Origin of the sequence: Streptomyces sp. NPDC057010, assembly GCF_042673805.1 — a bacterium.
Lineage (GTDB): Bacteria > Actinomycetota > Actinomycetes > Streptomycetales > Streptomycetaceae > Streptomyces.
Map to the genome: position 1 here is coordinate 1848 of NZ_JBHUSC010000055.1, position 40799 is coordinate 42646.

The 40799-nt window shown below is 72.6% G+C and carries 45 protein-coding genes; 20 read left to right on the forward strand and 25 right to left on the reverse strand.

Going from position 1 to position 40799, the window contains the following annotated elements:
- Nucleotides 1-196: 196 nt before the first annotated feature.
- The 7 genes from ACFTXQ_RS30725 to ACFTXQ_RS30755 form a co-directional block, all read right to left on the reverse strand.
- Entirely contained in the window at nt 197-1843 is a 1647-nt protein-coding gene (locus tag ACFTXQ_RS30725; protein ID WP_382647007.1) for a dipeptide ABC transporter ATP-binding protein, read from the reverse strand.
- Nucleotides 1840-2832, reverse strand: a complete 993-nt coding sequence (locus ACFTXQ_RS30730; protein WP_382647010.1) for an ABC transporter permease — start codon at nt 2830-2832, stop codon at nt 1840-1842. Before ACFTXQ_RS30730 ends, ACFTXQ_RS30725 begins: the two co-directional genes overlap by 4 nt.
- Nucleotides 2829-3803 carry an ABC transporter permease gene (locus ACFTXQ_RS30735; RefSeq protein ID WP_382647114.1) on the reverse strand — a complete coding sequence of 325 codons (975 nt, stop codon included), beginning with the start codon at nt 3801-3803 and terminating at the stop codon, nt 2829-2831. The genes ACFTXQ_RS30730 and ACFTXQ_RS30735 overlap by 4 nt, the downstream gene beginning before the upstream one ends.
- Before the next feature lie 5 nt (nt 3804-3808).
- Complete coding sequence (locus tag ACFTXQ_RS30740) at nt 3809-5548, reverse strand: ABC transporter substrate-binding protein (protein ID WP_382647013.1); 1740 nt, start codon at nt 5546-5548, stop codon at nt 3809-3811.
- 173 nt (nt 5549-5721) lie between these two features.
- Entirely contained in the window at nt 5722-5817 is a 96-nt protein-coding gene (locus tag ACFTXQ_RS30745) for an Ms4533A family Cys-rich leader peptide (RefSeq protein ID WP_314243733.1), read from the reverse strand.
- 56 nt (nt 5818-5873) lie between these two features.
- Entirely contained in the window at nt 5874-7148 is a 1275-nt protein-coding gene (locus ACFTXQ_RS30750; RefSeq protein WP_382647016.1) for a DUF3152 domain-containing protein, read from the reverse strand.
- A 5-nt stretch (nt 7149-7153) separates the two neighbouring features.
- Complete coding sequence (locus ACFTXQ_RS30755; protein WP_382647019.1) at nt 7154-8122, reverse strand: alpha/beta fold hydrolase; 969 nt, start codon at nt 8120-8122, stop codon at nt 7154-7156.
- A gap of 130 nt (nt 8123-8252) precedes the next feature.
- On the opposite strand from ACFTXQ_RS30755, the gene ACFTXQ_RS30760 reads away from it, so the two are divergent.
- From ACFTXQ_RS30760 to ACFTXQ_RS30775, 4 genes are all read left to right on the forward strand, one after another.
- Nucleotides 8253-8471 (forward strand): hypothetical protein, encoded by a 219-nt coding sequence (locus tag ACFTXQ_RS30760; RefSeq protein WP_382647022.1) that lies wholly within the window; start codon nt 8253-8255, stop codon nt 8469-8471.
- Nucleotides 8472-8597: 126 nt separating this feature from the next.
- Nucleotides 8598-9236 (forward strand): TetR/AcrR family transcriptional regulator, encoded by a 639-nt coding sequence (locus ACFTXQ_RS30765; protein WP_382647025.1) that lies wholly within the window; start codon nt 8598-8600, stop codon nt 9234-9236.
- Nucleotides 9237-9363: 127 nt separating this feature from the next.
- A complete protein-coding gene (locus tag ACFTXQ_RS30770; protein ID WP_382647027.1) occupies nt 9364-9591 on the forward strand; it encodes a DUF3107 domain-containing protein in 228 nt (75 codons plus the stop codon).
- Between the two features lie 132 nt (nt 9592-9723).
- A complete protein-coding gene (locus ACFTXQ_RS30775) occupies nt 9724-10026 on the forward strand; it encodes a hypothetical protein (RefSeq protein WP_382647030.1) in 303 nt (100 codons plus the stop codon).
- Between the two features lie 78 nt (nt 10027-10104).
- Here the strand turns inward: ACFTXQ_RS30775 and ACFTXQ_RS30780 are convergent, their stop codons facing one another.
- Nucleotides 10105-10863: a ferritin-like fold-containing protein gene (locus tag ACFTXQ_RS30780; protein WP_382647033.1), complete on the reverse strand. Its 759-nt coding sequence runs from the start codon at nt 10861-10863 to the stop codon at nt 10105-10107.
- A 471-nt stretch (nt 10864-11334) separates the two neighbouring features.
- Here ACFTXQ_RS30780 and ACFTXQ_RS30785 point away from each other — a divergent pair, with 471 nt between their 5' ends.
- From ACFTXQ_RS30785 to ACFTXQ_RS30795, 3 genes are all read left to right on the forward strand, one after another.
- Nucleotides 11335-13341: a DEAD/DEAH box helicase gene (locus ACFTXQ_RS30785; protein ID WP_382647036.1), complete on the forward strand. Its 2007-nt coding sequence runs from the start codon at nt 11335-11337 to the stop codon at nt 13339-13341.
- Nucleotides 13342-13464: 123 nt separating this feature from the next.
- Nucleotides 13465-14319, forward strand: coding sequence for an alpha/beta fold hydrolase (locus ACFTXQ_RS30790; protein ID WP_382647039.1), 855 nt, complete (start codon nt 13465-13467; stop codon nt 14317-14319).
- A gap of 100 nt (nt 14320-14419) precedes the next feature.
- Complete coding sequence (locus ACFTXQ_RS30795; protein WP_007266367.1) at nt 14420-14572, forward strand: hypothetical protein; 153 nt, start codon at nt 14420-14422, stop codon at nt 14570-14572.
- Nucleotides 14573-14646: 74 nt separating this feature from the next.
- Here ACFTXQ_RS30795 and ACFTXQ_RS30800 read toward each other — a convergent pair whose 3' ends face one another.
- The 4 genes from ACFTXQ_RS30800 to ACFTXQ_RS30815 form a co-directional block, all read right to left on the reverse strand.
- Nucleotides 14647-15252 (reverse strand): MarC family protein, encoded by a 606-nt coding sequence (locus tag ACFTXQ_RS30800; RefSeq protein WP_382647042.1) that lies wholly within the window; start codon nt 15250-15252, stop codon nt 14647-14649.
- A gap of 111 nt (nt 15253-15363) precedes the next feature.
- Nucleotides 15364-16227 carry a PHP domain-containing protein gene (locus tag ACFTXQ_RS30805; protein ID WP_382647046.1) on the reverse strand — a complete coding sequence of 288 codons (864 nt, stop codon included), beginning with the start codon at nt 16225-16227 and terminating at the stop codon, nt 15364-15366.
- Nucleotides 16228-16275: 48 nt separating this feature from the next.
- On the reverse strand, nt 16276-16914 hold the full coding sequence (locus ACFTXQ_RS30810) for a DUF6758 family protein (protein ID WP_382647049.1): 639 nt from the start codon (nt 16912-16914) through the stop codon (nt 16276-16278).
- A 72-nt stretch (nt 16915-16986) separates the two neighbouring features.
- Nucleotides 16987-17571 carry a suppressor of fused domain protein gene (locus tag ACFTXQ_RS30815; protein ID WP_382647052.1) on the reverse strand — a complete coding sequence of 195 codons (585 nt, stop codon included), beginning with the start codon at nt 17569-17571 and terminating at the stop codon, nt 16987-16989.
- Between the two features lie 380 nt (nt 17572-17951).
- On the opposite strand from ACFTXQ_RS30815, the gene ACFTXQ_RS30820 reads away from it, so the two are divergent.
- From ACFTXQ_RS30820 to ACFTXQ_RS30830, 3 genes are read left to right on the forward strand one after another with little or no spacing between them, the layout of a single operon-like run.
- On the forward strand, nt 17952-19067 hold the full coding sequence (locus tag ACFTXQ_RS30820; protein ID WP_382647055.1) for a magnesium and cobalt transport protein CorA: 1116 nt from the start codon (nt 17952-17954) through the stop codon (nt 19065-19067).
- Between the two features lie 31 nt (nt 19068-19098).
- Nucleotides 19099-19614, forward strand: coding sequence for a hypothetical protein (locus ACFTXQ_RS30825; protein WP_382647057.1), 516 nt, complete (start codon nt 19099-19101; stop codon nt 19612-19614).
- Between the two features lie 42 nt (nt 19615-19656).
- On the forward strand, nt 19657-20634 hold the full coding sequence (locus tag ACFTXQ_RS30830; RefSeq protein WP_382647060.1) for a phosphotransferase family protein: 978 nt from the start codon (nt 19657-19659) through the stop codon (nt 20632-20634).
- Nucleotides 20635-20644: 10 nt separating this feature from the next.
- On the opposite strand, the gene ACFTXQ_RS30835 is transcribed toward ACFTXQ_RS30830, so the two are convergent.
- Entirely contained in the window at nt 20645-21436 is a 792-nt protein-coding gene (locus ACFTXQ_RS30835; RefSeq protein WP_382647063.1) for a hypothetical protein, read from the reverse strand.
- A 177-nt stretch (nt 21437-21613) separates the two neighbouring features.
- Here ACFTXQ_RS30835 and ACFTXQ_RS30840 point away from each other — a divergent pair, with 177 nt between their 5' ends.
- The 3 genes from ACFTXQ_RS30840 (at nt 21614) to ACFTXQ_RS30850 (ending at nt 24788) form a co-directional block, all read left to right on the forward strand.
- A complete protein-coding gene (locus tag ACFTXQ_RS30840) occupies nt 21614-22885 on the forward strand; it encodes a magnesium transporter MgtE N-terminal domain-containing protein (RefSeq protein ID WP_382647066.1) in 1272 nt (423 codons plus the stop codon).
- Between the two features lie 100 nt (nt 22886-22985).
- On the forward strand, nt 22986-23585 hold the full coding sequence (locus tag ACFTXQ_RS30845; protein ID WP_382647117.1) for a DUF1003 domain-containing protein: 600 nt from the start codon (nt 22986-22988) through the stop codon (nt 23583-23585).
- 87 nt (nt 23586-23672) lie between these two features.
- Nucleotides 23673-24788 (forward strand): Mrp/NBP35 family ATP-binding protein, encoded by a 1116-nt coding sequence (locus ACFTXQ_RS30850; protein WP_382647120.1) that lies wholly within the window; start codon nt 23673-23675, stop codon nt 24786-24788.
- 90 nt (nt 24789-24878) lie between these two features.
- Here ACFTXQ_RS30850 and ACFTXQ_RS30855 read toward each other — a convergent pair whose 3' ends face one another.
- The 5 genes from ACFTXQ_RS30855 to sigE form a co-directional block, all read right to left on the reverse strand.
- On the reverse strand, nt 24879-25646 hold the full coding sequence (locus ACFTXQ_RS30855) for a hypothetical protein (protein WP_382647123.1): 768 nt from the start codon (nt 25644-25646) through the stop codon (nt 24879-24881).
- A 113-nt stretch (nt 25647-25759) separates the two neighbouring features.
- Nucleotides 25760-26194 carry a sec-independent translocase gene (locus ACFTXQ_RS30860; RefSeq protein ID WP_382647069.1) on the reverse strand — a complete coding sequence of 145 codons (435 nt, stop codon included), beginning with the start codon at nt 26192-26194 and terminating at the stop codon, nt 25760-25762.
- A 57-nt stretch (nt 26195-26251) separates the two neighbouring features.
- On the reverse strand, nt 26252-27586 hold the full coding sequence (locus ACFTXQ_RS30865; RefSeq protein WP_382647072.1) for a S1C family serine protease: 1335 nt from the start codon (nt 27584-27586) through the stop codon (nt 26252-26254).
- Nucleotides 27587-27640: 54 nt separating this feature from the next.
- The gene (locus tag ACFTXQ_RS30870) at nt 27641-28345 is read right to left on the reverse strand and encodes an anti-sigma factor family protein (protein ID WP_382647075.1); all 705 of its coding nucleotides are present in this window, start codon (nt 28343-28345) and stop codon (nt 27641-27643) included.
- The gene (gene sigE, locus ACFTXQ_RS30875; protein WP_382647078.1) at nt 28342-29121 is read right to left on the reverse strand and encodes an RNA polymerase sigma factor SigE; all 780 of its coding nucleotides are present in this window, start codon (nt 29119-29121) and stop codon (nt 28342-28344) included. The genes ACFTXQ_RS30870 and sigE overlap by 4 nt, the downstream gene beginning before the upstream one ends.
- A gap of 178 nt (nt 29122-29299) precedes the next feature.
- On the opposite strand from sigE, the gene ACFTXQ_RS30880 reads away from it, so the two are divergent.
- Nucleotides 29300-29962: an O-methyltransferase gene (locus ACFTXQ_RS30880; RefSeq protein ID WP_215011874.1), complete on the forward strand. Its 663-nt coding sequence runs from the start codon at nt 29300-29302 to the stop codon at nt 29960-29962.
- A gap of 139 nt (nt 29963-30101) precedes the next feature.
- On the opposite strand, the gene ACFTXQ_RS30885 is transcribed toward ACFTXQ_RS30880, so the two are convergent.
- Nucleotides 30102-30269, reverse strand: coding sequence for a DUF3117 domain-containing protein (locus ACFTXQ_RS30885; RefSeq protein WP_003966491.1), 168 nt, complete (start codon nt 30267-30269; stop codon nt 30102-30104).
- Nucleotides 30270-30602: 333 nt separating this feature from the next.
- On the opposite strand from ACFTXQ_RS30885, the gene ACFTXQ_RS30890 reads away from it, so the two are divergent.
- Nucleotides 30603-31406, forward strand: coding sequence for an enoyl-CoA hydratase/isomerase family protein (locus tag ACFTXQ_RS30890; RefSeq protein WP_382647083.1), 804 nt, complete (start codon nt 30603-30605; stop codon nt 31404-31406).
- 55 nt (nt 31407-31461) lie between these two features.
- On the opposite strand, the gene ACFTXQ_RS30895 is transcribed toward ACFTXQ_RS30890, so the two are convergent.
- Entirely contained in the window at nt 31462-32040 is a 579-nt protein-coding gene (locus ACFTXQ_RS30895; protein ID WP_382647086.1) for a DNA-3-methyladenine glycosylase I, read from the reverse strand.
- Nucleotides 32037-32387 carry a DivIVA domain-containing protein gene (locus ACFTXQ_RS30900; protein ID WP_382647089.1) on the reverse strand — a complete coding sequence of 117 codons (351 nt, stop codon included), beginning with the start codon at nt 32385-32387 and terminating at the stop codon, nt 32037-32039. The genes ACFTXQ_RS30895 and ACFTXQ_RS30900 overlap by 4 nt, the downstream gene beginning before the upstream one ends.
- A 77-nt stretch (nt 32388-32464) precedes the next feature.
- On the opposite strand from ACFTXQ_RS30900, the gene folP reads away from it, so the two are divergent.
- Nucleotides 32465-33325 carry a dihydropteroate synthase gene (folP, locus tag ACFTXQ_RS30905; protein WP_382647092.1) on the forward strand — a complete coding sequence of 287 codons (861 nt, stop codon included), beginning with the start codon at nt 32465-32467 and terminating at the stop codon, nt 33323-33325.
- A 131-nt stretch (nt 33326-33456) separates the two neighbouring features.
- Here the strand turns inward: folP and ACFTXQ_RS30910 are convergent, their stop codons facing one another.
- Both ACFTXQ_RS30910 and dapE read right to left on the reverse strand, forming a co-directional pair.
- Complete coding sequence (locus ACFTXQ_RS30910; protein WP_382647095.1) at nt 33457-34224, reverse strand: TIGR00730 family Rossman fold protein; 768 nt, start codon at nt 34222-34224, stop codon at nt 33457-33459.
- Between the two features lie 64 nt (nt 34225-34288).
- Nucleotides 34289-35368 (reverse strand): succinyl-diaminopimelate desuccinylase, encoded by a 1080-nt coding sequence (gene dapE, locus ACFTXQ_RS30915; protein ID WP_382647098.1) that lies wholly within the window; start codon nt 35366-35368, stop codon nt 34289-34291.
- A 134-nt stretch (nt 35369-35502) separates the two neighbouring features.
- Here dapE and ACFTXQ_RS30920 point away from each other — a divergent pair, with 134 nt between their 5' ends.
- Both ACFTXQ_RS30920 and ACFTXQ_RS30925 read left to right on the forward strand, forming a co-directional pair.
- Nucleotides 35503-36441 (forward strand): hypothetical protein, encoded by a 939-nt coding sequence (locus ACFTXQ_RS30920; RefSeq protein WP_382647126.1) that lies wholly within the window; start codon nt 35503-35505, stop codon nt 36439-36441.
- 215 nt (nt 36442-36656) lie between these two features.
- Nucleotides 36657-37028 (forward strand): ATP-binding protein, encoded by a 372-nt coding sequence (locus ACFTXQ_RS30925; RefSeq protein WP_382647101.1) that lies wholly within the window; start codon nt 36657-36659, stop codon nt 37026-37028.
- A gap of 82 nt (nt 37029-37110) precedes the next feature.
- On the opposite strand, the gene dapC is transcribed toward ACFTXQ_RS30925, so the two are convergent.
- Together dapC and fdxA are read right to left on the reverse strand one after the other, a co-directional pair.
- Nucleotides 37111-38205 carry a succinyldiaminopimelate transaminase gene (dapC, locus tag ACFTXQ_RS30930; protein WP_382647104.1) on the reverse strand — a complete coding sequence of 365 codons (1095 nt, stop codon included), beginning with the start codon at nt 38203-38205 and terminating at the stop codon, nt 37111-37113.
- 108 nt (nt 38206-38313) lie between these two features.
- Entirely contained in the window at nt 38314-38643 is a 330-nt protein-coding gene (gene fdxA / locus ACFTXQ_RS30935; protein WP_030713714.1) for a ferredoxin, read from the reverse strand.
- A 117-nt stretch (nt 38644-38760) separates the two neighbouring features.
- Here fdxA and ACFTXQ_RS30940 point away from each other — a divergent pair, with 117 nt between their 5' ends.
- Entirely contained in the window at nt 38761-39747 is a 987-nt protein-coding gene (locus ACFTXQ_RS30940; RefSeq protein WP_382647108.1) for a GNAT family N-acetyltransferase, read from the forward strand.
- A complete protein-coding gene (locus ACFTXQ_RS30945) occupies nt 39744-40535 on the forward strand; it encodes a transglutaminase-like domain-containing protein (protein WP_382647111.1) in 792 nt (263 codons plus the stop codon). The genes ACFTXQ_RS30940 and ACFTXQ_RS30945 overlap by 4 nt, the downstream gene beginning before the upstream one ends.
- Nucleotides 40536-40799 lie beyond the last annotated feature (264 nt).

The window sequence follows — 40799 nt, forward strand, 5'->3', positions numbered from 1 at the left end:
TCTCCCAGCCCCCCCCCCAGGCGCCCCACCCCCCCCCCGCCGCGCGGGCCGGGCCCCGCCGGCCCGGCCCCCCGCCGCGCACCAACCCCCGCGCCGCCGCCTCCGCCCCGGCGGGCGGTTGTCCGTCGCGCCACCGGAAGGGGTGAAGAGTCGTAACTTTCCCGTACGGTTCGCGTTCGAGCACGCTAAGAAGGGGTTACGCGAACACCTCCTGCCGCCGCGTGCGGCGCTCGGCGGCCAGCGCCGGGTCCGGCACCGGTACGGCGGCCAGCAGCTGCCGGGTGTACGGGTGGGCCGGGCGGTCGTAGACCTCGTCGACCGGGCCCTCCTCCACGATCTCCCCGCCGCGCATGACGGCGACGCGGTCGCTGACCTGCCGGACCACCGCCAGGTCGTGCGCGATGAAGACCAGCGCGATGCCGAGCTCCCGCTGGAGCTCCGCCAGCAGCGCGGTGACCTGCGCCTGCGTGGTGACGTCCAGGGCGGACACCGGCTCGTCGCAGACGATGAGCCGGGGCCGGGGCGCGAGCGCCCGGGCGATGCCGACCCGCTGGCGCTGGCCGCCGCTGAACTCGTGCGGGTAGCGGTCGTAGTGCCCGGGCTCCAGTCCGACGCGGAGCAGCAGCTCCCCGACCCGGGCCCGGACGGCGGCCTCGTCCCGCTCTCCGGCGGCGCGCAGCGGGTCGGCGATGGACTCGCCGATGGAGCGCCGCGGATTGAGGGAGGAGACGGGGTCCTGGAACACCATCTGCGCCCCCGGCCCGACCCCGGCCACCTCGACACCGTCGTACCGCACCTGCCCGGCCGTCGGCTCCAGCAGCCCGACGAGCATCCGCCCGAGCGTGCTCTTGCCGCTCCCGCTCTCCCCGACGATCCCGAGCGTCTCCCCGGCCCGCACGGCCACCGACACCCCGCCCACGGCGACCACCCGCCGCTTCCCCCGCCCGAACTCCCGCCGCAGCCCGAACCCTTCGACGACGGGCATCCCATCCGCCCCCGCCGGCGTTTGAGGCGCGGGTCCGGGCAGAGCCCGGGCAACCCGCGGCCCGTCCAGCCTCGGCACCGCCGCCAGCAGGGCCTTGGTATAGAGGTCGGCCGGGGCGGACAGGACCCGGGACACCGGCCCCCGCTCGACGGCGGAGCCACCCCTCATCACCAGCACCGTGTCCACGCTCCCCGCCGCCACCCCCACGTCATGGGTGACCAGCACCAGCCCCAGCCCCCGCTCCTCCCGCAGCCCGTGCAGCAGGTCCAGGATCTGCGCCTGGACGGTGACGTCGAGCGCGGTGGTCGGCTCGTCGGCGATCAGCAGCCGCGGCTCGCACGCCAAAGCCATCGCGATCAGGGCCCGTTGCCGCATGCCGCCGCTGAACTCGTGCGGCCGCGCCCGCGAGCGCCGTGCCGCGTCCGGGATCCCCACCCGGTCCAGTACCTCGACGGCCCGGGCCCGCGCGGCCCGCCGTGAGGTGTCCGCGTGGATCCGGTGGACCTCGGCGATCTGGTCGCCGATGGCGTAGTAGGGGTCCAGGGAGCTCAGCGGGTCCTGGAAGACCATCGCGGCGGTCCCGCCGCGCAGCCGCCGCAGCTCCGCCCCCGAGGCGGCGGCCACGTCGGTGCCGCCCACCCGGACGGTTCCGCCGAGGCGCGCGCCCGTGCCGCGGTGCAGCCCGAGCAGCGCCGCCGCGACCGTGGACTTGCCGCTCCCGGACTCTCCGACGATACCCAGCGCGCGGCCCGCCTCCAGGGTGAAGGAGACCCCGTCCACGGCCCGTACGTGCTCCCCCGGCGCGCCGACCGGGAACTCGACGGTGAGGTCGGTGACCTCCACCAGCAACTCCGTCATACGAGGGCCACCCTTCGGTCCGCCACGGCGTAGAGCACGTCGGCGATCGCGCCCGCGAGGACCACGGCCGCCCCGATGGACAGGACGATGCCCACCACGACCGGCAGGTCCACGATCTTCACGCCGTCCATCAGCGTCTTGCCGAGCCCGGGTATCCCGAACAGCGACTCCGTCAGCACCGCGCCGCCGATCATCGTGCCGAAGTCCACGGCGCTGAGTGCGATCACGGGGGCGACCGCCCCGCGCACCGCGTGCCGGGTGACGACGGCCCGCTCCCCCACCCCGTAGGCGCGGAAGGTGCGGATGTGGTCCTCGGCGAGCGTCTCCAGGGTGGAACTCCGCGTGAGTCTGGCGTACTTGGCGCTCTCGAAGAGGCCGAGCGTCACCCACGGCAGCAGCAGGTTCCAGGCCCACTGCTCGGGGTCCTCGCCCAGCGGCACGTAGGTCGGGAACGGCAGCCATTGCAGGTACGCGCAGACCGCCATGAGCAGCAGCAGTCCGAGGATGAAGACGGGCGTGCCGGTCCCGGCGAGGGTGAGGACGGTCAGTGCCCGTTCGGTGATCCCGCCGCGCCGCAGCGCGGAGAGCAGCCCGGTGCCGACCCCGACGACCAGCCAGATCACCAGTGCGCCGAGCGCGAGCGACAGGGTGGCGGGCAGCCGGTCCAGGATCAGCGCGGTGACCTGCTGGTCGTTGCGGTACGAGAAGCCGAGGCAGGGCGCGTCGCAGTGCAGGACGAGTCCGGCGCCGCCGGACTGGTCACGGCCCAGCAGCAGTCCCTGGAGGAAGTGCAGGTACTGCATGACCAGGGGTTCGTTCAGCCCGATCCGCTCCCGTACCTGGGCGATCTGCTGCGGGTTGCAGCGTTCTCCGCAGGCGAGGCGGGCGGGGTCGCCGGGGGCGACGTAGAAGAGGGCGTAGACGACGACGGACAGGGTGAGCAGCACGAGCAGCGCCCCGCCGAGCCGTTTGAGCACGAAGCGGGTCACGCCGTGCGCTCCTTTCCGGTGCCGACCCGCAGGCGCGAGCCTTCGCGCGGGTCGAGGGCCGTGCGGACCGCGTCGCCGAGCACGGTGAAGGCGAGCACGGTGACGAAGAGCAGCCCGGCGGGCAGCAGGACGTAGGCGGGGTCGGCGCGGAACCAGGTCTGGGCGCTGGACAGCATCTGCCCCCAGGAGGGGGTGGGCGGTTTCACGCCGACGCCGAGGAAGGACAGTGAGGCCTCGGCCACCATGGCGGTGGGCACCTTGATCGCGGCGAAGGTGATGACGGGTGCGGCCAGGGAGGGCAGCAGTTCGCGGCGGGCGATCCGCAGCGTCCCGTTGCCGGACAGCCGGGCGGCGTCCACGAAGTCCAGGTCGCGCAGGGCGAGGGTCTGGGCGCGCACCATCCGGGCGATGCCGCCCCAGTCGAGCAGCCCGATGATCAGGATCAGCAGCAGCGGGCGGGGGAACCCGGGCGGGACGACGGCGGTGAGGGCGATCCCCAGCACCAGCATGGGCAGCGCGATCATCACGTCGGTCAACCGGCCGATGACCTGGCCCACGAAGCGGTTGCCGAGCGCCGCCGCGAGTCCGGCACCCACCCCGACCAGGACCTGCACGGCGGTGGCGCCGAGTGCGACGAGCAGGGAGATCCGCGCCCCGTACGCGAGCCGGGTGAACAGGTCGCGGCCGCTGCCGGGTTCGACGCCGAGCCAGTGGTCGGCGGAGATCCCGCCGAAGGAGCCGAAGGGGACGCCGCCGCGTGCCGAGTCCACGAGCTCGTCGTGGTACGCGTTCGGGTCCTGGCCGGTGAGCTGGGCGAGCAGCGGCGCCGCGAGGGCGAGGAGGACGAGCAGCGCCAGGACCCCGGCCGCGATGACGGCCGAGGGGCGGCGGCGCAGGCGCCGCCAGACCTGGCGCGCGGCGCCCGCGCCCGGGGTGGGGATCCCGGGCGCGGCCACCGACTGCTGGGCGATGAGGGTCACTTGACCGCGACCTGCGAGATGTCGAGGACGCCGGTCCAGTCACTGATCACGACGTTCTTGACGTCCTTGCCGACGAGCCGCTTGTAGACCGGGTGGAAGAGCGGCACGTCGAGGGCCTGCTCGCCGATCTTCTTGTCGAGGGCGCCCCAGCGCTTGGCGGCGGCCGCGGTGTCGGTCAGCTTGGCGATCTCGTCGATCTCGGCGTTCACGGCCGGGTCGTTGAGCTGTGCGTGGTTGTAGTTGGAGCCGTTGGTGACGATCTGCCGGCCGTCGAAGATCGGCGCGAGGAAGGGGCCGCCGGAGGGCCAGTCGGCGCCCCACCGGGAGAGGAAGAACCCGGGGGTGTTCTTGGCGTCCCAGCGCCGCTCGTTGAAGGCGTTGCCCTCCAGGCCCTCCAGCTTGACGGTGATCCCGGCGGCGGCGAGGGCCTGCTGCACGGCGGTGGCGACCTCGGGGCTGGTCTGCCGGTTCTGCACGTTGGAGTGGGTCAGGGTGATGGTGAGGCCGTCGGGGTAGCCGGCCTCCTTCAGCACCTCCTTGGCCTTGGCCGGGTCACCGGTCTTGCCCGCCGGGAAGTGGTCGTAGGCCAGGTGGCCGAAGGCCTCGTGCTCGGGCAGGAAGGTGGTGGCGGGCTCGGCCAGCGCGGAACCGCCCGCCGCGTTGATCACGCTGGTGCGGTTGATGGCGTAGGAGATCGCCTGGCGGACCTTCGGGTTGTCGAAGGGGGCCACCTTGGGGTTGAACGCCAGGTAGTTGATGTAGCCGAAGTGGCCGGTGCCGACGCGGGAGGAAAGCTCCTTGTTGTCGCCGATCTGGGCGAGTTCGGAGGGCCCGAGGTTGGTGTCGGTGGTGATGGCGGCCGCGTCGGGCCCGGAGCTGGTGGTGAGGCGCTGGTTGATGACCGCGGCGTCGAGGCCGGCGCGGACGTCGATGGTGTCCGGGTAGGCCTTGCGTTCCTCGTCGGTCTTCGGGTCCCAGTGCTCGTTGCGCTCCAGGGTGAGGTGCTCGCCGTCGTTCTCGTTCTTGACGACCTTGTACGGGCCGGAGGAGATCGGGTGCTCCTCGTACTTGACGCCGGTGTCCTTGGCCTTGGGGACGGGCGCGAACTGCGTCTGCGTGGCGACGAAGGGGAAATCGCCCTCGGGCTTGCGCAGTTTGAAGACGATCGTCTTCGTGTCGGGCACGACGATGGAGTCGAGCCCCTTGCCGCCGTCCTTGTACGGGCCCTCGTACGTGTCCCCGCCGGCCAGCCAGTCCCGCAGGTAGGGGGCGCCGCCCGACAGTTCGGCGGCGAAGGACCGCTCGATGCCGTACTTGATGTCGGCGGTGGTGATCGGGGAGCCGTCCTCGTACTTCAGACCGTCCTTGAGGGTGTACGTCCACTCGGTGGCGTCGGCGTTGGGCTTGCCGGTGTCGGTGGCGAGGTCGGGCACGACCTTGGTGCCGGCGGCGCCGGCCTCGCGGTTGCGGGTGGTGAGCGTACGGAAGACCAGCGAGGGGACGTTTCCGCCCCCGGAGGTGTAGAGCCGGGCGGGGTCGAAGTCCTCCTGCGACTCGGAGTTGAGGACGGTGAGGGTGCCGCCCTTCTGCGGCGCGCCGCCGGCGGCGCCGGCCTTGTCACCGGCACCCGCCTTGTCCGCGCCGTCCTTGGGCCCGCAGGCCGCGGCGCCCCCGGCCAGGACGAGGCTGACGGCGACGGCGGCGACGCGCCGCGATATGTGGGACTGACGGGGCATCGGAAAAGGACCTCTCGGCGTGAAGGAAAGAAGGAAAGGCCACGCGAGGGGCAGCGGTCGGCGCTCGGAGCCATGGGGGAGGAGCCGAACGGAGGAAGCCGCGCCTGCGGGCATGCGTACACCCGGGCGCGGCGGAGGAAGTCGGGAAGGGTCGCGGCGCTTGCGGGCGGGCGTCAGCGACAGAAGATGTCGGCCACGCTGTGCGCGGTCACACCAAGCAGCGCCAGCTCAATGGCGGCGCTCGCGGTCATGGTGTGGTGGTGCGACATGCGGAGAACCATTCCCGATGATCGGACAGATTGTCAACGCCGCTCCAGGACGTCCGTCAACTCCCGGGAAACACCCACGGGTTGGGCTTGCACTGGATTCCGTCGATGTCGAGGGACTTGGTCTGCTGCTGCATGATCGGGGCGAGCGCGCCGGGTGTGCGGCAGCTGACGTGGCCGTGTCCGAGGCGGTGGCCGACCTCGTGGTTGATGAGCATCTGGCGGTAGGCGAACATCTGCTCCGGGCCGTAGGTGGCCGAGCCCTGGGCCCAGCGGAACGCGTTGATCATCACGCGGTCGGTGGACGCGGAGTCGCAGGAGACGTTGTCGATGGTGGTGTCGAGCCCGGACTTGGCGCACCAGGCCCCGGTGGTCCCGGGGCTGGCCAGGGTGATGACGAAGTCGGCCTCGCCGCCCGGCACCCGCTCGAAGGTCTTCGTCCCGCCGTGGCCCCAGCTGCGGTCGTCGTTGAGGGTGCGGTGGACGGCCTCCGCGAAGAGCTGCGGGTCCAGGCCGAGGCCCTGTTCGACGTCGACCCGGTAGCGCACGAGCTTGCCCTTGCCGGGGGCCTTGGCCACGCCGGGCACGGTGTCGAAGGTGCCGGGACCGGTGAGCTTCTCGTCGATCGGCAGCTGCTGGGCCATCTTCTGCTCGTACGTCAGCTCCTGCGCGGGAGCGGACGCCGATGCCGCCGGCGCCGGGGCTGAGGCCGCAGGCGTCGGCGTGCCGTCGGGGCGGGGCGCGGCCGCGGCCCTGCCGTCGCCCTTGGCGGCGAGCGTGCCCTGCTGGGCGCCGTCCCCGTCGGTGGCCACGTGGACGGCGACGACGACGGCGAGGACGGTGGTGACGGCCGCGGCGGCCATGCCGGTGTAGGTGCGGACCTTCGGGCCGCGCCCCGAACCGGGCCGCTGCGCCGCGGGCGGTGCGGCATCGGCGGGCTTGCGCGGCCCGGGCACGCGCCGGTGCGAGCCGGTGGAGGTGACGGCGTCAGGCGCGGGCGCGGGCGGGTCCAGGGTGATCCGCGGGAAGCCCACCGCGGGGGTGCCGAAGGCGGGGGTGTCGCTGTCCAGGACGGCGGCGGCCGGGGGCGCGCTCCGCGCGCGCGGAACCCCGCGCCAGTCCCCGTACACGGCGGCGGGGGCGGGCGGGTCGTGGGACACGTACCCCTGGTGGGTGACGGTGGGTTCCGGCCACGCCTGGACGCGCGGCGCCCGGTACGGCTCGTACGGCTCGTACGGCTCGTAGAGCGCGTACGGCTCGTACGGGAGGGGGTCGGGCTCCGCCGGCGCGGGCGCCGGGGCAGGAGCGGGGGCCTTGCGACTATGTCGTCCCACGGTCCTCAGCCTCTGCCGTCGTCGGTATCCCGGAGCAGCTCCCGGAAGGCCGCGGCCACCACCTCGGGGTACTCCATCATCGCCACGTGCCCGGCCTCGGGCAGGGTCAGCAGCCGCGAACCCCGGAAGGCCGCGGCGGCCTTGCGCGCCATACGGTACGAGACGAGCTGGTCCCTGCCACCGTAGACGAGCAGCGTCGGGGCGAGCACACGCTGTGCCTGGCGCCACAGTCCGTGCTGCCCGCCCAGGGTGTAGGCGTCGACGATGCCGCGCGAGGAACGGGTCATGACGTCCCAGAAGTACGGCAGGGCCATCCGCCGCTCCATCTCCTCCACGGCGTGGCCGAAGCCCTCCGCCGTCACCCGGGAGGGGTCTCCGTAACAGAGGTCCGTCACCCCCCTGGTGCGCTGTTCGGCGCTCAGGCCGCGCGTCAGCCGGCCGAAGAGCGCCGCCACGCCCGGTACGGCGAGCAGCGCCGTCGGCACGGCCGACTTCTGCACGCGCAGCTCGGGCAGGGCGGGCGAGACCAGCGTCAGGGTGCGGACGAGATCGGGGCGGACGGCCGCGACGCGCGTCGACACGGCCCCGCCGAGCGAGTTCCCGAACAGGTGGACCGGGCCGCGCCCGGCGGCGTCGAGGTGCCGGATGACGGCGCGGGCGAAGGCGGTGACGGAGTAGTTCCGGTCGGCGGGCGGCGGGGACCAGCCGAAGCCGGGCAGGTCGACGGCCTCGCCGTCGACGGTGTCCGCGAGCACCGCCATCAGCTCGGACCAGTTCTGCGAGGAACCGCCGAGTCCGTGGACGAACAGCGCGGGCGGCAGGCCGGTGCGGGCCGGCCGGCGTGCCCGGACGGCGAGTTCCAGGCCGGGCAGCGAGGCGGTGCGCAGCTGCTCCCCTTCGGCCACCCGGACGGCTCCCACCAGGGCGGACGCTTCGGCGGTGGACCGTACACCCGGCAGCTCGGTCGAAGACATGCGGGCAATGTTACGAGACGATCACGCCGGTCTTCTTGTGTTCGCGGTCACAGATGCATACGGATCCATATAGCGGGGTATCCGCGATCCTCCTAGGCTCATAGGTGAAGAAGGAAGCGAGGGGAGTGGTATGACTGTCGACCCTGCGGAGCCGGACACCTTCCGGGAACCGTTTCCCGAGACCATCGACCCAGAGGCGCCGGAGGCGGACCTGGCGGAGCAGCAGACCGAGGTGGGGCCGTCGGAGGACGACGACCGGATCACCGGTGTGGAGCGCGGCGAGGCCAATGACGGTGACGCGGCGGAGCAGGCGCGGGTGGTACCGCTGGACGAGGACGACTACCGCTGACCAGCGCCTCCGACCGGTCCGTACCGCGAGAAAACTCGGCTTGAACCCTACAGATTCGGTTACCGAAAAGTACGATGGCGGCGCGGCGCAGAGCGCACTGTGTTCTTAGAGAAAGTGGGAGGCGGCGTGACAGCCATCGAGCAGACCGAGGCAGCGCGTCCGCGGGGCACGCGACTGCCGCGCCGAGCCCGACGCAACCAGCTGCTGGGCGCGGCCCAGGAGGTTTTCGTCGCGCAGGGGTACCACGCGGCGGCGATGGACGACATCGCCGAGCGTGCCGGAGTGAGCAAGCCGGTGCTGTACCAGCACTTCCCCGGCAAGCTCGACCTCTACCTGGCGCTGCTGGACCAGCACTGCGAGTCGCTGCTGCTGGCCGTGCGGACCGCGCTCGCGTCGACGACCGACAACAAGCTGCGCGTGGCCGCGACGATGGACGCGTACTTCGCGTACGTGGAGGACGAGGGCGGCGCCTTCCGGCTGGTCTTCGAGTCCGACCTGACGAACGAGCCCGCGGTGCGCGAGCGCGTCGACCGCGTCTCGCTCCAGTGCGCGGAGGCCATCTCGGACGTCATCGCGGAGGACACCGGCCTGTCCAAGGACGAGTCGATGCTCCTGGCCGTGGGCCTGGGCGGCGTCTCGCAGGTCGTGGCGCGCTACTGGCTGTCCAGCGAGAGCCCGGTGGCCCGGGACACGGCCGTCGGCCTGCTGACCTCGCTGGCCTGGCGCGGTATCGCCGGCTTCCCGCTGCACGGCAGCGAGGGCTGACGGCCGCCCGGCCGCTGTTCGCTGCCAGCGTGTCCGCTCCGCGCGGTTCACGTCCCCTCTCCGGGCTAATGTGGACCGCGTACGGCGCGGCTGATCGCGCGAACCGGATCGTCGGAGGGACAAAGCCGTGGAGGTCAAGATCGGCGTGCAGCACGCACCCCGGGAGATCGTGCTGGAAAGCGACCTGAGCGCGGAGGAGCTGGAGAGCATCGTCGCCGCCGCTCTGTCCGGTACGGCGCCGCTGCTGAGCCTCACCGACAACAAGGGCCGCAAGGTCCTGGTGCCGTCCGACCGCCTGTCCTACGTGGACCTGGGCGAGCCGAGCGCGCGCAAGGTCGGTTTCGGCGCGCTCTGACGCGGTGGCACCGAGGTGCCGAGAACTGCGAGAAACGGCCTGGTGGTTCCATCCACCAGGCCGTTTCCCTTTCTTCCGCTTCGGGTAGGACGGCAGTGACCCGCTTTGCCCTGACGTATGGGAGGGACCCCCATGCTGCTGATGGAAGCGCTCGGCTCCGCTCTGCTGGGCCTCGCCCTTTCCGCGACGGCCGCGCGAGTGCTCGCACGCAGGCTGCCCTCGGTGAGAGTGGTGCTGGTCAGCGGGGTGCTGGGGGCGCTGTTCGGGGCGTATCTGATGCACTTCGCGCTCGGTCCCGGGCACAACACGCTCACCGCGACCCTCCTCGGCGCCGTGCTGGTGTCGGCGGTCGTCGTGTCGCTGCTGCTCCGGCCGGCCTCCGGGCCTCGCAGGCCCTCCCACAGGACTCCGTTTTCGGTCCCGTCCCGGGGCTGATCCGTAGGCGTACGGTACGGAAACGGCCCCCGAGCGCGTGATCGCGCTGCGGGGGCCGCCGTGTGTCCGCGGTTCGCGTCAGGCCGCGAGGCCGAGGGCCGCCATGCGCTTGGTGTGCGCCTTGGTGATGCGGGTGAACATCTCGCCGACGGCCGCCAGGTCGAAGCCCGCCGCCATCCCGTCCACGCCGCCGACCAGCATGGTGGAGAGCGCGTCGCGCTCGGCGACCACGCGCTGGGCCTGCGAGAGGGCCTCGCCCATCAGCCGGCGCGCCCACAGCGCGAGCCGGCCGCCGACGCGCGGGTCGGCCTCGATCGCGGCGCGCACCTTCTCGACGGCGAAGTTGCCGTGGCCGGTGTCGTCGAGCACCTTGAGGACGAGCGCGCGGGTGTCGGTGTCGAGGTGGCTGGCGACCTCGCGGTAGAAGTCACTGGCGATCGAGTCGCCGACGTACGCCTTGACCAGGCCCTCCAGCCAGTCCGACGGCGCGGTCTGGCGGTGGAAGTCGTCGACGCCCTTGGCGAAGGGCTCCATGGCTGCGGTGGGCTCGGCTTCGATCGCGGCGAGCCGGTCGCGCAGCTGCGCGAAGTGGTGGAATTCGGCGGAGGCCATGGCGGCGAGCTCGGCCTTGTCGTCGAGGGTGGGCGCGAGCTTCGCGTCCTCGGCGAGGCGCTCGAAAGCCGCGAGCTCTCCGTACGCGAGCGCGCCGAGGAGGTCCACGACGGCGGCCCGGTACTGCGGCGAGGCGGAGGCCGTCGCCCAGTCCTGGGCGGCGATGCCCGCGGTTTCGGCGGGGGTGCTGTCGTCGGCGGGCGAGGCGTTTTCATCGGTCGACATGCACCGCACAATAGCCCGCTCCATAGGGGCCCGAGGCACCCAGCCATGTCGCTGTCAGTCCACCTAAACCCCCGCGGACGGTGAATTCGCCCGACACACCTGCGCGATTCCGGGGTACAGTGGTAATGCGCCTGCCGAATACTCGGCGGGCCATCCGAATGAGGATGCCCGGTCGGTGGCCCGATCGGCTCCAACCGACCGCCCTCGGCGTGGTGCGTACGTTCATGCGTACCGCCTCTTACGAGGGGCCCCCTCAGCGGCAGATGCGCCTGAGCGAAGGCTAGTGGTCCCGCGCAGCTTCGTACGTAGCAGTACTGCAAGCACGGCACGGTACGACCCCCCTCGCCGCCTCGCGCCGCGTCTCACAGAAGAGGCAGCACCCTGACTACGTTCCGAGACCTCGGGATCTTTCCCGAGACGGCCGAGGCCCTTGAGGCCGTCGGCATCGTGTCCCCCTTCCCGATCCAGGAGATGACCCTTCCCGTCGCCCTTTCCGGCACGGACGTCATCGGCCAGGCCAAGACCGGAACCGGCAAGACGCTCGGTTTCGGCCTTCCCCTGCTGGAGCGGGTCGTCGTCCCCGCGGACGTCGAGGCCGGCCGGGCCAAGCCCGAGCAGCTGACCGACTCCCCGCAGGCCCTCGTGGTGGTTCCGACCCGCGAGCTGTGCACCCAGGTCACCAACGACCTGCTGACCGCCGGCAAGGTCCGCAACGTCCGCGTTCTCGCCATATACGGCGGCCGCGCGTACGAGCCCCAGGTAGAGGCGCTCAAGAAGGGCGTCGACGTGATCGTCGGCACCCCGGGCCGCCTGCTCGACCTGGCCGGGCAGAAGAAGCTCGACCTCTCCCGCGTCAAGGCGCTCGTCCTGGACGAGGCCGACGAGATGCTCGACCTGGGCTTCCTGCCCGACGTCGAGAAGATCATCAACTACCTGCCGCCGAAGCGCCAGACCATGCTGTTCTCGGCGACCATGCCGGGCGCGGTCATCGGCCTGGCCCGCCGGTACATGACGCAGCCCACGCACATCCGCGCCGTCTCCGAGGACGGCGAGGGCGCGACCGTCGCCAACATCGCGCAGCACGTGTTCCGCGCGCACAACATGGACAAGCCGGAGCTCGTCTCCCGCATCCTGCAGGCCGAGGGTCGCGGCCTGGCCATGATCTTCTGCCGTACCAAGCGCACGGCGGCCGACATCGCCGAGCAGCTGGAGAAGCGCGGCTTCGCCTCGGGCGCCGTCCACGGCGACCTGGGCCAGGGCGCCCGCGAGCAGGCGCTGCGCGCGTTCCGCAACGGCAAGGTCGACGTGCTGGTGTGCACCGACGTCGCCGCGCGCGGTATCGATGTCGAGGGTGTCACCCACGTCATCAACTACCAGACGCCGGAGGACGAGAAGACCTTCCTGCACCGCGTGGGCCGCACCGGCCGCGCGGGCAACAAGGGCACCGCCGTCACCCTGGTCGACTGGGACGACATCCCGCGCTGGCAGCTGATCAACAAGGCGCTGGAGCTGGACTTCCACGACCCGGTGGAGACGTACTCCACCTCCCCGCACCTGTTCGAGCAGCTGAACATCCCGGCCGGGACCAAGGGCATCCTGCCGCGCGCCGAGCGCACGCGGGCCGGCCTGAAGGCCGAGGAGCTCGAGGACCTGGGCGAGACCGGCGGCCGTGGTGGCCGCGGCGGGCGCGGCCCGGCCGCCGCCGCCGTGGTGACCGAGGAGCGTCCGGCCCGTACGCGGACCCCGCGCCAGCGTCGCCGTACCCGTGGCGGTGCCGAGGTGGGCGCCGAGACCGTGGCCGTGGCCCCGGTGGCGGAGGCTCCCGAGGCCCCCGCGGCCCCGGCCGCCGACGAGCCGCGCAGGCCGCGCCGCCGCCGCACCCGGGTGGGCGCGGTGCCGGCTCAGGCCGTCGAGGCCGCTCCGGTGGTCGAGGCCGTTGCGGTCGCGGTGGCCCCGGTCGCCGTGGCCCCGGTCGCCGAGGCCCCCGCCGCGGAGGCTCCGGTCAAGGCGCGTCGCACGCGGACCCGCAAGGCCGCCCCGGCCGCTCCCGAGCCGGACTTCCAGATGGCGCCGCCGGTGGAGCCCGTCCGGGCCCCCCGCCGGCCGGTCCGCAGGGTCGAGACGGCTCCCGAGCCCGACTTCCAGATGGCGCCGCCGGTCGAGCCCGTCCGGGCCCGGCGCACCCGCAAGGCTGCTCCGGCCGCCGCGGTGACCCCGGTCGCCGAGGCCGCGCCGGTTGCCGAGGAGGCGCCCGCCAAGCCGAAGCGCACCCGTACGCGCAAGGTCGCGGAGGCGGCTCCGGCCGTCGCCGAGGCCGTCGCGGTGGCGCAGGAGGCTCCGGCCAAGCCGAAGCGCACCCGCACCCGCAAGGTCGCGGAGGCCGCCCCGGCCGTCGCCGAGGCAGCGGTGGCCGAGGAGGCCCCGGCCAAGCCGAAGCGCACCCGCACCCGCAAGGCCGCGGCCGCGCCGGAGGCGTAAGCACCCGGTCCGATGGCCCCGGTCCCCTTCCGAGGGGGCCGGGGCCATCGGCGTACCGGGGGTGCCTGGGCCGCGTTCCGGGCGGGGCCGTGCGCGCCCGTACGGGCCGGTAACCTCTGGCCCATGAGCAAGCCGCCGCGCCTCACCCTGCCCGCCGCCGCCCGCGCGCACCGCCTCTCGACCGAGCGCGGCGCCTTCGCCGTGCACGAGGCGGGCGAGCCCGTCCGCGGGACCGCCCTGCTGGTGCCCGGCTTCACGGGCAGCAAGGAGGACTTCGTCGCCCTCCTGGAGCCCCTTTCCGCCGCCGGCTACCGGGTGGTCGCCGTCGACGGGCGCGGGCAGTACGAGACGCCCGGGCCGCGCGAGGAGCCGGCGTACGCCCTGGAGGAGCTGGCGCTGGACGTCCTCGCGCAGGCCGCGGCGCTGGGCGGGGGGCCCGTGCACCTCGTCGGCCACTCGCTCGGTGGGCTGATCTCGCGCGCCGCCGTGCTCCGCGATCCCGCTCCCTTCGCCTCCCTGACCCTGCTGAGCAGCGGGCCGGCCGCGATCTCCGAGGAGCAGCAGGCCCGTACGAAGCTGCTGGTCGCCGCGTTGGAGGCGATGCGGGAGGACATGGCCGGCATCTGGACGGCGATGCGGTCCTACGACCCGGAGGACGCCGTCCCGGACTCCCCCGAGCTGGCGGAGTTCCTGCGGGCCCGGTGGCTGGCCACCGTCCCCGAGCAGCTGATCGCCACCGGCCGGGTGCTGATCTCCGAGCCCGACCGGGTGGAGGAGCTGGCGGCGGTCGCGCTGCCGAAGCTGGTGCTGTCCGGGACGGTCGACTACGCCTGGCCGGTCCCGCTGATGGACGACATGGCCCGCCGGCTGGGCGCCGAGCGGGTGGTCGTACCGTCCGCCGAGCACTCCCCCAATGCGGAGAATCCGCAGGTCACGGCGGGTGCGCTGGTCGCGTTCTGGGACTCCGGGGTCCGCTAGTACTTAGCGACTGAAAAAATTTCCTTAGCGTAGGGAATGTTTGCTCCATACACTTCGTTGGAACCAGTGCAAGGAGAACACTGACGAAGGGAGAAGCCCCGTGCGCTTCGAGATTCTGCGCCTGGACGACGTCGACGGCACCGCCGTGGACAGCACCGTCGTGGACGCGGCCTCCGTCAACCGGATCGTGCAGCAGGCGGCCGCCATCGGCCAGCGCATTCTGATCCGACCGGCCGAGAGTGCGTCCTCCTGACGCTTCACACACAACGTCGAACGCCCCCCGCACCGAGATCCGGTGCGGGGGGCGTTCGCGCCAACCGGCGCGCGTCAGGCGCCGCGGACCACCTGGAGCACGCCGTTGATGATCTGCTGGACGGCGATCGCGGAGAGCATCATGCCCGCGAGCCGCGTCACGAGGACGACGCCGCCGTCCTTGATGACCCGGATGATCACCAGCGAGTAGCGCATGGTCAGCCACAGGACGACGTGCATGGCGGCGATGGCGGCCCACACGGAGACCTGCCCGCCGAACCCGTCGGCCTTCTGCACGGCCAGGATGACGGACACGATCGCACCGGGCCCGGCCAGCAGCGGCATGCCGAGCGGGACGAGGGCGACGTTCACGTCCTTGGTCTGCTTCGGCTCGTCGGTCTTGCCGGTGAGCAGGTCGAGCGCGATGAGCAGGAGCAGCAGACCACCGGCGATCATCAGGGCCGGAACGGAGACGTGCAGGTAGTCCAGGATCTGCTGGCCGCAGATGCCGAAGACGGCGATGACGCCGAAGGCCACGCAGACGGCCTGCCAGGCCATGCGGCGCTGCACCTTGGCGGCGCGTCCGGAGGTCAGGGCGAGGAAGATCGGCGTGATCCCCGGCGGGTCCATAATCACAAAAAGCGTGAGAAAAAGGGATCCGAAGACAGCGAAATCAAACACAGTGAGGCCTTGCAGGAGAGAGGGGTGGTGCGAAGAAAAAGACAGTGGGGCGCGGGGAAGGGCCGGTCCGAACAGCGGCTCCGGGAAGGGGAATCCGCAGGAGGAAAAGGCCTAGCGCACGCGTCCGCCGGCGCCCGGCACCGGGAAGGCCCCGGTCGCGCGGCGCGTGATCTCGCCGTAGATCTCGGGGTCGGTCGTGTACTCCCCGAGGCGGCAGGTCTTGCGGCTGCCGTGGTAGTCGCTGGATCCGGTGGTCAGCAGCCCGAGGTCCGCCGCCAGGCCGCGCAGGCGCGCGCGGGTGTCGGTGTCGTGGTCCATGTGGTCCACCTCGATGCCGTCCAGACCGGCGGCCGCCAGCTCGGCTATCGCGGTCTCGGGCACGCACTCGCCGCGCTTGACGGCGGCGGGGTGCGCGAAGACGGTGACCCCGCCGGCCGCCTTGACCAGTCGGATGGCGTCGAAGGGGTCGAGCTCGTGCTTCTCGGCGTACGCGCGGCCGCCGTCGGCGAGCCAGTCCGGCGTGAAGGCGTCCGACACGGTCGGTACGACGCCCAGCTCGACCAGCGCGGTCGCGATGTGCGGCCGGCCCACCGAGCCCTCGCCGGCGATCCGGGCCACCTGCTCCCAGGTGACGTCCACGCCGAGCGCCCGGAGCTTGCCGACCATGGCCTGCGCGCGGGGCGTGCGGTCGTCCCGGACGAGCTCGCGCTCACGGGCGAGCTCGGGCTCCTCGGGGTCGAAGAGGTAGGCGAGCATGTGCATGCCGACCCCGTCGAGCCGGCAGGACAGCTCGGCCCCCGTCACCAGCGTCAGCCCCACGGGCAGCGCCGCGACGGCCTCGGCGTATCCGCCCACGGTGTCGTGGTCGGTCAGGGCGATCACGTCCAGCCCGGCAGCGGCGGCGCCCAGCACCAGCTCCGCGGGGGTGTCCGTACCGTCGGAGGCCGTGGAGTGGGCGTGCAGGTCGATGCGCACAGCCTGGCTCCAGGTTTTCGGACGGACGGGGACACTCCAGGGTACCCGTCAGGACAGAATGCGCGGGCTCAGGGCCCCGCACGGAAGGAGCTCGACCTCGGCCCCCGCCTCGCGCACGTCGGTGAGGACGAGCTCGTCGTACAGCAGGAGCCCGGACTGCTCCGGCCAGACGACCGCCCACAGCCACAGGCCCCGCGCCTCGCCCGCGAAGACGGCCCGGTCCTCGGGCACCCCCTTGAGGTGCCACAGCGGTGTCGGACGGCCCGCCGCGACCACCTTGGCGTGCGGAGGGGACGTCACGTCGATGTGCGGTCCGGGGTCGGGGCCGTCGATGCCCGCGAAGCGCGCACCCAGGCCCACGCCCAGTTCCTCGGCGATCAGCAGCATCTCGCCCATCCCGCCGAGCGGACCGGGCCCGGAACAGGCCACGACCGTCGCCCGGCCCCCGCTGCGGTCGTCACCGGCGGACGCGACCCCCGTGAACAGCCACCCCAGCGGGAGCGGCCACGGCATCCACACCGGCACCCGCGCCCGGTGCACGACCACGCCCAGGCCCTCGACGCTGGGCGGGATGGCGGGTTGCAGGGGGTGGACAGCGCCGTGCACCGCGCACTGCCAGGAGTCGGAGAAGAGACCGGGCGCCCTGACCCGGCCACCGCACTTCGGGCAAGTTGGTTCGCCCCTCATAAGAAGCCACGCTCCTCCCCGCCCGGCGCCCCGTCAAGACGCGATCACCCGTCCGGGCGGCCGGTGCCGGTCTCAGTCCAGTGCGACAGCGGTACGCAGAGGATCCCGCAGATCCGTGCCGCGCGCGAGCCAGCGTTCCTGGAGGGCGGCCGCGCCGTGCACCCGCTTCCAGGCCGCCTCGTTCGCGGTCATGGGGAGGAGGGGGAGGAAGCGGACCGGGTCCATCGGCTCGTCCAGTTCCAGGTCCTCGACCAGTCCGCCGGGTTCGGCCACGAGGACGCTGCTGAACGAAGCCCCCTCCCAGAGCGGTTCCCCCACGTCGAGCGAGGCCCCGGGGGCCACGATCAGCCCCTCGACCTGCGGGGAGGCCGCCAGCACCGCGAGCGGCCTGAGCAGCTTGTCGGTGGGTGCCAGTCCTCCCCGTACGGTCAGCACCAGCTCGGCGCGCGGCCCGCGTACGGGGTCGGCGACGACGTCGGTCGGGTCGGTCATCGGGTGCGCGGACATCCCGAGGGTCGCGTACCGCACGAGGTCGCCCTCGGCGAAGCGGAGTACCTCGATGCGGTCGGTGCCCAGGAAGGTGACGGCGGCGCGGGCGTCGGGTTCGCCGAACGCGGAGCGCAGCCGGGCCTCGACGAGAGCCAGAATTTCTGCCATGGAGCGAGCATAGAACTCGTATCAGCCGGGTAAAGGGCGGGTCTTGACCATCCGTCGGCTGATAGTGTTGACAGCTGTTCGGGGCCGCACCGCAGAAGCGTTGTTTCGGTGCCCCGGCAACAGGACCTCCCCTACGGGGGACCGGCCGGAGGAGGTGGGGCTGCAATGGACCGAAGTCGATCGTGCAGTACCAATCGCTCTTCCACTCCTGTGACGGGCACCTCCCGCCCCCATTGATCTCCTGATCAGTAGAAGAGCGACGGCAGAACGTTGTCCTCCCGTCCTGTTCCTTCCGCCTGCCCGGGCCTGCCCGCCCGCCCGCACCCGCGGAAGGTCTCCCACCCGTGCGGTCCGCAGCCGTGCGTGCGAAGGAGCCTGCCATGTCGATGCTGCCCTACCTGCGTGCGGCCGTCCGCCCGTCGCTGCGCAAGTCCACCCCGGTACAGCCCGGATACGACGCCACCCGCGACCCCTCGGCGAGCAGCGCCGTCGTCGACTGCGCGGTGTACCGCGACGGCCGGCGCGTGCTGGGGCCGGTCTGTCTGACGCCGCGTGAGGCGATCCGCCGGGTCCGCGAGGACGGCGGCTTCGTCTGGATCGGCCTGCACGAGCCGACCGGGGCCGAGTTCGCGGGCATCGCCGCCACCTTCGGCCTGCACCCGCTGGCCGTGGAGGACGCGGTGCACGCACACCAGCGGCCGAAGCTGGAGCGCTACGACGACACCCTCTTCACCGTCTTCAAGACGATCCACTACGTCGACCACGCCGAACTGACCGCCACCAGCGAGGTCGTGGAGACCGGCGAGGTGATGTGCTTCACCGGGCCCGACTTCGTCATCACCGTCCGGCACGGCGGCCAGGGCTCCCTCAAGGGGCTGCGCCACCGCCTCCAGGACGACCCCGACCTGCTGTCCAAGGGGCCCTCCTCGGTCCTGCACTCCATCGCCGACCACGTCGTCGACGGGTACATCGCGGTCGCGGCGGCCGTACAGGACGACATCGACGAGGTGGAGAGCGCGGTCTTCGCCGCCCCCGCCAAGGGCGTGGCGCGCGGCGGCGACGCGGGCCGCATCTACCAGCTCAAGCGCGAGGTGCTGGAGTTCAAGCGGGCGGTCGCGCCGCTGCTGCGGCCGATGGAGCTGCTCAGCGAGCGGCCCATGCGGCTGGTGGACCCGGACATCCAGAAGTACTTCCGCGACGTCGCCGACCACCTCGCCCGCGTACACGAGCAGGTCGTGGGCTTCGACGAGCTGCTGAACTCGATCCTCCAGGCCAACCTCGCGCAGGCGACGGTCGCGCAGAACGAGGACATGCGCAAGATCACCTCCTGGGCGGCCATCATCGCCGTGCCCACGATGATCTGCGGGGTGTACGGGATGAACTTCGAGCACATGCCCGAGCTGCAGTGGAAGTACGGCTACCCGATGGTGATGGCCGCCATCATCGGCACCTGCTTCACCATCCACCGCGCGTTGCGCCGCCACGGCTGGCTGTAGCGCCGGCGGGCGGACCCCCTACCCTGTCCGCATGACTCTCAGCACGCTCGACCTGGCCCTCGTCGAGGAGGCCACCAAGAAGTCCGGCCTGATCTGGGTCCGCGGCACCGGGGCGGACCGGGCCCTGTGGCACGCCTGGGTGGACGGCGCGGCCCATGTCCTCGGCGACGGCCCCGGCGAGCAGCCGTTCCCCGGCCTGGCCGACGGCGCGTCCGCCGAGGTGACCGTGCGGAGCAAGGACAAGGGCGGCCGGCTGGTGGCCTGGACGGCGACCGTACGGGAACTCCCGCCCCGCGGCGAGGAGTGGGCGGCGGCGGTCGCCGAGCTCAAGGGCAAGCGGCTGAACGCGCCCGACTCGGAGGAGATGACCGAGCGCTGGGCGCGCGAGTGCCGGCTGCTGCGCCTGGAGCCGCAGGCGGTCCACGCCGAGCTCCCGTCCGAATCCCTGGCCACGGCCCCCCTGGCCTCCCCGGCCATCACCCGCCGCCCGATCCCGGCCCACCTCCCGAAGCTCCTGCTGAAGCGCAAGAAGACCACCCGAGGCTGAAACCCCGTTGCTCCCTCGGGGAGCGGCGTGTTCCCTGAGCCCATGGAAAGCCACTCCGCCCCCGAGACCGCTCCCCCGCCCGCAGCGGGCGTCCGCACGGAGTGGTGGGCCGTTCCCGACCGCGTGCGCGGGCTCGTCGAGGAGGGGCTCGGGGCACGGGTGGAGCGTGCCGTCACCCAGTCGGGCGGCTTCTCGCCGGGGGTCGCGGCCCGCGTTCGCCTCACCGACGGGCGCCGGGTCTTCCTGAAGGCCGCGGGTCCGCAGCCCAACCCCGATACCCCCGGCCTCCACCGGGCCGAGGCACGCATCACCTCCGCCCTGCCCACGGCCGCCCCCGTACCGTCGCTGCTCATGACATGGGACGTGGACGGGTGGGCCGTCCTGGCCTTCGAGGACATCGACGGGAGCACGCCCGCACAGCCGTGGCTGTCCGACGAGCTGCGCCGGGTCCTCGCGGCGACCGCCGAACTGGCGGCGCTCCTCGACCCCGCGCCCGTCGACGTCCCGTCCCTGGCCGACCGGTGCGCGTCGCAGTTCCGGGGCTGGCGCCACCTCGCCGCCGCCGCGGACGCCGGCCCGGTCCCGGCGCTGGATCCGTGGGCCCGGCGCAACCTGGCGCGCCTCGCCGAGCGGGAGCGCGGCTGGGAACGGGCCTGCGCCGGAACCGCACTGGTCCACGGCGACCTGCGGGCCGACAACCTGCTGCTCACCGACGACCGGGTGGTGGTCGTCGACTGGCCGTGGGCCGCGGTCGGCGCCGCGTGGTTCGACGTGGTCGCCATGGCCCCGAGCGTGATCATGCAGAGCGGGCCGGGCGCCGTCGAGCTGATCGACGCCCACCTCGACGGCCGAGGGGCCCCGGCGCAGGACGTCACCACGGTGCTGACCGCGGTCGCCGGCTACTTCGCCCACCAGTCCCTCCAGGCCCCGCCGTCGGGTCTGCCGACCCTGCGCGCGTTCCAGCGGGCCCAGGGCGAGGCCGCGCTGGGCTGGCTGCGCCGCCGGACCGGGTGGTCCTAGCCGGGACCTGTCAGGGCTTGGTGGGGTTCGAGCCCTGGCCCGGGGCCTTGGAGGGGCTTGGGGCGGGGTCGCCGCTCTGGTCCTTCGTCGTCGGGAGCTGGGAGCCGTAGTCCACGGTCTGGTCCTGCGCGGGCGGGGCGAGCGGGAAGGTCTTGCCCCACTCCGCGAGTTCCACCCGGCCGGCGCCGCCCGCACGCTCCATCATCAGCGGGTACGGGGTCCCCTCCAGGGACACCGAGAGCTTGCCGCCCTTGCCCTCGTCCGCCGTGACCTGGACCGCGCGGGTGTGCCCGACCTTGGTGTAGGAGCCCTTGGCGAGCTTGCCCTCCAGTCCGAGCAGCCCGTCCAGCAGGACGTCCATGTCGGTGAAGCCGCGGAACTGCTTGTAGGAAGGGTCCCCCTCGGGCACCTTCACGTACTTGTCGCCGAGCTTGCCGGCCGAGTCGGACTTGCCCCAGAACGCCGCGCTCGCCTTCAGGTAGAGCTGCTCCCCCACCCGCAGCAGCTGGAAGGTGTCGTCCTGGGACTTCACCTCGCCCGAGCCGCCGTCCGACTTCAGCCGCATGTCGAGGGTGAAGGTCTTGCCGCCGCTCACCAGCGTGCCGGACAAGTGCACCGAGTCCGCCCCGGTGGCCGCCGCCTTCGCCTTCTCCTCGATCTTGTCCGCGGAGAGCTTCCCGACCCCGTTCGTCCCCTCGTCGGGGTCCTCCCCGCAGCCCGTGCCGGTCACGGCGAGGCCCGCGCACAGCACACCGATGAAGGCGGCCCGTCGCAACCTCGCGGCGGGGAAGTAGGCGGTCACGGGCGGGTGCCTCTCGTCGTCGTCTTCGAGCAGCAGGCAGCGTACCTGTCCCGGTGGCCGCGCCCTCAACCCCCCGGGGGGACCTCGGCCGGACCGCCCCACCAGGACGCTTGGCCTGGGCACGGGCTAGCCTGAGGGGCGGCAGGACTGAGGATCGACGCGTCTGGAGGCGCTCGCATGGCTGGTGGCGCCCCGCGGATCTTCGTCTCGCATCTGTCGGGTGTGCCCGTCTTCGACCCCAACGGCGACCAGGTCGGCCGCGTCCGCGACCTCGTCGCGATGCTGCGCGTCGGCGGGCGGCCGCCGCGGCTGCTGGGGCTGGTGGTCGAGGTGGTCAGCCGGCGCCGGATCTTCCTGCCGATGACCAGGGTCACGGGCGTGGAGTCCGGGCAGGTCATCACCACCGGCGTCGTCAACATGCGGCGTTTCGAGCAGCGCCCCACCGAGCGGCTGATCCTCGGCGAGCTGCTGGACCGGCGGGTGAAGCTGGTCGCGGGCGACGAGGAGGTCACCGTCCTCGACGTGGCCATCCAGCAGCTCCCGGCCCGCCGGGACTGGGAGATCGACAAGATCTTCGTACGGAAGGGCAAGTCCGGGGCGCTGCGGCGGCGCGGCGAGACCCTGACCGTCGAGTGGTCGGCGGTGACCGGTTTCTCGCTGGAGGAGCACGGGCAGGGCGCCGAGAACCTGGTCGCCACCTTCGAGCAGATGCGCCCGGCCGACGTGGCGAACGTCCTGCACCACCTGACGCCGAAGCGGCGCGCCGAGGTCGCCAACGCCCTCGACGACGACCGGCTCGCGGACGTCATGGAGGAGCTGCCGGAGGACGAGCAGGTGGAGATCCTCGGGAAGCTGAAGGAGGAGCGCGCCGCCGACGTCCTGGAGGCGATGGACCCGGACGACGCCGCCGACCTGCTCTCCGAGCTGCCGGAGGACGACAAGGAGCGGCTGCTGACGCTGATGCAGCCGGACGACGCGGCCGACGTGCGGCGCCTGATGTCCTACGAGGAGCGGACGGCCGGCGGTCTGATGACCACCGAGCCGATCGTGCTGCGGCCCGACGCGACGGTCGCCGACGCGCTGGCCCGCGTACGGCAGGCGGACCTGTCGCCGGCGCTGGCGGCCCAGGTGTACGTGTGCCGGCCGCCGGACGAGACGCCGACGGGCAAGTACCTGGGCACGGTGCACTTCCAGCGGCTGCTGCGGGACCCGCCGTTCACGCTGGTCAGCTCGATCGTGGACACCGACCTGCCGCCGCTGCGGCCGGACGCCTCGCTGCCGGTGGTCACCAGCTACCTGGCGGCCTACAACATGGTGGCGGTGCCCGTGGTCGACGAGAGCGGCTCGCTGCTCGGCGCGGTCACGGTCGACGACGTACTGGACCACCTGCTGCCCGACGACTGGCGGGAGACGGACTTCCACTCCGAGGAGGCCGTGCATGGGCACTGAGCGGGGGCGCGGCGACCAGTCGCGCGAGCGGCGGCGCGAGCAGATCCGGGAGCGCCGCGAGCAGGCCCGGCTGGGCCGCGAGCACGGTCTGACGGACCGGATGGAGGACGCCGCCGAGCGGGTCCGGGAGCGGGTGGAGCGCGCCGAGCGGGCGGAGCGGGCCAAGGCGGCGACCGCGACGGGCGCGAGCGCGCTGACGCGCTCGCGGGTCCGGCTGGACCTGCCCCGGGCGGCCCGGCCGCGGCTGCTGCCGGAGTACGACCCGGAGGCCTTCGGGCGGCTGTCGGAGCGGGTGGCGCGGTTCCTGGGGACGGGCCGGTTCATCGTCTGGATGACGCTGGTCATCGTGGTGTGGGTGCTGTGGAACATCTTCGCGCCGGACCACCTGCGGTTCGACCAGTACCCGTTCATCTTCCTGACGCTGATGCTGTCGCTGCAGGCCTCGTACGCCGCTCCGCTGATCCTGCTCGCGCAGAACCGGCAGGACGACCGCGACCGGGTGAACCTGGAGCAGGACCGCAAGCAGAACGAGCGGTCCATCGCCGACACCGAGTACCTGACGCGGGAGATCGCGGCCCTGCGGATGGGTCTGGGCGAGGTCGCCACGCGCGACTGGATCAGGTCGGAGTTCCAGGACCTGATCAAGGAGATGGACGAGCGGCGTCTATTCCCCGGCGAAAGTGACGAAGGCGACCGCTGACGGGCTTACCTGAGCGCTGCTACCGAGCCGTACCATCGGGGCATGGCTACCGAGACACCCTCCGCCGCCGTGCCGGAGCAGGACGCGATCCTGGACGCGCTGGCGACGGTCAACGACCCCGAGATCCACCGGCCGATCACCGAGCTCGGCATGGTGAAATCGGTGGAGATCGGCGACGGCGGCGCGGTCGCCGTCACCGTCTACCTGACCGTGTCGGGCTGTCCCATGCGGGAGACCATCACCACGCTCGTCACCGAGGCCGTCGAGAAGGTCGCGGGCGTCACCTCGGTCGCCGTCACGCTGGACGTGATGAGCGACGAGCAGCGCAAGGAGCTGGCGGCCACGCTGCGCGGCGGTACCGCCGAGCGCGAGGTGCCCTTCGCCAAGCCGGGCTCGCTGACCCGCGTGTACGCGGTCGCGTCCGGCAAGGGCGGCGTCGGCAAGTCCTCGGTCACGGTCAACCTGGCCGCGGCGATGGCGGCCGACGGCCTGAAGGTCGGTGTGGTCGACGCGGACATCTACGGCCACAGCGTGCCGCGCATGCTCGGCGTGGACGGCAAGCCCACCCAGGTGGAAAACATGATCATGCCGCCGTCCGCGAACGGCGTGAAGGTCATCTCCATCGGCATGTTCACCCCGGGCAACGCCCCGGTGGTGTGGCGCGGCCCGATGCTGCACCGGGCGCTCCAGCAGTTCCTGGCGGACGTGTTCTGGGGCGACCTGGACGTGCTGCTGCTGGACCTGCCGCCGGGCACGGGCGACATCGCCATCTCGGTGGCGCAGCTCGTCCCGAACGCCGAGATCCTCGTGGTCACCACCCCGCAGCAGGCCGCGGCCGAGGTCGCGGAGCGGGCCGGCTCGATCGCCGTGCAGACCCACCAGAAGATCGTCGGTGTCGTCGAGAACATGTCGGGCCTGCCGTGCCCGCACTGCGACGAGATGGTGGACGTCTTCGGCTCGGGCGGCGGCCAGAAGGTCGCGGACGGCCTGACCAAGACGGTCGGTGCGACGGTGCCGGTGCTGGGCTCGATCCCGATCGACGTCCGGCTGCGCGAGGGCGGCGACGAGGGCAAGCCCGTCGTCCTGTCCGACCCGGACTCCCCGGCCGGCGCGGCCCTGCGCGCCATCGCGGGCAAGCTCGGCGGCCGCGCCCGCGGTCTCTCGGGCATGTCCCTGGGCATCACCCCGAAGAACAAGTTCTGACGCGACCGGCACCACGGGCGGCCCGTACAGGGCCGCGCAGCGCAAGGGGCACCGCCGACCGGCGGTGCCCTTCTGCGTACACCCGTAGGGCTACCGGTACGTGCCGAGGTCCGCGATCACGGAGAACCCGAGCCCGTACGCGCTCATCCCCCGCCCGTACGCCCCCAGGTGCACCCCGCCCCCGGTGGAACCGGCGAGCACCCACCCGAACTCCGACTCCCGGTAGTGGAACGGCGTCGGCTCCCCGTCCACCGGCAGTGACAGCGTCGACCAGTCCGGCCCCGTGAGGTCGTCGGCGAGCTCCCACGCGGCCTCGGTCTGCTGGTCGAGCCAGTCGCTGCGCAGGGAGTGGTCCATCTGGCCGGGCCAGCTGTAGGCCAGCAGCCCGGAGCCGGCCAGCCAGGCGGCGGAGGAGACCGAGGTGGCCTCCAGGGTGCCGGTGCCGTCGCCGCTGCGGCGCAGCGGGTTGTCCGCGACGGTGATGACCACCGCGAAGCGCTCCTTCTCGCCGGTGGCGATCTCGCCGCGGGCGGACGGCTCGTCGCCGTGGCCGGTGGAGCCGTGCTCCACGGTGCCGTCGGCGCCGGTGCCCACCTGCATGAGCCAGCGGGGGCCGGTGAAGGCGCCGTCCAGCCCGTACCAGGGGAAGTCGGCCGTCAGGAACCCCTGGGCCGTCCGGCGTGCCGCCGGGAGGGGGGCGCCGGGCTCCTGCGGCTGCGCGGGCTCGGACGTCCCCGTGCTCTCGGGCGTGGTCTGCGCGTCCTGCACGTCCTGCACGTCCTGCGCGGGTCCTTCGGCGGCCGGGGCGGGTGCCTCGGCGGTCTGCGCCCCGACCCGGCTACTGCTCGTCGTCTCCATGTGCGCGGCCTCTCGTTCCGTGGGGTCCGGCACGGCCCGCCCCCCACGGGCGTCCTGGATCCGGACTCATGGAGGATAGCCACCCGACCCCGGATCGCCGGGCAGGTCGCGCCTCAGGTGGCGTCGGCGTCGAAGCGGGCGCGCTGGTCGGAGGCCGGGGCGGCGGGCTTCTTCAGCAGGTCGGGACCGGTGGTGTCGGCGGGCGTGGCGACCGGGGCGGACTCCGCCTCCTTGCTGTTGACGGCGTCGGTGACGTCGTTCAGCTCCTTGCGGAGGTCGAAGCTGCTGCGGATCTCCCTGAGGTCCTCGTTCTCGGTCAGCTGCTTGCGGATGAAGGTCTTCGGATTCAGGTCCTCGAATTCGAAGTCCTTGAATTCCGGGCCGAGTTCGGAGCGGATGTCGGCCTTCGCGCTGTCCGAGAACGCACGGATCTTCCGGATGACCCCGGTGATGTCCTGGATCACCTTGGGCAGCTTGTCCGGCCCGAAGACGAGGATGGCGAGCACGACGATCGTGACAAGTTCGAGTGCGCCTATGTCGTTGAACACCTTGCCGCTCCTCGGCTCTCTTCACTGCGGGCCCGAACACACGGTACCCCAGTGCCCTTACGAGCCGTTCGCCGAACCGAGCACCACGTGCAGCGTGCGCTCGCGGCCGTCGCGCAGCACCGTGAGCGTCAGTGGATCACCCGGCCGGTGGGCCCTGATCTTGATGATCAGCTCGTCGCCGCCGTGCACGCGCACGCCGTCCACCTTGGTGATCACGTCACCGGGCTTGATCCCGCCGCGGGCGCCCGGCCCGTCGGCGACCACCGCCGGCTTGCCGTCCTCGCCCTTGTCCCCTACCCGGGCTCCATCGCCCGTGTACTGCATGTCGAGCGTGACCCCGATGACGGGGTGCGTGGCGCGGCCGGTGCGGATGAGTTCCTCGGCGACGCGCTTGCCCTGGTTGATCGGGATGGCGAAGCCGAGGCCGATGGAGCCGCCCTGGCGGACGCCGTCGTCGCCGTCGCCGCCCTTGTCGGCGCCGCGGATCGCGCTGTTGATGCCGACCACGTGGGCCTTGGCGTCGAGGAGGGGGCCGCCGGAGTTCCCGGGGTTGATCGGGGCGTCGGTCTGGAGCGCGTCGACGTAGCTGATGTCGCTGCCGTCGCCCTTGTCGCCGCCCGCGGTGACCGGCCGGCCGGTGGCGCTGATGATGCCGGCGGTGACGGTGTTGGAGAGGTCGAAGGGCGCGCCGATGGCCACCACCGGGTCGCCGACGCGTACGTTCTCGGAGTTGCCGAGGCTGAGCGGCTGGAGCCCCCGGACCCCGCTGACCTTGACCACGGCCAGGTCGTATCCGGAATCGCGGCCCACGAGCTCGGCGGTGACGCTTTCGCCGGTGCTGAAGGTGACCGCTATCTCCTTGGCGTCGGCGACCACGTGGTTGTTGGTCAGGATGTGCCCCTGCGGGTCGAGTACGAAGCCGGTGCCCGTCCCGCTGCTCTTCTCACCCCGTACGTGGAGGGTGACCACCCCTGGCAGCGCGGTGGCGGCGATGCCGGCCACGCTCTCGGGCGCGCGGCCCCTGTCCGCGGCGACCGCGTCCTGGGGCAGCTCCAGGCGGGTGCTGCTCTCGCGCTCGGCGAGCACGCCGAGGTACCCGCCGGTCCCGCCGGCGAGCAGGGCCGTACCCGCGGCGATGGCCGCCACCTGCCACAAACGGAATCCGCGCCCGGGCCGGCCGCGGTCCACGACCTGCAACGGCTGGGCGGCCCAGGGGTCGTACCGGACCTCGCGGGGGCCGGGCTCCTGCCGGTGCCCGTCCTCACCCTGGCTCCCGCCTTCGGGGCCGCCTTCGGCCCGCGGGGCGGGAACCCCTTCGTCGCGGGCGTCCGCCGTGCCCTCGGGCCGGCTCCACCACTGCGGAGCCGGATCGGTCTGCTGCCTGTCGGCCATGGGCGCTCCCCGCGTACTCGTGCGCATGTGCCGCAGATTCAACCAGGTCCCCGGTCAGCGCAGCAGGGAGACCGGGCGGGCCGAGCTCGGCGGGGAGGGGTGGAGCGGCGGGAGCGGGGTCGCGACGGCGGTCAGGAGGGTCGGAACGGCGGCGGGCGTGGGCACCCGGTCGCGGATGGACGCGGCGGGCACGGGCAGGCGCTCGCGGACGGAGGCGTCGGCCACGGACACGCCGGGGCCGGGCCGGGAGGCGGGCGCGGGGGATTCCCCGCGCGCGTTCGGCTCGACGGTCTCCAGCGGCAGGGAACCGCCCAGCGCGAGCGCGGCCAGCGATACGGCTCCGGCCGCGACGAAGGCGAAGCGGCGGCGCGGCCGGCCGACCTCGTGGATCCGGAAGCCCTCCTGCCGCGGGCGGCCGGACGGCAGGCCGTAGGCGAACGAGGCGAAGGGATCGGCGCCGACGGGACCCTGCTGCCCCCGCGGTCCTGCGGGACCCGCGGGACCCGCAGGTCCGTCGGGGCCGCCCCCCGGCAGCCCCTGCAACCGTGCCAGCAGCCCCTCGGACAGGGGCGGTGGCGCGCTCTCCACGAACATGGTCTTCAGGCGGCGCTGGGCATCGGCCTCGGCCTTGCACTTGGCGCAGGTGGCCAGGTGGGCCAGGACCCGCTCGCGCGCGTCGTGATCGAGCTCGCCGTCGACGAGGGCGGCGAGACGGTCGCCCAGGTGCTGTTCGGCTGGGGACGGACTGACTCCGCTCACTCGGCTCCGCCCTCTCCCCCGGCGCCCGGCGCGCCCACCGCCACCCCGGCCAGCGCGCGCTGCTCCGCACGGGCCTCGGGGGACCGGTGCTTGAGCGCCTTGCGCAGGTGCGAACGGCCCCGGTGGATACGGCTGCGCACGGTGCCGAGCTTCACGCCGAGCGTGGCGGCGATCTCCTCGTACGACAGGCCCTCGATGTCGCACAGCACGACGGCCGCGCGGAACTCGGGGGCCAGGGTGTCCAGCGCCTGCTGCACGTCCGCGTCGAAGTGCGTGTCGTGCAGCACCTGCTGCGGGGACGGCTCACGGCTCGGCAGCCGCTCGGCCGCGTCGTCGCCGAGCGCGTCGAAGCGGATGCGCTGCTTGCGGCGGACCATGTCCAGGAACAGGTTCGTGGTGATGCGGTGGAGCCAGCCCTCGAAGGTGCCGGGCGTGTAGGTGGACAGCGAGCGGAAGACGCGGACGAAGACCTCCTGGGTCAGGTCCTCGGCATCGTGCTGGTTACCCGTCAGACGGTAGGCAAGGCGGTAGACCCGCGCGCTGTGCGTGCTGACGATCTCCTCCCATGAGGGAGGGGTCCACGCCTGCGAGCCCGCATCGGCGGCAAAGGTCGCGGTGGTTGCGGTGTCGGCGGTGTGGAAGCGGTCAGCAATGTAGGTCACGGATTTCGGCTCACCCGCCGACCAGAAGAGGCGTCTCAACACGCCTCCACGATCCACAGGCGCAGCCGCACCTCCCCTGTCGGCTCTGGTGGTGTCCAGTGGAGTCCCTACCATAGCCACCCCCTCCGTCAGCTCCGGATAAGCGTTTTTGCAGTAACTTTGCATGGATCCGGGGCCCCGGAAGGGCCCTCGCCGTCGATCTGCCCGGCGCCGTCCCTTCTGATCCCCTGTCCACCCTTCACAACGCCCGGTCCCATCTGCGGGTTCCCGACGTCAACGGATACAGTCACCGTTGCGCCAACTATGGGGACAGGAGAGGGTCATTACCGGCAACCGGCAGACGAGCTGGGCGTTCGCCGACGCGTTTGTCGCCGAGGACGACGCTCTGCGATGGGCCCGCGACCGGTCCAGGGAAGCGGGCCTGCGCTCCGTCTCCCCCGGCACCGGGGCCGCGCTGCGCCTGCTGGCCGCCACCGCGGACGCCAAGGCGGTCGCCGAGATCGGCACCGGAACGGGCGTTTCCGGCATCCACCTGCTCCACGGGATGCGCCCCGACGGGGTCCTGACCACGGTCGATCCCGAGGCCGACCGGCAGGCGTTCGCCCGCCAGGCCTTCCGCGCCGCCGGCTTCGCGGGCAACCGCGCCCGGTTCATCCCCGGCCGCGCGCTCGACGTGCTGCCGCGCCTCGCCGACGGCGGGTACGACCTCGTCTTCTGCGACGGGGACCCCTCCGAGTCCCTCGACTACCTCGCCGAATCGTTGCGCCTGCTGCGGCCGGGCGGACTCGTGTGCTTCGAAGGGGTCTTCTCCGACGGCCGTACGGTCGACTCCTCGGCCCAGCCGGTGGAGGTGCTCCGCGTCCGCGAGCTGCTGCGCAGCGTCCGGGAGAGCCCGGCCCTGGAGGCGGCCCTGCTTCCGGTGGGCGACGGGCTGTTGTGCGCCGTGCGGCGCTGAGGCCACCGGGGCGGCGCGCAGGGGCCGGGGCCGGAGCCGGGGGCGGCCCGGATCCGGACACAACGCTGCCCCGGCCGCTCGTCACGGTCGGGGCAGCGCAGAGAATGCAGACTGCGTAATGCAGATGGTGCCGACGCTGTTAGCCGACGACCTTCTTCAGGGCGTCACCCAGGGCGTCCGCCTCGTCGGGGGTCAGCTCGACGACAAGCCGACCGCCGCCCTCGAGCGGTACGCGCATGACGATGCCCCGCCCCTCCTTGGTGACCTCGAGCGGGCCGTCGCCCGTCCGCGGCTTCATGGCCGCCATGCTCGTTCCCCTTCCTGAAACCAGCTCATCGTCAGCCGACGGCCCCATTCAGGCGCCTGGAACCCGGCATCGAACACATTGCTTCCCGGCCATTATCCCGCATGTCAGGACCCGATGACCAACATCGGCAGGGAACGCTTGGGCAACGCGCTCGGCCAAAACCACTCATTTCGGGGACCCGCCTGCGATACTTCGCCGCCGCACCCGGAGAACGCCATCCGCTTTCTTTGACGCACATCACATGTGCGCCCGTCCCCCGGTCCGCCATGCTGGCCTCTGCACCGGCCGGTACCGGCCGGTAGCCATTCCGCGACGAAGGGGGACCTCCCTGCCATGGCCGACAGCGTGCTCTACGAAGTGACCGACGGACTCGCGACCGTCACGATCAACCGCCCCGACGCGATGAACGCCATGAACACCGAGGCCAAGGTCGCCCTGCGCGACGCGGTCCAGGCGGCGGCAGCGGACCCGGCGGTCCGGGCCGTCCTGCTCACCGCCGCCGGAAGCCGGGCCTTCTGCGTGGGCCAGGACCTCAAGGAGCACATCGGGAACCTGGCGGCCGACCGCGAGAGCGGCTCCTCGCTCACGATGAGCACCGTCTCCGAGCACTACAACCCGATCGTGCGGGCGCTCACCGAGATGCCCAAGCCGGTGGTGGCCGGGGTGAACGGCGTCGCGGCTGGGGCCGGCTTCGGATTCGCGCTCGCGGCGGACTTCCGGGTCGTCGCCGACACCGCCTCCTTCAACACCTCGTTCGCCGGGGTGGCGCTGACCGCGGACTCCGGGGTCTCGTGGACCCTCCCCCGCCTGATCGGCGCCTCCCGCGCCTCCGACCTGCTGCTCTTCCCGCGTTCGATCAAGGCCCAGGAGGCCTACGAGCTCGGCATCGCGAACCGCCTGGTCCCCGCGGACTCCCTGCACGCCGAGGCCGAGGCCGTGGCCCGCGCCCTGGCCTCCGGCCCCACGGTCGCCTACGCCGCGCTGAAGGAGTCCCTGGCCTACGGGTCCTCCCACTCCCTCGCGGAGGCCCTGGAGCACGAGGACGTCGTACAGACCCGCGCCGGCGCCTCCGAGGACCACTCCATCGCCGTCCAGGCCTTCCTCGCGAAGCAGCCGCCGAAGTACCTGGGCCGCTAGCGCCACCGCCGGTGCGGCCGGGGCGGGCGGTGCCCGTACCCCCGGCCGCGCCGGCTCAGGCGCGGTCGCGCGCCACGCAGCCGACCAGGTGGTCGTTGACCAGTCCGCAGGCCTGCATCAGGGCGTAGGCCGTGGTGGGGCCGACGAAGCGGATGCCCGCCTTCTTCAGCGCCTTGGCCAGGGCGGTGGACTCCGGGGTGATCGCCGGGATCTCGGTGATCGCCCGGGGCGCCGGTCCCGGCTTCTGCGGGGCGTGCGACCAGATCAGCTCGTCCAGCTCGCCCGGCTTCCACCCGGCCAGGACCTTCGCGTTGGCCAGGGTCGCCTCGATCTTGGCCCGGTTGCGGATGATCCCCTCGTCGGCGAGGAGCCGCTGCGCGTCCCGCTCGTCGAAGGCGGCGACCTTCGCGATCCCGAAGTCCGAGAAGGCCTTACGGAATCCCTCCCGCCGGCGCAGGATCGTCAGCCAGGACAGCCCCGACTGGAAGGCCTCCAGGCACAGCCGCTCGTACAGGGCGTCGTCACCGTGGACCGGACGGCCCCACTCCGTGTCGTGGTAGACGACGTAGTCCTCCGTGGACAGCGCCCAGGGGCAGCGCGCCCGCCCGTCCGTCCCCGTGACCGTGCCGCTCATCGCTCACCGTGCTTGGTCAGGTCGACGTGGGCGTCGGCCGGGACGGCATCGGCCACCGCCCCGGCGGCGGTCAGCTGCGCGATGCGCGCGTCGCGCTCGGCCAGCTCCGCCGCCAGCCGCTCCAGTACGTCGTCCACCTCGGCCATCCGGTAGCCGCGCGGTGCGACCGGCAGCCGCAGGGCGTCGATGTCCGCGCGCGTGACGGGGCGGGTCTCCGGCAGCCCGTCGGCCACCCGGTCGGGTGCCGCTTCCGGCAGGACGGCCTCCGAGCCTCCCCCGATCACCGCAAGGGTGACCGCAGCCACGACCACGACCAGCGCGATCATCAAGAAGAAGAACACGATCAACTCCCCACGAGAGACTCAGGCCTCCAGGTTAAGGTCGCAGACGAGGCGCAAGGGCCGCCGAAGGAGGAAAGAGCAGGATGCTGCGACTGGGCAGGCGCGAGTTCGACACCCACGAGCCGGTGATCATGGCCATCGTGAACCGTACTCCGGACTCCTTCTACGACCAGGGCGCGACGTTCCGCGACGAGCCGGCGCTGGACCGCGTCGAGCAGGCGGTCGCCGAGGGCGCCGCGATCATCGACATCGGCGGGGTCAAGGCGGGCCCGGGCGAGCACGTGGACGCGGCCGAGGAGGCGCGGCGCACGGTCGGCTTCGTGGCCGAGGTGCGGCGCCGCCACCCCGACGTGGTGATCAGCGTGGACACCTGGCGGCACGAGGTCGGCGAGGCCGTGTGCGAAGCGGGGGCCGATGTCCTCAACGACGCGTGGGGCGGGGTGGACCCGAAGCTGGCCGAGGTGGCCGCCCGCCACGGGGTGGGCCTGGTGTGCACCCACGCGGGCGGAGTGGAGCCCCGTACGCGCCCGCACCGGATCGCGTACGACGACGTCATGGCCGACATCCTGGACGTGACGGTCGGCCTCGCGGAACGGGCCGCGGCCCTCGGCGTCCGCCGCGACGCGATCATGATCGACCCGGGCCACGACTTCGGCAAGAACACCCGCCACTCGCTGGAGGCCACGCGCCGCCTCGACGAGATGACGGCGACGGGCTGGCCGGTCCTGGTCTCGCTGTCCAACAAGGACTTCGTCGGCGAGACCCTCGACAAGCCGGTCAAGGAGCGGCTGCTGGGCACCCTCGCCACGACGGCGGTCTCGGCCTGGCTGGGCGCGCAGGTCTACCGCGTCCACGAGGTCGCGGAGACCCGCCAGATCCTCGACATGGTCCGCTCGATCCAAGGGCTGCGGCCCCCGGCGGTCGCCCGCCGAGGGCTGGCCTGAGCCCGGACCAGGCCCCGACGGTCGGAGGCCGGCGCAGCCGCCCGAAGCCAGGTGAGGCGCCGAACCTCGCGAGGGCGGCGTCAAGAAGGGGAGGCCGGGCGGCCTGACGGCGGTCGCCCGGCGCGGACCGGTTACTTCCCGACTTCCTTGGTCACCAGTGCGATGGCCTCGTCCACGTCGTCCGTGACGTGGAAGAGGTAGAGGTCGTTCTCCGAGGCCTTGCCCTGGGCGATCACCGTGTTGCGCAGCCAGTCGACCAGGCCGCTCCAGTACTCCGTGCCGAACAGCACGATCGGGAAGCGGGTGATCTTCTGGGTCTGGACCAGGGTCAGCGCCTCGAACAGCTCGTCCAGCGTGCCCAGGCCCCCGGGCAGGACCACGAAGCCCTGGCTGTACTTCACGAACATCGTCTTGCGGACGAAGAAGTACCGGAAGTTCAGCCCGAGGTCGACGTGCTGGTTGAGCCCCTGCTCGAAGGGCAGCTCGATGCCGAGGCCGACCGAGATGCCGTTGGCCTCGCGGGCGCCCTTGTTGGCGGCCTCCATCGCGCCGGGCCCGCCGCCCGTGATCACCGCGAAGCCGGCGTCGACGAGCGCGCTGCCGATCCGTACGCCCGCCTCGTACTCGGGCGTGCCCGCGGGGGTCCTGGCGGACCCGAAGACGCTGATGGCGGGCGGCAGCTCGGCGAGCGTCCCGAAGCCCTCGATGAACTCCGACTGGATGCGCAGGACCCGCCAGGGATCGGTGTGCACCCACTCGGAGGGCCCCGCCGAATCCAGCAGCCGCTGGTCCGTCGTACTGCCCGCCTTGATCTGGCTCCGCCTCCTCAGCACCGGCCCGAGCTGCTGCTCCTCGGGCCGACGACGAGCTGCCCCGTCAGGATTGGGGTGGTTGCCCATGGTGTGCTCCCTCCTGCTGATCGTTGGATCAGGGTAGGCGCACGAAGGTGACGGGAAGGGGAATTTACGAGGTCAGCCAGGCACGGAGTCGTTCCTCGCAGTGGAGGATGGCCTTGGTCTCGACGCGTTCGTCGACCTTGTGGGCGAGCAGGGCGTCGCCCGGCCCGTAGTTCACCGCCGGGACGCCCAGGGCGCTGAACCGGGAGACGTCCGTCCAGCCGAACTTGGGCATGGCGCGGCCGCCGACCGCCTCCATGAAGGCCGCGGCCGCCGGGTGGGACAGGCCGGGGAGGGCGCCGCCGGAGGAGTCGTCGACCACGAACTCGGCGATGTCGCAGTCCGCGAAGACCTCCCGGACGTGGGCGATGGCCTCGGCCTCGCTGCGGTCCGGGGCGTAGCGGAAGTTGACCGTCACCGTGCACGCGTCGGGGATGACGTTGTTGGCGACGCCGCCCTCGATGCGGACCGCGTTGAGGCCCTCGTGGTACTCCAGGCCGTCGATGACCGGCTTGCGGGGCTCGTAGGCGGCGAGCTTCGCCAGGATCGGGCTCGCGCCGTGGATGGCGTTGGAGCCCATCCAGCTGCGGGCGGAGTGGGCGCGCTCGCCCTTCGTGCGGAGCAGGACGCGCAGGGTGCCCTGGCAGCCGCCCTCGACCTCGGCGTTGGAGGGCTCCAGGAGCACCGCGAAGTCGCCGGTCAGCCAGTCGGGGTGGGCTTCGGCGACCTTGCCGAGGCCGTTGAGGTCGGCGGCGACCTCCTCCTGGTCGTAGAAGACGAAGGTGAGGTCCCGGTTCGGCTCGGGAACGGTCGCCGCGATGCGCAGCTGCACGGCGACACCGGACTTCATGTCGGTCGTGCCGCAGCCCCACAGGACGTCGTTCTCGTCGAGGCGGGAGGGGACGTTGTCCGCGATCGGCACGGTGTCCAGGTGGCCGGCGAGGACGACGCGCTCGGCCCGGCCGAGGTTCGTGCGGGCGACGACGTTGTTGCCGTAGCGGTCCACGGTGAGGTGGGGCAGGGCACGCAGCGCACTTTCCACGAGGTCGGCGAGCACCTTCTCGTCGCCGCTCACGGAGGGGATGTCGACGAGCCGGGCGGTCAGCTCGGCGGCGTCCAGGGTGAGGTCCAGCTCGGATTCGGGCATGAACCGACCCTAACGCCCCGGGCTGGGGCGCAGCCTCGAGCGTCCGGCCGGTGGACGCGTCATATGCCTCAAGTACGGTGGGCCGCGTGTCCGAGACCCGTGATCCACGCCCCCGTCGCCGCAGGCCGTTCCGTATGGCGGTCGGTCTGCTCGTCCTGATCGCGGTGATCGGTTATTTCGCCGTGCAGCGGTACTCCAACGGCGGGGCGGGCGCCCCGTACTGCACCGCCACGGCGACCGCGGCCGGCGCGGGCGCGGGCTCCGACGGCTCGGTGCAGAAGTACGAGATGACCCCGGAACAGGCAGCGAACGCGGCGACGATAGCCGCCGTCGGCATCTCCAAGGGGCTGCCGGACCGGGCGGTGACCATCGCACTGGCGACGGCGATGCAGGAGTCGGCGCTGCGCAACCTCGACCACGGCGACCGGGACTCGCTGGGCCTGTTCCAGCAGCGGCCCTCGCAGGGCTGGGGGACGGCCGAGCAGATCATGGATCCGGTGTACTCGGCGGGGATCTTCTACGAGCACCTCGCCGACGTGCCGGGGTATTCGCGGCTGCCGCTGACGGTGGCCGCGCAGAAGGTGCAGCGCAGCGGCTTCCCGCAGGCGTACGCGAAGCACGAGACGGACGCGACGGTGCTGACGGCGGCCTTCGGCGAGGTCGGTACGCGGGCCACGCTGTCCTGCTCCGGGCCGGCCCCGCGGGCGGGCGATCCGGACAAGGTGCGGGCGGAGCTGGCCCGCGCCTTCGGCAAGGACGCGCTGACCGGCAGCCAGGACGGGGCGGCGACCGGCCGCAAGGGCGCGGACCGGCCGGCGGAGGCCGAGATCAACGTGCAGCTGAAGCGGGAGGGCGGCCCGGGTGAGGCGCGGCGCGGCCGGGCGATGGCGCACTGGGCGGTGGCCCGGTCGCAGGAGCTGGGCATCGCGCGGGTCTCGTACGACGGTTCCACCTGGATCGGCGGCAACGGGCGGGGCCAGTGGCAGGTCAAGGGCGGCAACGGCGCCAAGGGCGGCGGCGGGGACCCGCACGATTCGGAGCCGGGCGAGGTGCGGATCTTCATCGCCCGCTAGCGCGTACGAGAGGTCACTCCTGCGGGGGTGGTCTCGGCGGCGGGCCGGAGGGTCCCGGGCGGGACAGAAGGCCTGGTGGGCGCGCATCCAATGCGCTTGTCGCGGAAGCCGATTAAAAGATGCGTTACCCATCCTTTACCCACCGGCTCCGCAACTCCACCCGCCCCACGAGCGGTTGTACACGGCGTACTCAGCCGCTACCGCTTAGGAGCATCATGTCCCTCCCCCTGACCCGTCGGATCGCCCGTGCCGCGCTGCTGCTCGCAGCCGGGACAGCGCCCGTGGTCGGTGCGGCCGGCGCGGCCAGCGCCGCGGACGCCCCCGACGTCGCGGCTGCCACGGCCGCGACGGCCGCGGACACCGCGAGCAGCACCGTCGAGTCCGTTCCGGCGGCCGCCCCGGCCGCCGACGTGGCCGGCAAGGCGACCGGACTGCTGGGCGGCCTGCCCGCCACGCAGGACCTGCCGGTGAACGAGCTGCCGGTGAGCGAGCTGCCGGTGGCCGGTGGCGGCCTGCCCGGCGGCGGTCTTCCCGGCGGTCTCCCCGGTGGACTGACCGGCGGCGTTCCGGGTGGCCTGCTCGGCTGATCACCGCGGGCCGTGAGGCCGTGGAGACCCCGAAGGGGCCGGGAGCGCGAACTCCCGGCCCCTTCGGGCTGTTCGGACGGGGTCAGCCGAGGCGCTTGACGGCGGCCTCGACCCGCTCGTCGGTGGCGGTGAAGGCCACGCGCACGAACCGTGCGCCCGCCTCGCCGTAGAAGTCGCCCGGCGCGACCAGGATGCCCAGCCCCGCGAGGTAGGCGACCGTGTCCCAGCAGGGCTCGTCCCGGGTCACCCACAGGTAGAGGCTCGCCTCGCTGTGCTCGACCCGGAAGCCGTGCGCCTCCAGGGCGGTGCGCAGCGCCGTGCGGCGGGCGGCGTAGCGGGCGCGCTGCTCCTCGACGTGCGCGTCGTCGCCGAGCGCCGCGACCGTGGCGGCCTGCACGGGGGCGGGGGTCATCATGCCGCCGTGCTTGCGGATCTCCAGCAGCTCGCCGAGCACGTCCGCGTCACCGGCGATGAAGGCCGCCCGGTAGCCGGCCAGGTTGGAGCGCTTGGAGAGGGAGTGGACGGCGACGATGCCCTCGTAGGAGCCGCCGCAGACGTCGTCGTGGAGGACGGAGACGGGCTCGGCCTCCCAGCCGAGCTCCAGGTAGCACTCGTCGCTGAAGAGCAGGATGCCGTGCTCGCGCGCCCAGGCCACGATCCGGATCAGGTCCTCCTTGGGGATGACCTTGCCGGTGGGGTTGGAGGGGGAGTTGAGCCACAGCAGCTTCACGCCGGCCGGGTCGAGCTCCGTAGGGTCGTCGTAGACGACGGCCTCGGCGCCGCACAGCCGCGCGCCGACCTCGTACGTCGGGTAGGCGAGTCGGGGGTAGGCGACCTTGTCGCCGGCGCCCAGGCCCAGCTGGGTCGGCAGCCAGGCCACCAGCTCCTTGGAGCCGACGACCGGCAGGACGTTGCGGTGCCCGGCGGCGCTCGCGCCGAGGCGGCCGCGCAGCCAGCCCGTGATCGCGTCGCGCAGGGCGGGCGTGCCCCACACCGTCGGGTAGCCCGGGGAGTCGGCGGCCCCGACCAGGGCGCGCTGGATCAGCTGCGGCACCGGGTCCACGGGCGTGCCGACCGACAGGTCGACGATGCCGTCCGCGTGCGCCGCCGCCGTCTTCTTGTACGGCTCCAGCTTGTCCCAGGGGAAGGCGGGAAGACGGTCGGATACTGCGGCCACGGTGGTCTCTGCTCTCTCTGGGTACTGGCTGGTAGCAGGTCGGAAAACGCCTCGGTCCCGTGCGGCGGGAAGGCCGTACGGGACCGAGGGGCGCGTCTGCCTGAAAGGTCAGTGCTCGCCGTTGATACCGGCGGGCAGCGCAGCGATGAAGGGGTGGTCGCGCTCGATCAGGCCGAGCTTGGAAGCACCACCGGGCGAACCGAGCTCGTCGAAGAACTCGACGTTCGCCTTGTAGTAGTCCTTCCACTCTTCCGGAGTGTCGTCCTCGTAGAAGATGGCCTCGACCGGGCAGACCGGCTCACACGCACCACAGTCGACGCACTCGTCCGGGTGGATGTACAAGGACCGCTGGCCCTCGTAGATGCAGTCGACGGGGCACTCTTCGATGCATGCCTTGTCCTTGACGTCGACACAAGGCTCCGCGATGACGTAGGTCACGCTCTCGTTCCTCCTCGGTAGGGCTTTCCATATCGCGCGGGAGCGCGGCGTCGTCGATGCCCGCACCTAGTATCTCCGTTCCCGGGCACGATCCGAACAGGAGGGGCGGACAGAGCTGTGGAAATCACTGCCGGTGGGCTGCTGGAGGTCCGTATTACCCCAGCTGACGTGGGTAAGCGAGTCTCCGTACGACAGGTGCAGCAGGGGGTGAGCGGGTCGCCCTCCTTCACGGACACCGTAGGGGTTCTCACATCCTGGACCGAGGGTGTGCTGCTGATCACACAAAAGAATGGCAAGTCCGTCCGCATCGCGGAATCCGCGCTGGTAGCGGGCAAGGTCGTGCCCCCGGCGCCGGCCCGGCGGCGGGGTCCCGCGGCCTCCTTCGAGGAGCTGGCACGGGTCGCGGCGCGGTCGTGGCAGCCGCTGGAGAGCGAGCGGCTGGGCGAGTGGACGCTGCGGGCGGCCGCCGGATTCACCCGGCGGGCCAATTCGGTGCTGCCGCTCGGCGACCCGGGGATACCGCTGGACGATGCACTCGCGCGAGTGACCTCCTGGTACGCGGAACGAGGCCTTCCGGCGTACGTGCAGGCGGCGACGGGCGCGGTCGGCACGCAGGAACTGCTGATCGCGGAGCTGGAGCGGCGCGGCTGGGCGGCCGAGGTGTCGGCGGAGGTACGGATCGGGGCGCTGGCGCCGGTCGGCGACGTGGACGCGCCGGAGGCCGGGGCCGTACGTCTGACCCGTACCCCGGACGAGGACTGGCTCGGGCGCTACGGCAAGGTCACCGACCCGGATCTGGCCCGGCGGATGCTGGTGGCCGGGCCGTCGGTGTGGTTCGCGTCGCTGGCCGGCGGCAGGGCCATCGGGCGGTGCGTGGTGGACGGCCGGTGGGCCGGCTTCGCGGCGGTGACGGTGGATCCCGGCCGCCGGCGGGAGGGGCTGGCGACGGCGGTGATGGCGGCGCTGGCGCGGCGGGCGCTGGAGGAGGGCGCGTCGGCGGCGTGGCTCCAGGTCGAGACGGACAACGAGGGTGCGCGGGGCCTGTACGACGGGCTGGGATTCGCGACGCACCACTCCTACCACCACTACCGGGCGGCGCGGTGAGCCCGTCCTCGCGGGAGCGGTTCGCGGCCGAGGCCCGTTCGGAACGGCCGGACCTGTCGCTGCTGTGCCTGCTGCTGGCGGCGGAGGCGGATCCGGAGCTGGACGAGCGGGTGCTGGACTGGGCGCAGATCGAGCTGGACCGACTCGCCGGGATGCTGCCGTACGGGCTGCGGGGCGGGCGGGCGTGGGCCTCGGCGGTGACGGAACTGCTGGGCCGGAAGCTCGGCTTCCACGGCACCCCGGCGGACTACGACCGGCTGTCCTCGTCGCTGCTGCACGAGGTGCTGCGGCGGCGGCGCGGCCTGCCCATCCTGCTGTCCGTCGTCTGGCTGGAGGTCGCGCGGCGGGCGGGGGCGCCGGTGTACGGGCTGGGGCTGCCGGGGCACTTCGTGGTGGGCTTCGGGGATCCGGAGGAGGGCGTGGTGGTCGACCCGTTCGCCGGGGGCGCGTCCCTGGGGGCGGGCCCGGCGGAGCTGGCGGCGGCGCCGCGCACCCCGGCCCGGACCCTGGACATCGTGCTGCGGATCCTGAACAACATCCGCGCCTGGGCCTCCTCCCGCCCGGAGCAGTCGGGGGTGGCGCTGTGGGCGCTGGACCTGTCGCTGCTGCTGCCGTCGCATCCGGCGGTGCTCAGGTATGAGCGGGCGCGGCTCCTCGTCGAGCGGGGCTCCTTCCAGGAGGGGGCGGCGGAACTCGACGCGTACGCGGCCGTCGTGGCCGCGGTCGACCCGGCGGCGGGCACCCGCATCCACGCGGAGGCCTCCGCGGCCCGCGCCCTCCTGAACTGACCCCGCTCCTCAAACGCCGGAGGGGCTGGATCCGCCGGCGCGGCGCCACTGCCGGGCTCCGGCGAGGCTGGATTCGGCCCGCCTGAGCGCGCCAGTGCGGCTCAACGATCCGGGGCTCCGCCCCGCACCCCGCTCCTCAAACGCCGGAGGGGCTAGATGTGGCCGCCTGAGCGCGCCAGTGCGGCTCAAGGATCCGGGGCTCCGCCCCGCACCCCGCTCCTCAACCGCCGGAGGGGCTGGATTTGGCCGGCCTCAGCCGTCAAG

Bases quoted from the DNA above. Each gene is read 5' to 3' on its own strand.
- ACFTXQ_RS30845 (WP_382647117.1), top strand. From the start codon at position 22,986: ATGGAGGACGCCGCCGAGCGGGTCCGGGAGCGGGTGGAGCGCGCCGAG.
- ACFTXQ_RS30775 (WP_382647030.1), top strand. From the start codon at position 9,724: ATGCTGCTGATGGAAGCGCTCGGCTCCGCTCTGCTGGGCCTCGCCCTT.
- ACFTXQ_RS30810 (WP_382647049.1), bottom strand. From the start codon at position 16,914: ATGAGGGGCGAACCAACTTGCCCGAAGTGCGGTGGCCGGGTCAGGGCG.
- ACFTXQ_RS30830 (WP_382647060.1), top strand. From the start codon at position 19,657: ATGGAAAGCCACTCCGCCCCCGAGACCGCTCCCCCGCCCGCAGCGGGC.
- dapE (WP_382647098.1), bottom strand. From the start codon at position 35,368: ATGCCCGAATCCGAGCTGGACCTCACCCTGGACGCCGCCGAGCTGACC.
- sigE (WP_382647078.1), bottom strand. From the start codon at position 29,121: ATGGTAGGGACTCCACTGGACACCACCAGAGCCGACAGGGGAGGTGCG.
- ACFTXQ_RS30790 (WP_382647039.1), top strand. From the start codon at position 13,465: ATGAGCAAGCCGCCGCGCCTCACCCTGCCCGCCGCCGCCCGCGCGCAC.
- ACFTXQ_RS30910 (WP_382647095.1), bottom strand. From the start codon at position 34,224: ATGGGCAACCACCCCAATCCTGACGGGGCAGCTCGTCGTCGGCCCGAG.
- ACFTXQ_RS30920 (WP_382647126.1), top strand. From the start codon at position 35,503: ATGGCGGTCGGTCTGCTCGTCCTGATCGCGGTGATCGGTTATTTCGCC.
- ACFTXQ_RS30885 (WP_003966491.1), bottom strand. From the start codon at position 30,269: ATGGCGGCCATGAAGCCGCGGACGGGCGACGGCCCGCTCGAGGTCACC.
- ACFTXQ_RS30865 (WP_382647072.1), bottom strand. From the start codon at position 27,586: ATGGCCGACAGGCAGCAGACCGATCCGGCTCCGCAGTGGTGGAGCCGG.
- ACFTXQ_RS30925 (WP_382647101.1), top strand. From the start codon at position 36,657: ATGTCCCTCCCCCTGACCCGTCGGATCGCCCGTGCCGCGCTGCTGCTC.
- ACFTXQ_RS30825 (WP_382647057.1), top strand. From the start codon at position 19,099: ATGACTCTCAGCACGCTCGACCTGGCCCTCGTCGAGGAGGCCACCAAG.
- ACFTXQ_RS30780 (WP_382647033.1), bottom strand. From the start codon at position 10,863: ATGTCGACCGATGAAAACGCCTCGCCCGCCGACGACAGCACCCCCGCC.
- ACFTXQ_RS30785 (WP_382647036.1), top strand. From the start codon at position 11,335: ATGACCCTTCCCGTCGCCCTTTCCGGCACGGACGTCATCGGCCAGGCC.
- ACFTXQ_RS30755 (WP_382647019.1), bottom strand. From the start codon at position 8,122: ATGTCTTCGACCGAGCTGCCGGGTGTACGGTCCACCGCCGAAGCGTCC.
- ACFTXQ_RS30840 (WP_382647066.1), top strand. From the start codon at position 21,614: ATGGCTGGTGGCGCCCCGCGGATCTTCGTCTCGCATCTGTCGGGTGTG.
- ACFTXQ_RS30820 (WP_382647055.1), top strand. From the start codon at position 17,952: ATGTCGATGCTGCCCTACCTGCGTGCGGCCGTCCGCCCGTCGCTGCGC.
- ACFTXQ_RS30740 (WP_382647013.1), bottom strand. From the start codon at position 5,548: ATGCCCCGTCAGTCCCACATATCGCGGCGCGTCGCCGCCGTCGCCGTC.
- ACFTXQ_RS30815 (WP_382647052.1), bottom strand. From the start codon at position 17,571: ATGGCAGAAATTCTGGCTCTCGTCGAGGCCCGGCTGCGCTCCGCGTTC.
- ACFTXQ_RS30895 (WP_382647086.1), bottom strand. From the start codon at position 32,040: ATGAGCGGCACGGTCACGGGGACGGACGGGCGGGCGCGCTGCCCCTGG.
- ACFTXQ_RS30760 (WP_382647022.1), top strand. From the start codon at position 8,253: ATGACTGTCGACCCTGCGGAGCCGGACACCTTCCGGGAACCGTTTCCC.
- ACFTXQ_RS30890 (WP_382647083.1), top strand. From the start codon at position 30,603: ATGGCCGACAGCGTGCTCTACGAAGTGACCGACGGACTCGCGACCGTC.
- ACFTXQ_RS30745 (WP_314243733.1), bottom strand. From the start codon at position 5,817: ATGTCGCACCACCACACCATGACCGCGAGCGCCGCCATTGAGCTGGCG.
- folP (WP_382647092.1), top strand. From the start codon at position 32,465: ATGCTGCGACTGGGCAGGCGCGAGTTCGACACCCACGAGCCGGTGATC.
- ACFTXQ_RS30725 (WP_382647007.1), bottom strand. From the start codon at position 1,843: ATGACGGAGTTGCTGGTGGAGGTCACCGACCTCACCGTCGAGTTCCCG.
- ACFTXQ_RS30855 (WP_382647123.1), bottom strand. From the start codon at position 25,646: ATGGAGACGACGAGCAGTAGCCGGGTCGGGGCGCAGACCGCCGAGGCA.